29 protein-coding genes (2 of these 29 only partly in view) are annotated in these 57,671 nt (G+C 47.8%); 26 read left to right on the plus strand and 3 right to left on the minus strand.

The window, feature by feature from the left end:
• The 14 genes from A8C56_RS03965 to A8C56_RS04030 all read left to right on the plus strand — a co-directional run.
• On the plus strand, positions 1-30 hold the 3' portion of the coding sequence (locus tag A8C56_RS03965; protein ID WP_067752355.1) for an L-rhamnose/proton symporter RhaT. It extends 1,005 nt beyond the left edge of the window; only the last 30 of its 1,035 coding nucleotides appear in the window; its start codon lies beyond the left edge, outside the window; it ends in the stop codon at positions 28-30.
• Positions 27-1,073, plus strand: coding sequence for a Gfo/Idh/MocA family protein (locus A8C56_RS03970; RefSeq protein WP_067752358.1), 1,047 nt, complete (start codon positions 27-29; stop codon positions 1,071-1,073). Before A8C56_RS03965 ends, A8C56_RS03970 begins: the two co-directional genes overlap by 4 nt.
• Positions 1,074-1,246: 173 nt before the next feature.
• The gene (locus tag A8C56_RS03975; RefSeq protein WP_067752361.1) at positions 1,247-3,961 is read left to right on the plus strand and encodes an alpha-d-galacturonidase; all 2,715 of its coding nucleotides are present in this window, start codon (positions 1,247-1,249) and stop codon (positions 3,959-3,961) included.
• A gap of 466 nt (positions 3,962-4,427) precedes the next feature.
• Positions 4,428-7,271 (plus strand): glycoside hydrolase family 95 protein, encoded by a 2,844-nt coding sequence (locus tag A8C56_RS03980; protein WP_067752364.1) that lies wholly within the window; start codon positions 4,428-4,430, stop codon positions 7,269-7,271.
• A complete protein-coding gene (locus tag A8C56_RS03985; protein ID WP_067752367.1) occupies positions 7,255-10,797 on the plus strand; it encodes a malectin domain-containing carbohydrate-binding protein in 3,543 nt (1,180 codons plus the stop codon). The genes A8C56_RS03980 and A8C56_RS03985 overlap by 17 nt, the downstream gene beginning before the upstream one ends.
• 499 nt (positions 10,798-11,296) lie before the next feature.
• Positions 11,297-13,984 carry an alpha-L-rhamnosidase gene (locus A8C56_RS03990; RefSeq protein ID WP_067752369.1) on the plus strand — a complete coding sequence of 896 codons (2,688 nt, stop codon included), beginning with the start codon at positions 11,297-11,299 and terminating at the stop codon, positions 13,982-13,984.
• Complete coding sequence (locus A8C56_RS03995; protein ID WP_245645743.1) at positions 13,981-15,078, plus strand: glycoside hydrolase family protein; 1,098 nt, start codon at positions 13,981-13,983, stop codon at positions 15,076-15,078. Before A8C56_RS03990 ends, A8C56_RS03995 begins: the two co-directional genes overlap by 4 nt.
• Positions 15,079-15,115: 37 nt before the next feature.
• Positions 15,116-17,506: a glycoside hydrolase family 2 TIM barrel-domain containing protein gene (locus tag A8C56_RS04000; protein WP_067752375.1), complete on the plus strand. Its 2,391-nt coding sequence runs from the start codon at positions 15,116-15,118 to the stop codon at positions 17,504-17,506.
• Positions 17,507-18,029: 523 nt separating this feature from the next.
• Positions 18,030-18,740 (plus strand): DUF3826 domain-containing protein, encoded by a 711-nt coding sequence (locus A8C56_RS04005; RefSeq protein ID WP_084489997.1) that lies wholly within the window; start codon positions 18,030-18,032, stop codon positions 18,738-18,740.
• A 28-nt stretch (positions 18,741-18,768) separates the two neighbouring features.
• Entirely contained in the window at positions 18,769-21,951 is a 3,183-nt protein-coding gene (locus tag A8C56_RS04010) for a SusC/RagA family TonB-linked outer membrane protein (protein ID WP_067752381.1), read from the plus strand.
• A gap of 16 nt (positions 21,952-21,967) precedes the next feature.
• Positions 21,968-23,830 (plus strand): RagB/SusD family nutrient uptake outer membrane protein, encoded by a 1,863-nt coding sequence (locus A8C56_RS04015; protein ID WP_067761570.1) that lies wholly within the window; start codon positions 21,968-21,970, stop codon positions 23,828-23,830.
• Positions 23,831-23,895: 65 nt separating this feature from the next.
• Positions 23,896-25,530 (plus strand): pectate lyase family protein, encoded by a 1,635-nt coding sequence (locus A8C56_RS04020; RefSeq protein WP_067752384.1) that lies wholly within the window; start codon positions 23,896-23,898, stop codon positions 25,528-25,530.
• 629 nt (positions 25,531-26,159) lie between these two features.
• The gene (locus A8C56_RS04025; RefSeq protein WP_067752387.1) at positions 26,160-27,821 is read left to right on the plus strand and encodes a polysaccharide lyase; all 1,662 of its coding nucleotides are present in this window, start codon (positions 26,160-26,162) and stop codon (positions 27,819-27,821) included.
• 444 nt (positions 27,822-28,265) lie between these two features.
• Positions 28,266-31,370 (plus strand): DUF6298 domain-containing protein, encoded by a 3,105-nt coding sequence (locus A8C56_RS04030; protein ID WP_067761572.1) that lies wholly within the window; start codon positions 28,266-28,268, stop codon positions 31,368-31,370.
• Between the two features lie 157 nt (positions 31,371-31,527).
• Here A8C56_RS04030 and A8C56_RS04035 read toward each other — a convergent pair whose 3' ends face one another.
• Positions 31,528-31,749, minus strand: a complete 222-nt coding sequence (locus tag A8C56_RS04035; protein WP_067752390.1) for a hypothetical protein — start codon at positions 31,747-31,749, stop codon at positions 31,528-31,530.
• A gap of 36 nt (positions 31,750-31,785) precedes the next feature.
• Complete coding sequence (locus A8C56_RS04040) at positions 31,786-31,965, minus strand: hypothetical protein (protein ID WP_084489999.1); 180 nt, start codon at positions 31,963-31,965, stop codon at positions 31,786-31,788.
• 1 nt (position 31,966) lies between these two features.
• Here A8C56_RS04040 and A8C56_RS04045 point away from each other — a divergent pair, with 1 nt between their 5' ends.
• From A8C56_RS04045 to A8C56_RS04075, 7 genes are all read left to right on the plus strand, one after another.
• The gene (locus A8C56_RS04045) at positions 31,967-34,486 is read left to right on the plus strand and encodes an L-rhamnose mutarotase (RefSeq protein WP_084490001.1); all 2,520 of its coding nucleotides are present in this window, start codon (positions 31,967-31,969) and stop codon (positions 34,484-34,486) included.
• A gap of 47 nt (positions 34,487-34,533) precedes the next feature.
• Entirely contained in the window at positions 34,534-35,610 is a 1,077-nt protein-coding gene (locus A8C56_RS04050; protein ID WP_067752399.1) for a Gfo/Idh/MocA family protein, read from the plus strand.
• Between the two features lie 227 nt (positions 35,611-35,837).
• Entirely contained in the window at positions 35,838-37,412 is a 1,575-nt protein-coding gene (locus A8C56_RS04055) for a sodium:solute symporter family transporter (protein ID WP_067752402.1), read from the plus strand.
• Positions 37,413-37,693: 281 nt separating this feature from the next.
• On the plus strand, positions 37,694-39,853 hold the full coding sequence (locus tag A8C56_RS04060; protein WP_067761574.1) for an alpha-L-rhamnosidase-related protein: 2,160 nt from the start codon (positions 37,694-37,696) through the stop codon (positions 39,851-39,853).
• 55 nt (positions 39,854-39,908) lie between these two features.
• The gene (locus A8C56_RS04065; protein WP_245645744.1) at positions 39,909-42,047 is read left to right on the plus strand and encodes an aceric acid hydrolase; all 2,139 of its coding nucleotides are present in this window, start codon (positions 39,909-39,911) and stop codon (positions 42,045-42,047) included.
• 32 nt (positions 42,048-42,079) lie between these two features.
• Complete coding sequence (locus A8C56_RS04070; RefSeq protein ID WP_084490003.1) at positions 42,080-45,397, plus strand: glycoside hydrolase family 2 TIM barrel-domain containing protein; 3,318 nt, start codon at positions 42,080-42,082, stop codon at positions 45,395-45,397.
• Complete coding sequence (locus tag A8C56_RS04075) at positions 45,397-48,768, plus strand: glycosyl hydrolase (RefSeq protein ID WP_245645745.1); 3,372 nt, start codon at positions 45,397-45,399, stop codon at positions 48,766-48,768. Before A8C56_RS04070 ends, A8C56_RS04075 begins: the two co-directional genes overlap by 1 nt.
• Before the next feature lie 232 nt (positions 48,769-49,000).
• Here the strand turns inward: A8C56_RS04075 and A8C56_RS04080 are convergent, their stop codons facing one another.
• Complete coding sequence (locus A8C56_RS04080) at positions 49,001-51,310, minus strand: DUF5703 domain-containing protein (protein WP_067761579.1); 2,310 nt, start codon at positions 51,308-51,310, stop codon at positions 49,001-49,003.
• A gap of 206 nt (positions 51,311-51,516) precedes the next feature.
• Between A8C56_RS04080 and A8C56_RS04085 the strand changes: the two genes are divergently transcribed.
• The 5 genes from A8C56_RS04085 to A8C56_RS04105 form a co-directional block, all read left to right on the plus strand.
• Positions 51,517-52,428: an AraC family transcriptional regulator gene (locus A8C56_RS04085; protein WP_067752408.1), complete on the plus strand. Its 912-nt coding sequence runs from the start codon at positions 51,517-51,519 to the stop codon at positions 52,426-52,428.
• Positions 52,429-52,437: 9 nt separating this feature from the next.
• The gene (locus A8C56_RS04090; RefSeq protein WP_067752410.1) at positions 52,438-53,253 is read left to right on the plus strand and encodes an endonuclease/exonuclease/phosphatase family protein; all 816 of its coding nucleotides are present in this window, start codon (positions 52,438-52,440) and stop codon (positions 53,251-53,253) included.
• 13 nt (positions 53,254-53,266) lie between these two features.
• On the plus strand, positions 53,267-55,306 hold the full coding sequence (locus A8C56_RS04095; protein ID WP_067752412.1) for a sulfatase-like hydrolase/transferase: 2,040 nt from the start codon (positions 53,267-53,269) through the stop codon (positions 55,304-55,306).
• A gap of 84 nt (positions 55,307-55,390) precedes the next feature.
• Positions 55,391-56,791: a sulfatase gene (locus A8C56_RS04100; protein WP_067752414.1), complete on the plus strand. Its 1,401-nt coding sequence runs from the start codon at positions 55,391-55,393 to the stop codon at positions 56,789-56,791.
• Positions 56,792-56,887: 96 nt separating this feature from the next.
• On the plus strand, positions 56,888-57,671 hold the 5' portion of the coding sequence (locus tag A8C56_RS04105; RefSeq protein ID WP_067752417.1) for an aldose 1-epimerase family protein. Its footprint extends 98 nt past the window's final position; 784 of the gene's 882 nt are visible here — the first part of the coding sequence; the start codon lies at positions 56,888-56,890; its stop codon lies off the right edge, out of view.

Raw genomic sequence — 57,671 nt, forward strand, 5'->3', positions numbered from 1 at the left:
GGTAATTATCTGGGAGGTACCGGATCATGAGCACCAGGGATACAGGTATTTGCATTATTGGAGCCGGTGGCATTGTAAAAGCCGCTCACCTGCCTGCCTACAGGCTTGCGGGGTTTGCTGTAAAGGGTATTTTAGATCTTGACCGGCAAAAGGCAGAAGACCTGGCCATGCAATTCAATATACCCCATGTATATGAATCAGTGCAATCGATGGTCGCTGACCAGAACGATTCCGTGATCTATGATTGCGCATTGCCCGCTTCGGAAACAGCGGCGGTCTTACAACAATTGCCCGATAAGGCAACTGTGCTGATCCAGAAGCCGCTTGGGGAGCGCATTGAGGAAGCAAGAGGACTGCTGGAGCTTGCGCATGCAAAACGATTAAATGCAGGCGTTAATTTTCAATTGCGGTTTGCGCCCGGTGTGCTGGAAGCAAAGCGGATGATAAAAGAAGGGATGATCGGCGCGCTTACTGATCTTGAGGTCTATGTAAATGTGCACACTCCCTGGAACCTCTGGTCCTTTCTTTTTGGAAAACCAAGGATGGAGATCAATTATCACAGCGTGCATTATATTGACCTGGTCCGTTCTTTTCTGGGCAATCCGGATACGGTGTATGCAAAAACGTTCCGGCATCCGGACGCGCCTGAGCTGGCTTCGGTAAAAAGTACCATTATAATGGATTATGGCGATCTGCTGCGGGCCACTATTCATACCAATCACCATCATGACTTTGGGTATAAGCACCAGGAAGCATCTATAAAAATAGAAGGAACAAAAGGCGCTATAAAAATGAGCCTGGGCGCGCTGATCAACTATCCTGAGGGCGTGCCGGATACCTTTGAGTATGTATTGGTTGAAAATGGCAAATGTGCTGACTGGAGATCCAAACACATTGGGGGTACCTGGTTCCCGCATGCGTTTATCGGTACCATGCAGCAAATGATAAATGTAAAAGAAGGTCTGGTCAACAAACCGGAGAATAGTATTGATGATGCTTTTGAAACAATGAAGTGCGTGGAGGCTGCCTATATCAGCAGCCAGCAGGGAGGGGTTGCTCCTGTATTACTATAATGTTATTGATGTTTGACCTGACACGGTTAGTATATGCTTCTTATTTATGCCCATAGTAATACTACGGTTGAAGTGTGCGACGCAACCGGTATCCATAAGTAGCACTACAGCCGGGCACATAAAAATAACAGGTACTAATTGTGCCCCTTATTAATATAAATTGTACGATCAGGATGCGTTTATTTGTTGTTGTTCTATTGGTGTTGTTTACTGTTACAGTAAGAGCCGGTGCAAAGGAAAAGATTGTGCTGGGCATAGCAAGGGACGCATCGCCCAGGGTGCAGTTTGGAGCACATTACCTGCAACAAGCGCTGATGAAGCTGGGCTATCCTGTGGATGTTATCCCGTATAAAGAGCAACCGCAAAAAGAGCAGCTGATCTTAATTGCCACCTCGCCGGACAGTGCGCATCTGAAAAAGGAAAGCTTTGTCATTAATGCTAAAAAGAAATATATAACCATTACCGGGGGTGATGCCACCGGAACTCTGTATGGTTGTTTTGAGCTGGCAGACCGCATTAAGGAAGCCGGCATTGTTCCGCAGGCGCTTGTTTTTTCCGATGCGCCGGAAATGGTTTTGCGTGGTCAGTGCATCGGCCTGCAAAAGCCCTACTACCTGCCGGGGCGGAATGTATATGAATACCCGTATACACCGCAAACCTTTCCCTGGTTCTATAATAAAAAATTGTGGATACAGGTGCTGGATTCCATGGCGCACAACCGGATGAACTCTTTGTATTTGTGGAACGGCCACCCGTTTGCCTCGCTGGTAAAACTAAAGGAGTATCCGTATGCTGTTGAAGTGGATGATGCCACCTTTAAATTAAACGAGGAAATGTACCGGTTCCTTACCACTGAAGCAGACAAGCGGGGTATATGGGTGATACAGATGTTTTACAATATTATTGTATCCAAACCTTTTGCAGAAAAAAATCATTTAAAGACTCAGGAACGGGAGCGGCCGATCATTCCGGTGATTGCAGATTATACGCGAAAATCGATAGCTGCCTTTGTAGAAAAATACCCGAACGTGGGCCTGATGGTTTGCCTGGGCGAGGCTATGGAGGGGGTAGGCAATGATGATATTGAGTGGTTTACCAAAACCATCATACCCGGTGTGCAGGATGGGATGAAGGCCGCAGGTATCCGGAAAGAACCGCCCATCGTATTGCGGGCGCATGATACGGATGCTCCTTCTGTAATGAAAGCGGCGCTGCCCCTGTATAAGAATTTATATACGGAAGCAAAATTCAATGGGGAAGCATTAACGGACCCAAGGCCCAGGGGAGAATGGGCAAAACTGCACCAGACCCTGAGCCACTTGGGCAGCGTACATATTGCCAATGTGCATATCCTGGCCAACCTGGAACCGTTCAGATATAGCGCTCCTGATTTTATACAACAAAGCGTTATTGGAATGAACGAGGTGCTGGGCGCGTATGGGCTGCACCTGTACCCCGAAGCTTCTTACTGGGACTGGCCGTATACGGCGGACAGCGTTCAGGGAGGAAAACGGTTGCTGCAGATAGAACGGGACTGGATCTGGTACAAAGCCTGGAGCCGTTATGCATGGAGGTCGGAACGGGACCGGGAGGAGGAAACCGTTTACTGGAGCCGCCTGATGGGCAACCAGTTCGGGCTTGATAAGGAAAAAGGCAAATTGATTTTGCAGTCTTATGAAGCAATGGGGCAGATCGCGCCCAAGCTGCTAAGGCGCTTTGGCATTACAGATGGCAACCGGCAAACATTAACGCTTGGTATGCTGATGACCCAGCTGATCAACCCTTACCGGTATGGATTATTTACACTGTTGTATGAAGGGGAAAGCCCTGAAGGAGAGATGCTGATTGAATATGCTGATAAGGAATGGCACCATCAGCCGCATAAAGGAGAAACACCGGTGCAGATAGCAAAGGAGGTACGGAAGCATGGAGATGACGCGGTGGCAGCGCTGAAAGGGCTTGATGCATCTCTTACAAAAAACAGGGCAGAGTTTGACCGGGTTAAAAATGATGCGGCTTGCTACCGGGCGCTGGCTTATCATTATGCGGCTAAGGCAGAAGCTGCCTTGCAGGTGTTGCGTTATAAATATTCCGATAATATAGAAGACCTGGAGCAGGCATTGCCGTTGTTAAAGCAAAGCCTGGACTGGTATCAGCAATTGGTAACACTAACAAAAAGCACTTACCTGTATGCCAACAGTATGCAGACACAGCAACGTAAAATTCCTTTGCGCGGTGTTAACGGAACATTCAAAACCTGGGCAGAAGTATTACAGCCCATGCAGCAGGAGTACGATCACTTTGTAAAAAAGCTGGATTCTTTAAAGAACACGGCAACTGCCGGAACAGTAAAAACAGCTCCTTTAAAGAATACGGAGGTAAAGCTGCAGGGCAGTTATGAATGGTTTACGATTGACAGTCTGAACAGGGTGTATAAGGATACTTCATTAGCTATACGTGCCTGTGCACCTGAGCTGGCGGGCATCCGGGGGATAAAACTTTTGTGGAAAGATCAGCTCACCAGCCCTACCAGCATTACCTTTACCAATAAGAAACCTGTAAAAGTGCTGGTAGGCTTTTTTCAGCCACAGAAAGCTGCATTTACAAGGGATACCATTTACCTGAAAGCTCCTGAACTGGAAACAAACGCACTGGCAAATGATTACGGGCAGGCAGATACTAAAATAGCCAATGCGCTGGTGCTGCCCGGCATGCCGCAGGTGAATGTGCACACTTATGACTTCAAGGCAGGAGTTAATACCCTGAAACTGGAAAAAGGCGCGGTTCTGATCCTGGGATTTGTGGAGGGGGGTGCACCGGTTCCCGTTTATGATGCAGGCCTGTATGAGAGTGGTAATAAAAAACAGGTAGACTGGTTGTTTGAATAGATGTTGCTGTTGGGAAACGGCAACTGCACGGCTCTTTAAAATGATAGGTGAATTCGACGAACAAATATCATGGTGAGGGTATTGCTGATAAGTTCTTTAAAATGACAAAAAAACCGGCGTTACCTTGAGCCAAACATAAAAGGGGAAAATTAAGTTTATTGAAATGACAAGTAAATAAAGAGTCGTCATGCTGAGCGGAGTGTAACGCAGCCGAAGCATCTCTGGATAATCGGTGGGTCTTAATAATCAAGAGACCCTTCCGCTTCTTCCGCTTTCAGCGGAATACGGTCAGGGTGACGAAATACTATAACACTTGTCATTAACAGCGAAGCGTAGCGTATTCAAAATAGTTCTTCAAACAAATGAACTCTTCAGCTCTTTCACTTACAATTAATGAAGCGCATACGCTGCCGGTGCTTTTTAAAATAAAAGGGACAGATTTCTGAAATACTGAACAATAGACACAATGAAAAATAGTAACCCGGTCCTGATCGCTGTATTTTTGATCGCTTTAGCGGCGCCGTCAGGTGCGCAGGACTTAAGGCTTTGGTACAAACAACCCGCAAAGGAATGGGTAGAAGCGCTGCCTATCGGTAATGGCAGGCTTGGCGCCATGGTGTTTGGCGGGGCACAGACAGACCGCATACAGTTCAATGAGCAAACCCTGTGGACGGGCTACCCGAGGGATTATAATAAAAAGGGCGCTTACAGATACCTGGATTCCATCAGGGGACTGTTGTTTGCAGGAAAACAAAAAGAGGCGGAAGAACTTGCGGGGCGGGAGTTTATGGGGCTAAAATCACGGGAGGGCAACCGGGAGGAGTGGATCGAACAACAAAAAGCAATTTTAAAACTGAAAGAGAACCCGGCGCAACCGGGCTATAACGACCGGTCCTGGAAAAAAATGCAGGTGCCCGGTTATGATGGCTGGGAAAAAGAAGGACTGGAAGAGCTGGACGGCGCTGTGTGGTTCCGGAAGACCTTTAACCTGCCCGCAGGATGGACGGGGAGAGACCTGGTTTTGAACATCAATAAGATTGCGGATATGGATTACACTTACCTCAACGGAACATGGATCGGTTCCGGCAACAGCGGGGATGCCCCCCGCAACTATACCCTTCCGGCAAAGCTGTTAAAACCCGGGCAAAACACCCTTGCAATACTGGTTTTGAACTTTACCGGTAAAGGCGGCATACTGGGGTACAAAGATCCGGCAAAGCAGATCGGTATTTATCCTGTTGGAGGCAGTGAGCAGGAACAGCAATCTTTAAACGGACAGTGGAACTATTTTGTACAAACCGATGAAGTGCCGGCCACCGGTGAATACCAGGCAAGCTATCAGCCTTTTGGTGATGTATTTTTTCATTGGAATGTAAATGAAACAAAAGTAACGGACTACCGCAGGAGCCTGGATCTTGAAAATGCGGTACTAACTACTTCCTATAGCTATAATGGTGTTGCGTATAAACGTACCTATATTGCCAGCCAGCCGGACCAGGTGCTTGCGGTTCATTTTACAGCTGATCAACCGGGAATGATCAGCTTTGAAACAACGCTGAGCAGTCCGCACCGGAATTTTGTAGTGATGCCGGTCAGCGGGAATACGGTGGCGCTGAAAGTAAAGGTAAAAGATGGCGCTTTAAAAGGAGAGAGCCTGGTACAGGTGCGTGTAAGCAGGGGCACTGTTCAAATAAAGGATAACCGGCTGGTGGTCCGTAATGCAGACGCGGCTACAGTGCTCATTGCCGCAGCTACCAACTTTAAAAATTATAAGGATGTATCCGGTAATCCGTCAGCGCTTTGTAAAACAGTGTTGCAGAAAGCAGGGCCGCGCTCCTTTGCATCCATCCTGGAAAGGCACCGGAAAGAGTACCAGCGTTATTTTAATACACTGTCTGTAAATTTTTACAATAAAAAAGGCGTACCGGCTGCTGATGAAGCATTGCCGACGGATCAGCGGCTGGAACGGTTCAGAACGGCTGATGATCCCGCATTTGTAGCCTTGTACCTGCAATACGGGCGATACCTGCTCATCAGCAGCTCAAGGCCCGATGCGTACCCTGCCAATCTGCAGGGCATCTGGAATGACCTGCTGTCACCTCCCTGGGGCAGCAAATACACCACCAACATTAATGCAGAAATGAATTACTGGCCCGCTGAATTATTGGGGTTATCACCCTTGCATAATGCATTTTTTAAGATGGTGTGGGAGGTATCCGAAACGGGTAAAGAAACGGCCCGGGAGTATTATCATGCACCGGGCTGGGTGCTGCACCATAATACCGACCTGTGGCGGGGCACGGCACCGATTAACGCCTCCAATCACGGGATCTGGGTAACCGGCGGCGCCTGGTTCTGTGCGCATTTATGGGAGCGCTACCTGTTTACAAAAGACAGGAATTTTTTAAGGGATACGGCTTATCCCATTATGAAGGAGGCCGCATTATTCTTTAATCATTTCCTGGTAAAAGACCCGGCTACAGGTTATCTGATCAGTGCACCTTCCAACTCCCCGGAGCAGGGCGGACTGGTAGCAGGGCCAACAATGGATCACCAGATCATCCGGAACCTTTTCAGATCGGTTATTGATGCGGCTGGTATTTTAAAGGTGGATGCCGCGTTCCGTAAAACCCTGCAGGAACAGTACCAGCAGATCGGCCCAAACAAAATAGGCCGTTACGGGCAGTTGCAGGAGTGGATGCAGGATGTGGATGATACCACCAATAAGCACCGCCATGTATCCCATCTGTGGGCTGTTTACCCGGGCAATGAAATTAACTGGGAAACCACACCGGAGCTGATGAAAGCGGCAAGGCAATCGCTGATCTACCGGGGTGATGCAGCCACCGGCTGGAGCCTGGGCTGGAAAATAAACCTGTGGGCCCGTTTTAAAGAAGGGAACCATGCATTTCAGCTCATCCGGATGCTGCTGACGCCCGCGGGAAGAAGTGCCGGCAGTTATCCCAATTTATTTGATGCGCATCCGCCGTTCCAGATCGATGGGAACTTTGGCGGCGCTGCGGGCATTGGTGAGCTGCTGGTACAGTCCCATACCGCGTTCATTGATATTTTACCGGCGTTGCCGGATGCATTGCCCGGTGGTGCTATTCATGGCATCCGTGCCCGCGGCGGATTGATCTTAAATATAGAATGGGCCAATAAACAACTGAAAAAACTGGAGATACAGGCAATTGCAGATGGAACCGCTCAGCTCCGATACAATAATACGGTATTGCCATTTGCGTTTAAGAAAGGGAAAAGCTATACAATAAGCGGGGACTTTAAACAGATCAATGAGAACAGGAATTGACAGGAGATGGATCTATTTAATGCTGGTGACCTGTTTCAGTTTTTTAACAGGCACTCAACTGGCGGCGCAGTGGTATTTTGAAAGAGATACCCTTTCTTTAAATGAGGGATGGCTTACGGTAGCCACAGATTCCCTGTTGCAGGAATACAAAGGATTTGAACAGGCGGGTTACAATACAGCGGGCTGGAAAAAGGTAACGGCTCCGCATAACTGGGATGATTACTATGGGTACAGGCGGTTACTGCATGGCAATTTTCATGGTAATGCCTGGTATAAAAAAAAGTTCAGCATCAGCAAACAACAGGGAAAAAGATACCTGCTTTTTTTTGAGGGTGTGGGCTCCTATGCTACGGTATGGGTAAATGGAATAAAAGTGGGTGCCCATGCAGGAGGGCGTACCACGTTTACACTGGATATAACGGATGCTGTAAAGAAAGAAGGCGTAAACGACCTGGCGGTGCTGGCGGAGCATCCCGCCGGAATTAAAGATCTGGCCTGGGTTTGCGGCGGATGCAGTGATGAGCGGGGCTTTTCTGAAGGATCGCAGCCGCTGGGAATTTTCCGTCCTGTTCGGTTGATCGTTACCGGCAATATCCGCATCGCTCCCTTTGGGGTACATGCCTGGTCCGCTATAAAAAAGAACCGGTCGGAATTATTCGTTAATGCAACCATTAAAAATGACCGTGAAAGCGCTGCAGTTGTTCAGTTAATTGCACGGTTAAAAAATAAAAAGCAGCAGGTGGTTGCAGAAAGCCGGCAGACAGTCCGGTTACAGCAGCTGGATTCTGTTACCGTAGCCCTGCCCAAACTGACGATCGACCACCCTGAATTATGGTCGCCGGAGCATCCGTATTTATACACCATTGAAACGATCATAAAAACAGGTGCGGTGGAAGTAGATAAGGTAAGAACTGATTTTGGATTCAGAACCCTTCACTGGAATACGGCCACCCACCGGTTTTTTTTAAATGATACACCTGTTTTTATCAACGGGATCGCAGAGTATGAGCATCAGCTGGGGCAAAGCCATGCTTTTTCCAATGAAGAGATCATTGCCCGGGTAAAATGGCTGCAGGCCGCGGGTTTCAACGCGTTCCGCGATGCGCATCAGCCCCACAATTTGTTATATGGTACCTTGTTTGACCAAAAGGGAATTCTGTGGTGGCCGCAGTTGTCGGCGCATATCTGGTATGATACCCCGGAGTTCCGGAAACAGTTCAAAGCCTCTTTAAGAGAATGGGTGCTGGAGCGCAGGAATGATCCCGCCGTTATTTTATGGGGTTTGCAGAACGAGAGCAAGTTGCCGGAGGATTTTGCAAAAGAATGTACGGCACTGATCCGGAGCCTGGATCCTACGGCCTCCGTTCAGCGGTTAGTAACCACCTGCAATGGTGGTAAAGGAACGGATTGGGATGTGCCCCAGAACTGGACGGGCACATATGGAGGAAATCCGGATACCTATGACCGGGATCTGAAAAAGCAGGTATTGATAGGTGAGTATGGCGCATGGCGTACCCTTGGCCTGCATGAAGCAGACAGCGTCCGCTCCTTCTTATACACAGAAGATAATATGGTGGCTTTAATGGAAAAAAAACTGCGTCTGGGTGAGGCTGCAAAGGATAGCAGCGCCGGTCATTTTTTATGGTTGCTGAATTCTCATGACAACCCCGGCAGGGTGCAGGGAGGCGAGGGCTTCAGGGCGATCGATCGTATCGGGCCTGTAAATTATAAAGGAATGCTGACCTCCTGGGAAGAGCCAACGGACGTATATTATATGTATCGCTCCAATTACGCCTCAAAACAAACAGACCCGATGGTGTATATTGCTTCGCATACATGGCCCAACCGGTGGATGACGCCGGGCATTAAGGATGCTGTAGTGGTCTACTCCAATTGCGATGAGGTGGAGCTGTTCAATGATATGGAAGCTGCTTCCCTGGGCCGGAAAAAGAACAACGGCCGGGGCTATCATTTTCAATGGGATCATGTAAACATCCGGTACAATATTTTATATGCAGTGGGTTATGTGAATGGGAAAGTTGTTGCGCGGGATACCATCCTGTTATATCATTTACCGCAGGCGCCGCATTTTGAAAAATTGTATGCTGACGCCCGGAATAGTACTGCTCCGCGTAAAGGCTATACATATGTTTACCGGGTGAACTGCGGAGGCCCGGATTACAGGGATCAGAACGGGAACACCTGGCAGGCGGACAGACCGCTGCCACATTTTGAGCCGTCTCAAACCTCAAAGCTCAGATCTGGGATACCTTATTGGGGCTCTTCTTCCTGGGCGGACCGGTTTACGGGAATGCCCTCTTTTTTTGCAAGCCAGCAGCGAACCTTTTCACCCGTTAAAGGAACAAGGGACTGGCCGCTGTTCCAGGATTTCCGCTATGGCAAGAATGAGCTGAAATATACGTTCCCGTTGCCGGACGGCAACTATATCGCAGAGCTGTATTTTGCAGAACCCTGGCTGGGCGTTGGGGGCGGGTCGGATGCGTCGGGCATGCGCTTGCTGAATGTGGCATTTAATGATACGATGGTTTTAAACGACCTGGATATCTGGAAGGAAGCAGGAACCAATACCGCACTGAAAAAAACAATACCGGTAACCGTTAAAGGCGGCCGGCTGGTGATCTCCTTTCCCGGGTCAAAAGCAGGACAGGCGCTGATTGCGGCTATTGCCATTGCCACAAAGGATACGCGCGTTAAAGCAGCAAATGCATTTGAGAATGTTACAGTGCTGAATGCACAGGGCGTGGAACTGCAATCCTGGCTGGATATCGGTAACCGGCCTTTTGAAGGGGAAACTATCCGGATCAGCCGGCTGCCTCCGGAGCTTTTTACCGCCGACTGGCTCCGGGTCAGCCGTAAAAAAACAAAAGACATCTCATTCAGGGTACAGCAGGCTTCGGATATTTATCTTGCAATACCACCCGATGCGCCCGCTCTTTACTATACAAAGGAATATGAACCAACAAACCTGTTTATAATAACGGATGAGGCGGGAGGCAGAAAATATGTTGTTTTCAAAAAAAGAGTGCCGGCAGGAGCTGTTTATTCTTTAAAACAGGCCGGTTCCTGTTTGGTAATGATCACTCCGTCATCAAACATGCAGCCTGCTTTTGACCTGAAGCCGGTTACAGGTTATAAAGCAGATGGGGCTATTGCAGGTACAGGGATCACAATGGAAACAATATCCGGCGCTCCCCGCCTGGTGGTACAAACAAATGCAGCCACTTCAATAGAGTGGCCGGTATCAGCGGGCGTTGCGGATATCTATAATATCACTTTGAAATATTTTTATCCGTTACAGGAAGACAGAACCTTAGTGCTCACAGTAACGGATGCAGGAGGCAACAGGATGGTGGAACAAAACATTCCGCTTAAATTTACCCCAACGGGTAAATGGTCATTGTCAACAGTAAATACCCGTACAATGATCAATGCGGGCCATTATACGGTGCGTTTAACAGTAAAGAATCTAAAAGGACTGGTGGTGTCCGGTATTGAAGTACAATAAAAGGAAGAAAGAAAAGATTGGCCTGGCGAAACCGGTAGCTTCGCAATAGGTAGGACTGATTAAAAAGTAATATCGGCCCGGGCCACAAATAAAAGTGAAAAATTAAGTTCTTTAAATCCGAACATTCGGATGACAAAAGTGAATGTCATGGTGAGCCTGTCATAGTGAGGCAATCATAAAAGCGTTGCATTTATGTTCATTGAAATGACAAGTTCTTTTCAATCGTCATCCCGACCAATCCCGCTGAAAGCGGGAGCGCGGAGGGATCTCATCTATTATAGAGATTTACCTTCGGTGAAATTGTTCTCCACTCCGCTTCGCTGCGGTCCGAAATGATGTGCTTGTATGTTGTTTATTATCAAAATATTATATCACCTGCCATTAGCAGCCCTCCCGTGCTGGCCCCGAAGCTTGGGGCGGACGGGCCTGGCAAAGGCAGCAATAAGGGGTTGCGGCAATTAAGAACAGTTTACAAAGCGGGTAAATAAAAAATATACGAATGAAACGATTGTTGTTTTTAGGATTGTTTTTATCAGTAATTAAAATAGCGCCGGCACAGCTGCAGCCGGTCAACCTGCGCTGTGAATACCTGAAGGATCCGTTGGGTATTGATGCGGAGCAGCCCCGGCTGAGCTGGGAATTATCAGGCACTGCCAATAACAGCCGGCAGACGGCCTATCGTATCCTGGTAGCAGATCAACCGGCGCTGCTGGATAAAGACCAGGGCAATATCTGGGATTCAAAAAAGATCAGCACATCAGCCTCTCTACAGATCGCCTATTCCGGGAAACCCCTGGTGTCCGGCAAAAAATATTTCTGGAAAGTAATGGTCTGGGATGAAAAGGGCAAAGCATCGGCATTCAGTAATAGGGCCATATGGCAAATGGGGCTGTTAACAGCTGCCGACTGGTCCGGCGCCCGGTGGATCGCGCATGATATCCTGCCGGACACCAGCATTATTCTTCCCTTTGCACATGGTAAAGGGAAAAAAGCCTGGGGCAAACGACCGGATGTATTGCCTTTGTTCAGGAAAGAATTTATAATAAAAAAGCAGGTAGAAGAAGCCACCGTTTTTATCAGCGGGCTGGGACATTTTGAAATGAGCATTAACGGGAAAAAGACAGGAGATCACTTCCTGGATCCGGGCTGGACACAATATTCCAGGCAGGCACAGTATGTTACATTTGATATTACCCGTCAGTTGAACGAAGGAAACAATGTGATCGGTGTACTGTTGGGTAACGGCTTTTATTATATTCCCGGTGAGCGTTACAGAAAGCTGACCGGCGCTTATGGATATCCTAAAATGATCGCGAAGATCCGGATCCGGTATAAAGACGGATCGGAGCAGGTAATTATTTCAGATAATAGTTGGAAAACGACCGGATCACCTGTTTATTTTTCCAGCATTTACGGCGGGGAAGATTATGATGCTAACAGGGAACAAAAGGGCTGGGATCAGAAGGGCTATAACGATGCAGGATGGAAAAATGCTTTGGTTACTACAGGCCCCCCCGGGTTGTATGCGCAGCCGGCAGCGCCGGTTAAGGTGATGCAGGCGCTGGAACCGGTTGCAAAAAAAGAACTGGCCCCGGGAATATGGATGTACGACCTCGGGCAAAACTTTTCCGGGATTCCTGCTATAAAAGTATCCGGTAAAAAGGGAGACACCATACGTTTACGCCCGGCTGAATTGGTGAATGAAGACGGTACTGCCAACCAGAAGGCCACCGGCAGCCCGTATTATTATACCTATGTATTAAAAGGCGCTGAGGTGGAAGAGTGGCACCCGCGGTTTACTTATTATGGTTTCCGGTATGTGCAGGTAGAAGGTGCAACACCCGCTGATCACCCAACCTCATTGCCGGTTATAAAAGCATTAAAAGGGCTGCATATACGCAACAGCGCCCCTGAAACCGGTTCATTCAACTGTTCCAATGAATTATTTAATAAAACCAATGACCTCATCCGCTGGGCCATCCGGAGCAATATGGTAAGTGTTTTTACAGATTGTCCGCATCGGGAAAAACTGGGCTGGCTGGAAGAGACGCACCTGATGGGCGCTTCTGTTCAGTATAATTATGATATTGCAGCGCTTGCAAAAAAAATAGTGCGCGATATGATCAATGCGCAGACGGACGAGGGCCTGGTTCCCGATATTGCACCGGAATATGTTCATTTTGACGGCGGTTTCCGCGATTCACCCGAATGGGGCAGCGCAGCAGTGATCTTTCCCTGGTATGCCTTTCAATGGTATGGGGATACCTCTATTCTAAGGGATGCTTACCCGATGATGAAAAAATATATGTATTACCTTAAGGGAAAAGCAAAAGGCCATATTTTGTATTTTGGCCTGGGCGATTGGTTCGATCTTGGCCCTGATCGCCCGGGTGTTTCACAGCTGACACCAGAAGGGGTTACTTCAACGGCTACCTATTATTATGACCTGACGATACTTTCAAAGATCGCTGCATTGTTCAATAATAAAGCAGACCAGATCCTTTTTGAGAACCGGGCAGCAGCCGTAAAAAGCGCCTTTAACAAAAAGTTTTTTAATAAGGCAACAAAGCAGTATGCCACTGGCAGCCAGGCCGCCAATGCAATGGCTTTGTATATGGGCCTTGCAGAACCTCAATATCATGAAGCAGTTGTAAAAAACCTGGTCAAAGATATCCGTGCCCGCAATAATGCGCTTACAGGTGGCGATGTAGGCTACCGGTATGTATTAAGGGCTTTGGAAGATGCAGGGCATAGTGATGTGATCTATGATATGAACAACCGGAGCGATGTGCCCGGCTATGGATACCAGTTAGCGCATGGAGCAACTGCACTGACAGAGTCCTGGGCCGCATTGCCCACAGTGTCCAATAATCATTTTATGTTGGGGCACCTGATGGAATGGTTCTATTCCGGTCTTTGCGGGATCCGGCAGGCAGCAGGTTCTGTAGGGTTTAAAGAGATCGAAATACGGCCGCATCCCGTGGGAGATATAAAAACAGCAAAAGCCGGCTATCATTCCGTGCGTGGACCTATTGAAGTAAGCTGGAAAAAACAGGGGGATCAGTTCACCATAGATGTTTCCATACCAGCCAATACAACAGCCGTTATTTACTATCCTCCGGGATACAATAAACAGGTGCAGAAAATAGGTTCGGGGAGCTATCATTTTACCGTAAAATCAAGATGATGCGAAAATTCGTATTAGGTGCATTGGGATTATTTTTTACAGGATCGGTACCGGCACAGCAGCAAACAGTGCCACAGGCTGCTATGGAAAAAATATATGAAGCCGTTAAAACTCCTTACAAATACGGACTGGTGGTGCTTCCGCCGGGTAAAGAAAAGAAAGTGGATTGTCCCACTGTTTACAGATCCGGGAATACCTGGTACATGACCTACTTGGTCTTTAATGGTCAGGGATATGAAACCTGGCTGGCCGGCAGTAAGGATTTGCTGCACTGGAAAACCCTTGGCGTGCAGTTGTCCTTTACAAAAACAGGCTGGGATGCCAGCCAGAAAGCAGGCTACAATGCCTTGGTAGACACCCGCTGGGGCGGCAGCTATGCGCTTCAGAAATATAAAGGAAAATACTGGATGTCTTATTTTGGCGGATCAACAGCAGGCTATGAGCCAGAGCCCTTGTCTATAGGAATGGCGTATACGGCACAAAAGCCGGTAAAGGCTGTTAAGTGGCAACGCCTGCCCGCGCCGGTATTGAGCGCCGATGACCCGGATGTAAGATGGTGGGAAAACCGGAAAAAGCTCTTTAAAAGTTATGTAATAGAAGATAAAGCGCGGAATACGGGTTACCGGTTCATTATGTATTATAATGCTGTAGGGGATTCATTGACGGATAATAAAAAAACGCGCTGGTATGAACGTATCGGCATGGCAGTATCCGATGATCTGGTGCACTGGAAACGGTACCTGCGCAACCCGGTAGTGCATCATCCGGAAGGCATTACCGGTGACCCGATGATCCAGAAGATCGGCAATATTTGGGTGCTGTTTTACTTCGGTGCTTTCTGGAAGGATCGCCCTGGCGCCTTTAACCGCTTTGCCTGTTCTTATGACCTGATCCACTGGACAGACTGGAACGGGGAAGACTTAATCCATTCTTCAATGGATTTTGACCGGAAATATGCGCACAAATCCTTTGTTTTAAAATATAAAGGAGTGGTATACCATTTTTATTGTGCGGTTGATGAAAAAGAGAACAGGGGCATAGCAGTGGCCACTTCAGTTGACAAAGGAAAAAGCCGGTTGCATTTTGAAAAGTAGGGGAGGCTTAAACGATGATCTACGATTGATAATAGTTATGAAGCATGTATTGTTGTTGATAGGTATGGTAATGAATGTGCTGATGGTTTCGGCCCAACGCACAACAATTGATTTTAATAAGGGATGGAAATTTATGCTGGCGGATGCTACCAGCTATAAGAACACAGATTTTAATGATGCTGCCTGGCGCCGGCTGGATCTGCCGCACGACTGGAGCATTGAAGGGCGTTTTAATGCTGCCAACCCGGCCGGTAATGCAGGTGGTGCTTTGCCCGGTGGTGTGGGCTGGTACCGGAAAACCTTTTCATTGCCGGAAACCGGTGAGCAGCGCAGGGTGTATCTGCAATTTGATGGTATTTACCGGAACAGTGAAGTATGGATCAACGGGCAATACCTGGGCAAATGGCCTTATGGCTATACGGCATTCCAGTATGAATTAACCTCCTATCTGAAAAAAGGAAATCAGAAAAATGTGATAGCCGTTCGGGTAGATAATGCACAGCAGCCAAATTCACGCTGGTACAGCGGCTCCGGCATTTACAGGGATGTACGGCTGGTGATCACCCGCCAGGTAGCGCTGGAACACTGGGGCGTTTTTGTAACCACACCGGAAGTTACCCGGGGCAGAGCGCTGGTAAATGTTGCAGCCACGTTGCACGAAGCGGTACCGGTGCCTGTCCTGATCGTCAATAAAATTTATGACAGCAAAGGGGTGCTGGTTGCGCACTCCAATGCAAGGCTGGCAACACAGGAACGCGTTTCCCTGCAAAAGCTGCCTGTCAATAACCCGGAATTGTGGTCTGTTGATCATCCGGCGCTGTACAGGCTGGTCACCCAGGTGTATGCAGGGGCGCTGCTTACAGACACTGATACCACTTCTTTTGGTATCCGTTATTTCAATTTTAATGCAAAGAGCGGATTCTCCTTAAACGGTGATCACCTGAAAATACAGGGTGTGTGCCTGCACCACGACCTGGGTGCATTGGGCGCTGCATTTAACCGGTCTGCCGCACGGCGGCAATTGCAGCGCTTAAAGGATATGGGTTGTAATGCGATTAGAACCGCTCACAACCCGCCTGCCGCTGCCTTCCTGGATCTTTGTGATGAAATGGGCTTCCTGGTGATGGATGAGTCTTTCGACATGTGGGCGAAGAAAAAGAATAAGTATGATTACTCCGGTGATTTTTTAAAATGGCACCAGAGAGACCTGGAGCATATGGTAAAGCGGGATCGCAATCATCCTGCTGTTTTTATATGGAGCATCGGGAATGAAATAAGAGAACAGTTTGACAGCACGGGCATAACACTTGCAAAAGAACTGGTGCATATCGTAAAATCGCTCGATACCACAAGACCCGTTACCTGTGCGCTGAGCGAGAATGATCCCGCAAAGAATTTTATCTATCAATCCAAAGCGCTGGATGTTGTGGGACTGAATTATCATATTGAAGCGTATGAAGATTTTCCAAAAAACTTCCCGGATGAAAAATTTATAGCCACTGAAAATGTTTCCGGCCTGGCTACGCGGGGGCATTATGACCTGCCCGCAGATTCGCTGCGTTACTGGCCGCCTTCCTCTAAATTCAAATATGTGCCGGAGGGGAACGCGGATTATACGGTATCTGCTTATGATAATGTTGCTGCTTACTGGGGTTCCACGCATGAGCAGACATGGCGCATCATAAAAAAGCACGATTACCTGTCCGGCTTATTTGTTTGGTCGGGATTTGATTTTCTGGGAGAACCGGTTCCCTATCCGTACCCTGCGCGCAGCTCTTATTATGGCATCATAGATCTTGCCGGCTTTCCCAAGGATGTTTATTATATGTACCAGAGCGAATGGACAAAAAAAACGGTGCTGCATATAGCGCCGCACTGGAACTGGAGGAAGGGGCAGAACGTAGATGTAAAAATCTATTACAATAACGCCGATGAAGTGGAATTATTTTTAAATGGCAGGTCGCTGGGAAAAAAAACAAAACCGGATACCGCTTTCCATGTTTTATGGAAGGTACCCTATGAGCCCGGCATGTTAAAAGCCGTTTCTTATAAAAAAGGCAGCAGGGTACTGGAAAGAACCATAAGAACAGCCGGTACTCCTGCGCGGATTGAAGCAACTGTTGAAAACCCAAACATCCGCCTGGCAGCAAATGAGCTGGCATATATAACTATCCGGATACTGGATAGAGAAGGAAATTTAGTGCCCGATGCCGGTAATGAAGTTGCCGTTACTACCGGTGCCAATGCAGAAGTGATCGCTATGGACAATGGCTACCAGGCAGACCAGGAACCCTTCCGGGCCCCGCAGCGTAAGGCTTACAACGGGATGGCGCTGGCGATTGTAAAAGGGTTAAAAAAAGGTACGGCAACCATTACAGTTACAGCAAAAGGAATGCAAAGGGCAACAGTGTCCGTTAGTATACAGTAATACGAAAGTGAAACTTATTATAGACCTAAACAAGCATTGGGACCAGCTAGCCGGAGTATTAAAAGCCCTCCAAAGCAGATAAGGTCTGTTTATTCTCAACACGCTCGTATTTTTAGGGGCACCAAAAGAAAAGGCCTAAGCGGTGAATGCTCCCGCAGAAATTGCTAATAGCGCTGATAATTGCCCATCTGCGCTTCCGCTATTGGCGGAAGGCTGCGTTCCGAAGGTTCGGAACAGCGGAACATCACATGCAAGCAAGATTCCTTACAGACCAATAAAAAAGGTTGCGTTTTTGTGAGGAAACTTTTTAGCTTGATTAAAATGTTACTTCCGTATGAATTCAATAAGCCCCTGTAACCTGTTTATAGCAGCTTCCTGTTCAATTCTTTCAGTATTTTTTTACGCAAACCATTGCGGAAAATAGGAAAATATTCCATTTCTATAGTGAAACCGTACATTGCGAAATGGCAGCGGGTGTTCTACTTTTATTCAGTAATAAATCATCCAGATAACGATTGTAGATATGTTCTGTATTTTTAATGGTAGACGGTTCTTTATATTGTTTAAGAATAGTACAGGCTTTTTTTCAGGGTTGTTTTTTGCAGTCAGCTTAAACGCGCAGTCCTCCGCCGGTAATATGAATGGGGAAGAAGCCGCTTACCGGAAAACGATTAATGAAAGAGCGTATAAGATTGTGGCACCTCTTGGTTTAAAAGATTCAGCCACATTTTATAAGGTACAGGCTGTTGTTGCAAAGCAGTATTTTGATCTGCGGGATCTTGATGCCGGTAATGCTACGGCCATTAAAGCCGTTAAAAGCACTAAGGAAGACCCGGCAGCAATGGCACAGCAGTTAAAAGCCGGGGAAGAAAAAAGAAATGCCATGGTGGAAAAATTGCATGCGGATTATTTAAAAAGATTGTCGGAGTGGTTAAATGCCGGCCAGATAGATGTAATCAAGAACGGCATGACCTATAACGTGCTGCCGCTTACCTATAAAGGATACCTGGAAATGATCCCCCGTTTAACTACAGAAGAACGGAAATTTATTATGGATGCGCTGGTAGAAGCCCGGGAGCATGCAATGGATGCAGGAACATCAGAAAAAAAGCATGCCTGGTTCGGGAAGTACAAAGGGCGTATCAATAATTATCTTTCAAAAAGAGGATATGATATGAATAAAGAAAGCAAGGACTGGCAGGAGCGGATAAAGAGGCAGCAGTCCGGTAAGTAATCAGCAAATCATAAATAATACGAGCCATATGTTTTATAAGACAATTCTAAAAATGATGTGCCTGCTAATGTGCGCCTGCTGGGGCTTACATGCGGCAGCACAAACCAAAACAATTTCGGGCCAGGCAGTGGATGATTCCACCGGTGAGGCCGTTGCAGGGGTTACCATTAAAGTAAAGAACGGCCCTCAGTCAGCAGTTACCAACGGGCAGGGGATCTTTACCATGAACATCCCTGTTTCCGGTGCTACGCTCCAGTACTCTCATGTTGGATATGAATACGGGGAAATAAAAGCTAGCCCGTCAGAAAATATCAGAATAACGCTGCACAAACTCGATAACAAACTGAATGAAGTAGTAGTAATTGGGTATGGTGCTCAAAAGAAATCGCACTTAACAGGGGCAGTGGGTACTGTTAATATGCAAAGCATAGAAGACATTCCTGCAGGGAATCTTACTGAAGCTTTGCGCGGTCAGATTCCGGGAGTTAGCGTTTCCGGGGGATACAGCCGGCCTGGTCAGCCGGCAACTATTAGTATCCGGAACCCCCTCTATTTCTCAAAGGACGGAGGTTCACAGGATCCGCTATATGTTATTGATGATGTGATCCGAACAAAAAATGATTTTGATCTGCTGGATGTGTCTGAAATTGAAAATATCAGTGTTTTAAAAGATGCAGCTGCTGCAATCTATGGTATATTAGGTTCCAACGGTGTAATCATTGTTAAAACAAAAAGAGGACGCCCGGGCAGAACCAGTATTAATTACAGCAGCAGTTATGGAATTTCCAATGCAACCTCGATGCCAAAGATGCTGAACGCCTATCAGCAGGCGCAGTACATGAATGCCTACCTGGGCGGACAGTATGATTTTGATACAGCTACCCTGAATGCAAATACAAATTATTATACAGCTGATGAACTCGACTATTTTAAAGATCATAGCTATAACTGGCTGGACATGGCGTTTCAGTCGGCTTTTGAAATGCGTCAGACCCTGAACCTGAGTGGCGGATCTGACCGTGCAACATATTTTGCAGGAATCAGTTATATGGATGAGAACAGTAATTTCCCGGGTTTAAGATATAAGCGCTATTCAGCCAGGGCCAGTACGGATATAAAGCTGGCTACCGGTCTTAAGCTGGCCTTGTCATTAAGTGCTAACATGTCTGACAAGAAGAATACCTACAACAAGCAGGGAGGCGAAAGCCTGGACAATGACTGGAAAACACTGGTAACGGCCTCACCGATGTTTCCTCCTGAAATTAACGGTCTGCCCATATTAATACCCAATGCGGGCACCAGCGCTAATATCAATAATTATAATTATTTTGGTGTGCATAATTCAAATAACTACACCAGCACTATTGGTAACAGCGTTAACTTCCAGGCAAATCTTTCTTATGAATTCCCCTTTATAAAAGGATTAAAAGCTTCTGTTGCATATAATAAGAATATTGCCAATACCTGGGGTAAACAATACGGCACGTACTACGATGTATATCAGTTCAATACCCTGGGAACGCACGGGCATATTCTGGATACGACCTATAATAGAAAAGTGTCCTTGAAAAACGGTGATTTTGTAAGGCTGAATCCAACAATTGTGAACAATTACCAGCTAAACGGAATGTTGAATTATAACAGGAGCTTTGGCAAGCATGATATAGGATTTCTTGCGGGGTTTGAGCAAACGGAAACATTCAGTGACGGGGTTTCCGGTATGCAGGAAGGCGTGCTGGTTGGCGGACTGGATAACATGAACTTTGCTACGGGTACACAAAGCGCCAGTGAAACGATATCAGAAACTGCCCGGCTTTCCTATTTTGGCCGTTTGGATTATGCCTATGCCAATAAATATCTTTTACAGGCCCAGTTGAGAGCAGATGCAAGCCCGAATTTTGCACCGGAGTATCGCTGGGGATATTTCCCATCAGCTTCAGCAGGGTGGGTGATCTCTGCAGAACCTTTCTTCAGTGGTTTAAAGCAGACTGTCAATTTTTTAAAGATCAGGGGCTCGATCGGGTTTATGGGTATTGACAATACAAAACCTTATAACTGGTTAAGGAGCTATTCTATTCAAACCGGTAAGGCGGCTGTTTTTGGAGGAAATAACGACAGGGGGCTGGCCGTGGTTACCAATCAGGAAATTGCCAACTATGCTGTCCGTTGGGATGATCAGAATAAATATGATATAGGTCTGGACGCAAGTTTTTTGCGTAACCGTTTAAGCGCTACATTGGATTGGTACCTGAATTATAGCTATAATATGTTAGCCGGGCTCACAGCATCTCCTTCATTTTTGATCGGATCGGCATTGCCATCTGAAAATTACGGGAAAGCAAAAGTATACGGAGTGGAAGCCGCCCTGTCCTGGAAAGATAACATCGGCAAGAACTGGCGGTATGAAATAGGGCTCAATACAGGATGGAATGATAACAGGGTGCTGGTGAGGGATGTGGCTTCCGGGATTGTGGGCACAGAGGATGATCCCACAGGAAAGCCCACAGATATCGGTTATTGGGGATATAAATATCTGGGCATGTTCCGTTCCCAGGCAGATATTGACGCCTATGTTGCCAAATATAATATTACTAAAATGCTGGGCTATACACCTGACAGGCTGAGACCGGGAATGTTGTATTTTGAAGATGTGAGGGGACCGCTCGATGTTACAACCGGTAAATATGCACCGCCGGATGGTGTAATAGACGCTAACGATGAGATCCAGTTGAAGAAAAGGGCAGATAACCGTTACGGGTTTACACTAAATGCAGGCATCAGCTATAAATCTGTCAGCTTAAAGGTACAGGCAAGCGCTAACTGGGGTGGTATTAATGCGGTAGAATCTGCCGCTACAAAAGTGGGAAAGGCAACTTATATTAACCGGCCGGCTTTCTGGTCCGATGTATGGACCCCGGATAATCCTGATGCGAAATATCCGAACCCTTATTTCTCTTCTACTTACGATATCCCTACCGACTTCTGGTGGCGCAGCTCTACCCAGATCAGGATTTCAATGATCAATTTAAGCTATACGTTGCCTTCTAATCTGATCCGGAAAATTGGTTTGACCAATGCAAGAATATTTTATGTAGCAACCAATCCCATTAATCTGTATAATCCGTATGATTATAAAGATAATTATTCGGGTTCATTTGATGCGTTCCCTGTATTGAGGACCTCAAGTTTGGGTATTAGTATTGGTTTATAATTTTAAAATAACAAATATGAAATATAAAATTCTATATTCAATCTTGGTTATTGCAACACTTGCCGGAACTTCCTGTAACAAGGTGTTGGACAAATCGGATTTGTCCAAACTGACCCCCGATTATTTATTTGCAGACTCTAACCTGGTGCAGCTGAACCTGGATAATATTTATGATAATAACCTGCCTTTGTGGGGAGGACAAAACACCGGCAGCGGCCTGAGTGGCGTGCAGGGACAGCTTTCTGAAGAAACATCCGCTTCCAATAGCATCATGTATGGAACAATGAGCTACGGAATGGATGAGCCCGGAGATTTTGGAACGGCATTAAATTCGAACAGTACGCAACCCAATACCAACTGGGGCAAAATAAGGCAGCTGAACACATTTATAACTTCTTTGGAAGCCAGTTCCCTGCCGGAATACACAAAAAATAAATTCAAAGCCCAGGCACTCTTTTTTCGTGCATTCCGTTATTGGGATCTTGTACGGATCTACGGAGGGGTGCCGCTTGTTCTAACACCTTTGGATGGGGTAGGAGATGCTGCGAGAGAAGCAGCCCTGCTTCCCCGGAACTCAACTGCTGAATGTTTTGCCCAGATCGTAAAAGACCTGGATACCGCGATCATGTTCCTGCCGGGCAAATGGGCATCAAATACAGACTGGGGCAGGATCACCAGCGGTGCTGCTGCTGCTTTTAAAGGAAGGGTATTGTTATATTATGCCAGCCCAATGTTTAATCCTGATGATCTTCAGGATCGGTGGCAAAAAGCTTATGAAGCAAATTTACAGGCAAAGACAATGCTGGATGCAAACGGTTTTGGGCTAAACAGTAATTATAAAACAATGTGGTTTACGGAAGTGGGTAATCCTGAAGCGGTAATGGTAACAGGATATAATACCTCAACGGCTGATCAGGGCAAAAAGAATAACGGCTGGGATAAATCCTGCCGGCCCCAGTATTTATTGGGCAGTGGCTCCAATGCACCCACCTGGGAACTGGTAAGTGCTTACCCAATGAAAGATGGAAAAATGCCGGGCGTCTCAGCAAAATATCCTTATTATGACACTTTGTTCTATAAAAACAGGGATCCCCGTTTTGATGCAACTATTGCTTATAATGGCTGTACCTGGCCGCTGGATGGCAATGCCAATTATAAACTGTGGACCTATTATAAAACAAGTACTTCATCTACAGAAAAAAATGCGTCGAATACAGGTTTTTATTGCAGAAAGGCGGTTTCAGAAGGCACTTTTCCCGGAGGAGATCCTACATACAGTGGAACAGACTGGATGGAAATACGCTATGCGGAAGTATTGCTGAACCTGGCAGAAAGCGCTGTAGGAGCAGGAAAAATAGGTGAAGGCGATGAAGGGTATACGGGACTTATAGCAGTAAGAAAACGGGCAGGGATTGAAGCAGGGGATGATAACCTGTATGGTTTGCAGGCTGGTATGACGCGCGCGCAGTTGTTTAATGCCATTTTGTTTGAGCGTAGAATAGAGTTTGCTTTTGAAGGAAAGCGCTTCTGGGATATGTACCGATGGAAAAGGAATACAGATCTGAATGGCTGGTATAGAAACAGGTTGAGAATTGTTCTGAAAACAGGTACGGGTATACCTACTGAGGCAGACCTCACAAATGCATCGGGATCTTCCTACCGGGATGTTCAGGATCTGGACAATATGATGGCGAATTATTTTACGGTGATCAGGAATGATAATCATGATGCCAGCAACTCGGTCACAAAGCTGGACGGTCAGCCAATCAATTTTCAGACCCAGTATTATTTCTTCCCGATCCCTCAGAAGGCAATCCTGAATGATCCGAAATTGGTTCAGAACAACAACTGGGGCGGTTCTTTTGACCCATTAAAATAACCGGCATCTTACCGTAACTAAACCAACACAATACTGACCATAAGATAGAATAAATAAAAATGAGTATGATAAAGAATTTAAAGACTGGAATATTGTTGTTTTGTTTTGGTTGGTGCGGTACGGCAGCCGCTCAGTACCCGAAAATTCCGCAGGAAGACCAGGCCAGGGCAAAAGCGTTGCTGGAGGCTGCGCAAAGGCATTCAGATTCCATGTGGGCTATTGCTTATCCGATCATTCAGAAAGAAGCCCGGGAAGGAAGGCCCTATATTCCCTGGGCTTCGCGTTATGATGAACTGCCGCATGCCGACATTCCGGCGTTTCCCGGAGCCGAAGGGGGCGGTAAATTTGTAAGAGGCGGCCGTGGCGGCAGGGTGATCGTGGTAACCAATTTGAACGATGACGGCCCGGGCAGTTTCCGTTGGGCCTGTGAGCAGGGAGGCGCCAGGGTGGTAGTGTTCAATGTAGCCGGAATTATTCACCTGAAATCACCCGTTATTGTAAGAGCTCCTTACATCACCATTGCCGGGCAAACGGCACCGGGCGATGGTATTTGCATTGCCGGGGAAACGGTGTGGATCAATACCCATGATGTCATCATTCGCTATATGCGCTTCCGCCGCGGTGAAACCTGGGTGGGAAGAAGGGATGATGCCATTGGTGGCAACCCGGTGGGCAACATTATGATCGATCATGTTTCCGCTACCTGGGGATTGGATGAGAACATGAGCATGTACCGTCATATGTATAATGATAGTACCGGTAAAATAGAAGATAAGTTCGGAACAGTGAACATTACTATCCAGAACTCGATCTTCGGTGAATCGCTGGATACCTGGAACCACGCCTTTGGCAGTACCCTTGGTGGAGAGAACTGCAGCTTTATGCGGAACCTCTGGGCCGATAACACAGGCCGGAACCCTTCTGTGGGCTGGAACGGCATTTTTAACTTCGTGAACAATGTGGTGTTCAACTGGGTGCACCGTTCTATTGACGGCGGCGACTACCGGGCGCAGTTCAACATTATCAATAATTATTTTAAACCAGGGCCTGCTACACCTAAGGATAATAATGTAGGGCACCGGATCTTAAAACCCGAAAGCGGCCGCAGCAAATTAAAATATAAAGTATATGGCCGTGCTTATGTAAACGGTAATATAATGGAAGGCTATCCTGAAATTACCAGGAACAACTGGAACGGCGGGGTGCAGGTAGAAGAAGAGAAGGATGCAGGCAGGTACACGGATTACATCAGGCAATCAAAGCCCTTAATAATGCCGGAACTGACCATCCTGGACGCACAGCAGGCAAAAGCCTTTGTACTGGCTAATGCCGGCGCCACATTGCCCCGGCGGGATGCTGTAGATGCACGGATCGTGAAACAGGTGGAAACCGGTAAAATTAATAACGTGCCCACCTGCCCGTTGCCCAAAACCCAGTTTGAGCACAGGCGTTTACCGATCGATTCCTATAAAATAGGGATCATTACCGATCCCTGCCAGGCCGGTGGATACCCTGAGTATAAAGGCACACCCTACAGGGACTCGGATAGTGATGGTATGCCGGATGATTATGAAAGGAAATCAGGATTGAATCCCAATGATGCATCCGATGCGCAAACAATTACAAAGAACGGCTACAGCAATATTGAGAACTATCTGAACAGCGTAGTGAATGTTAGGAATGTAGTACCTGTAAAGTAACAGGAATGAAGGGAACGTAATGACGCACAATAATTGCAAATTGGATCATTGAATGATAAATAATAAATAGGCAATAGAACGTTGTTATGCTGAGTCTTCAATTTGTTCACACCAAATCATCCGAAAATTCGGATGTAGCAATGACGACCTTTTCTACCGTCATGCTGAGTTTTTTATTTGTGTTACAAAAACAATGTGGCAATGACAAATCTTCCTATCGTCATCCTGAGCGCAATCCCGAAAGCCCTCGGGATGGAGCCGAAGGATCTCTCAATCATCGGACACTTCTATATTACAGCGATGCTTCGACTACGCTGCGCTTCGCTCAGCATGACGATAAGTGTGATTGATCTTCAATGTATAAGGCAACTTGTCATTGGCAGCGTATCCGCCAACCGGCGGAGGAGCCGAAGGATCTCTCAATTATCGAATACTTCAATAATATTACAGGAATACTTTCCTGTCTGCCGCAGGCATGACGAAAGTATAATTGATCTTTAATGCATACTACAATCTGTCATTGGCAGGGGAGTGGAACGGGGCCTTGGTTCGTGCCCTCATGAACCAGTTATAAGGAATAGTACAACCAATGTTTGCAGTAACAATCATCCGGGTAAAACGAATAATTCATGAAAAAAAACAGGTTATATCTTTTAGGTTTTATCAGTCTGTTAGGTGTGCAAAAACAGGCATCGGCACAATACCCGGTTATCCCAAAGTCTGTGGAAGATTCCGCAGATGCGGTAATGGCCGGCTATCAGCAGTTATCAGATAAAGCCTGGGCAAATGCCTTGCCCATAGTGGAAGCTGAAGCAAAAAAAGGAAAACCTTATGTGCCCTGGGCCTCAAAATCATCTGATCTTATAAAAGCAGCCCTGCCTGCCTTTCCCGGGGCTGAAGGCGGCGGCGCCTGTACTCCCGGTGGCCGGGGCGGAAAAGTAGTTGTGGTTACCAACCTGAATGATGATGGTCCGGGCAGTTTCCGCTGGGCCTGTGAGCAGGGCGGCGCACGGATCATTGTTTTTAATGTAGCGGGAATCATCCGGTTGAAACGACCTGTCAGTATTCGCGCACCTTACATCACCATCATGGGGCAGAGTGCTCCGGGTGACGGCGTTTGCATAGCCGGGGAATCAGTATTGATCGATACGCATGATGTCATTATCCGTTTTATGCGTTTCAGAAGAGGCGCAACGGAAGTGACCCGCAGAGATGATGGCCTGGGAGGTAATCCTGTGGGCAATATCATCATCGATCATGTTTCTGCCAGCTGGGGGCTGGATGAGAACATGAGCATTTACCGTCATGTATACGACCGGCAGGCAAATGGCAAAGGAGAAAAGCTGCCAACTGTAAATGTAACCATCCAGAACTCCATTTTCTCGGAAGCACTGGATACCTGGAACCATGCTTTTGGCAGTACGATCGGAGGGCGCAACAGCACTTTTATGCGGAACCTTTGGGCCAATAATATTGCAAGGAACCCATCCATAGGAATGGATGGCGATTTTGGTTTTGTAAATAATGTGATCTTCAACTGGTGGAACCGCAGCGCAGATGGCGGGGACGATAAATCCTTTTTTAATTTTATTAATAATTATTATAAGCCCGGCCCCATAACACCAAAAGATAAGCCGATCGCCTGGCGTATTTTAAAGCCGGAATCGGGCAGGTCTCATAAAGATACGCTCGTATTCGGAAAGGCTTATGTAAACGGGAACATTGTAGAGGGGAATGAAAAAGTAACAAAAGATAACTGGGCCGGGGGTGTGCAGTTGGAGGATGTAAAGGATGCTGCAAAGTACCTGCAGCAGATCCGGGTGAACCGGCCGTTTCCCATGGCAGCCTTCCCGGTATTAGCGGCAAAGCAGGCATACGGCTATGTATTAAAGAATGCAGGTGCCACGCTTCCGGTAAGGGATGCAGTGGACAGGCGGGTAATAGAGGATGTAAGAACGGGGAAAATTACTTACAGCAGGGATGCCCGGCCTGCCCCTGTTTCAAAATACCTGAAGCGCCGGTTGCCGGCAGACTCTTATAAGGAGGGGATCATTTCCGATATTCAGCAGGTAGGAGGCTACCCGGAGTATAAAGGAACACCTCATAAGGATACGGATAACGACGGTATACCGGACGCTGTTGAAAAGAAGATGGGATTAGATCCGGGTAATGCATCCGATGCACCGGCAATTGCAAAAAATGGTTACAGCAATATTGAGAACTATCTGAATAGTTTGGTGCCATTGGAAACAGTTAGTCCCAAAAATGGCAGGCCATTGTCTTCGTTGTAATAGAGTTGGATACCTGTTTCAGGTTGGAATACGGAGCAACTGATAACTGATCCCGACCCCGATATCGGGACCATCGAGACTGATAGCAGCTTCTAACCTCTCAGTTCTCATCTCTGGTACCTTGGCTCGCTATCAGTGGCGTGATGAATGTCGTTCTGGGTTTTCAATTTGCGCTGCAAAAAGATAATTATTCTTTCCGCCATTCGGCAATCTAAAGGTCTGTTTGTTATCCTTAGCTGGCGGGGGCGTCGTCCGCTCTTCGGATTTCAGAAAAGTAGCAAAGGGGCAGACAGGCAGAAGCGGCCTCCGGCTGTGGAAAAGAAGATAGTGCGTTGGCAGATTGACAAAGGACGATTAAGAACAGGCTCCGGCAAGCCTGACGTTAGGATAAAAAAGTATACTGATATAACATTCGTTTTACAGAGAGTTGATAAATTAGCAATAATGAATTTTTTTTTATCGGTCTTATTCAGCCTGTTGTTTTCAGCAACTAATGCACAAAAGCCAAAGCCGGTAAAGCCGGTACCACCGGTATCGGTTGAAAAGGGAAAACTGATCTATAATGCAGACTCGGTTACGGGGGATCGTATTCCCGACTATTCTTATTGCGGGTACAGGGCTTCTGAAGAGGCCATTCCGCTGGTACCTGTAAAGGCAATGGTTCCTCTGATGCGTGGAGATGCCACTGCTGTGATCCAGACGGCAATTGATTATGTATCCCGGTTAACGCCCGGTAAAGATGGCTTCCGCGGGGCTGTGCTGTTGCAGAAAGGGAATTATGCCATAGAGGGGCAGCTGCTCATTAAAGAATCAGGAGTGGTATTAAGGGGAAGCGGTGCAGATGGTGCAACCGTGTTACAGGGAAAAGGAGTTAGCCGCGATGCCTTAATAAGAGTCGTTGGAAAAAATGATCAGCAGCCGGCACAGGAAACACGTATTGCGCAGGATTATGTGCCGGTAAATGCAGTAACGTTTACAGTAGAACAGGCAAAGGGTTTTAAAACAGGAGACCGCATCCATATCCGGCGGCCTTCTGTCAATGAATGGATCGATGTGCTGGGCACCCGCAGCTTTGGGGGTGGCCTATCGGCGCTCGGATGGAAACCCGGGGAAGCCGATCTTGTTTTTGAAAGGATCATCACAGCAATTAACGGAAATACCATTTCCATTGATGCCCCGCTGACCAATTCGCTGGACAAAAAATATGGCGGCGGAACCGTAACTGCGTTTTCATGGCCGGGCAGGATTCAGAATATCGGTATTGAAAATCTTTCCCTGGTTTCTGATTTTGATAAAAGCAACCCAAAGGATGAAGCACATCGCTGGATGGCCATTACCATGGAAAATGTTGAGGATGCCTGGGTACGCCAGGTTTCCTTTAAACATTTTGCCGGGTCTGCGGTGCATATTTTGGAATCGGCGAGACGGGTTACGGTGGAAGACTGTATTTCAACAGAGCCGGTTTCGGAAATCGGCGGTCAGCGGCGGTATACTTTTTTTACACGGGGGCAGCAAACGCTGTTCCAGCGCTGTTATGCAGCAAATGGCTATCACGATTTTTCAGTGGGGCATACAGCTGCCGGTCCTAATGCTTTTGTACAATGTTATTCTGAGCGCCCGTATAATTTTTCCGGCACCATTGATAAATGGGCTTCGGGTGTTTTATTGGATGTGGTAGTGGTGGATGGGAATGCCATCCGTTTCGGGAACCGCGGGCAGGACGGCCAGGGCGCGGGCTGGTCGGCTGCCAATAGTTTGCTCTGGAACTGCAGCGCGGCGCGCATCGATTGCTATAAACCGCCCACTGCGCAAAACTGGGCATTAGGCTCCTGGAGCCAGTTTGCCGGGGATGGTTACTGGGGCGAATCGAATAACACGTTAACGCCAAGAAGTTTTTATTATACACAATTGCAGGAGCGCCTCGGAAAGCCATCGCCCAGGCAATCCTTTATACTGGACGTGGGCACAGAAGCATCCAGCAGCCCTTCTGTTGAGGTAGCGCAGCAATTGACCAGGGAAGCAGCGCAGCCTAAAGTGCAAATGATCAGCTGGATCCGGCAGGCAGCAACGCATCATCCTATCGCTACGGATGCCAGAGGCGCAAAAATAATAGACAAGGCTGCAAAGGGGCAATGGGCACTCTATCCGCCTGCTGCCCCCATTAAGAACGGGTGGCTGGTCGGCAGGACCGGAGACCTGCTTGCCGGGAAGATACAGGAAGTGCCCTGGTGGACAGGAGGGGTAGAGGGGAAAGATCTGGAACAGGCAAAGAAGAAGCTGGCCATTACTCGCTTTGTGCCGGGGCGCGTAGGCCCCGGGCTTACGGATGATCTGAAAGAAGTGGTGGATTCCATGAAGGCCAATAATATTGTAGGGCTGAACCAGCATTATGGATTATGGTATGAGCGCCGGAGGGACGATCATGAGCGCATCCGGAGGATGGATGGGGAAGTGTGGCCGCCTTTTTATGAGCTGCCGTTTAAACGCAGCGGCATCGATACGGCCTGGGACGGGTTGAGCAAGTATGATCTTACAAAATACAATAACTGGTATTGGGATCGTATGAAGCAGTTTGCCTGGATGGCTTCGTCAGCGGGAAAGGTCCTGCTGCATCAGAATTATTTCCAGCACAATATTATAGAGGCCGGTGCGCATTATGCAGACTTTCCCTGGCGTACTGCTAATAACATCAATAACACCGGGTTAAATGAGCCGGTGAATTTTGCAGGCGATAAACGCATTTTTTATGCAGAGCAGTTCTATGATGTAAACAACCCCGTGCGCCGGAAGCTGCACCAGCAATACATCCGGCAATGCCTGGAAAATTTTAAAGACTGCGACAATGTGATCCAGTTTACCGGTGAAGAATTTACAGGGCCCCTGCATTTTGTACAATTCTGGCTGCAAACCATTAATGAGTGGGAGCAAAAGAACAGGAAGGAGATGGTTGGGTTAAGCACCACCAAAGATGTGCAGGACGCTGTTTTACAGGATCCGAAATATGCACCGGTGGTGGATGTGATCGATATCAAATACTGGTATTATCAGGCAGACGGATCTGTATATGCACCCGAAGGCGGGAAGAACCTGGCGCCGCGCCAATGGGCACGGCTGTTAAAGCCAAAGGCCAGTTCCTTTGAGCAGGTGTACCGCGCAGTAAAAGAATACCGGCTGAAATACCCTGGCAAAGTGGTACTGTACTCCGCCGATGGTGCCGATAAATTTGGCTGGGCGGTATTTATGGCCGGAGGCTCATTGCCCGTATTGCCGGCAACTGTTGATAAGGAGCTTTTAATAGCGGCAAAGGAAATGCTGCCGGTGAAAACGGATGATCCTTTTGTATTACAGGGTGCAAAAGGATGCATTGTTTATAAAGGAAAAAGCAATAAAATACAGGTCAGCCTCAACGGGCTTGCCGGGAAATTAAAACTGCGTTTTATAAGCGCTGCAACCGGCCGGGTTATAAAAACGGATGCTTATACTGCAAGCGGGGCAACAGCAAACATTGAGCTGCCGGATAATGCGTCCCTGCTGTGGATCAGCAAGTAATATGCTTTGGAAAAGTGAAATTTATCGATCCTGGTTCATAAAAATAAAACCTGCTGTTGAAGAAGATATCCTGGCAAGCAGCAGCTTCGCATCGGATGATCTGGTAAGAGCAGACTTCAGGTTGCAGTAAATAATAAGCAATAATGGCCTTGGTGCACTAAAAAATACCGCCCCCGATCATCAGCCGGAAAATACCCACCAGAATAACAATGATACTAAGGGTCTTTCCTGTGGAAGAATTACCAATGGCAGATAAGATCAATGCCAGAATGCCAAACGGGATCACCAGCCAGTACAGCCAGCCCAGCAAGGGAATAAAAGCAACAACTGCCAGCACACTGGCTATCAGGGCAAATAAGATACCGAATAGTTTCATCATGTTTGTTTTTTGTTTACAGATATAAAATTGGCACTTTTAAAAATCTTTTACCAGTGCTGATCGGTAAAGCAAACGAACCTGCCGGTAAACAGCCGGGCAGTGCCCTTTAGTAAAATCCTCCATTATAATAGTGATTACAGGCATCTGCTTTAAAATGGTTACCAGTACATTTATGCTCACGTAGTTCAATCTGAAGAACGGTAAAAATGATGCCATTGTGAAACGGTTGTGCATTGCTCTGGTTACGGGTATTTTTGCTTCGCTGGCAGGCCGGGGACAGGTCTATGTTTCCCCGGATGGAAGTGATGGAAATAATGGTACTGTAAATGCGCCGAAAGCAACACTGAATGCAGCGATACGCCAGGTGCGGGAACAAAGACGGTTACATAAGGCCAGCAACAATCATATCCTGCTTAAAGGAGGAGCTTATTATTTAAAAGAACCGGTTTCTGTAAGACCGGAAGACAACGGTACACCTTCTGATCCCCTGGTAATAGCAGCTGTTCCCGGAGAAATACCGGTGCTAAGCGGTGGCTTTCTGATAAAAGGATGGAGAAAGAATACGGCTTTGGTAAAAGGGCTGCCACAAGCGGTGCAAAACAAAGTATGGGTGGCAGCGATGCCTGTTATGGGCGCCGCTGTTCCGTTTCGCCAGTTGTGGGTCAACGGCAAAAAAGCGGTGAGGGCAAAGAGCGCTCCGGGCAATAGCATGCAGCGCATTCTGAACTGGGATAAGAAAACAGGAACGGCGATCATCCCGTTGCACCCGTTTGAAAACCTGGAAGTGACCGAAGGCCTGGAGCTATTTATACACCAGTGGTGGGAAGTGGCCAGCCTGCGCATTCGTAAACTGGAAAAAGCAGGCGACAGTTGCCGGGTCTGGTTTTATGAACCGGAAAGCCGCATTCAGAACGAACATCCCTGGCCAGCGCCCTGGCTGTCGCAGGAAACGGGCAACTCCGCTTTTTACCTGTGCAATTCGCTTTCTTTTCTGGATGAACCGGGAGAGTGGTATAACGATGCAGCCGCAGGCAAGATCTATTATTACCCGCGGGCGCAGGAAGATATGGCTACCGCAGAAACAGTACTGCCTTTTTTAGAAAATCTTTTTGTAGTAAACGGAACACCGGAACACCCGGTTGAAAATATAGTGATCAAAGGGATCCGTTTTCAGCACAGCGCCTGGAACCGTCCTTCGCAGCAGGGGCATGTGCCACACCAGGCAGGGCTGTATATGACCGATGCCTATAAACTAAGCCCGGCCGGTACCCCTGAAAAGCCATCGCTCGACAACCAGGCATGGGTGGGCCGGCCGGAAGCTGCCGTTGCCGTGTCGTATGCAAACAATATCCGTTTTGAAAATGACCGTTTTGAGCACCTGGCAGCCACCGGGCTGGATCTTAAGGTTGGCGTAAAGGCTTCGGCTGTAACCGGTAATCTTTTTAAAGATATTGGAGGCACAGGCATTCAGGGCGGTTATTTTGGTGAGAACGGCGAAGAAATACACAAACCCTATAACCCAAAAGACCAGCGTGTGGTTTGTGAAAATATTACCATTGCCAATAACCTCATTACAGATGCCGGCAATGAAGACTGGGGTTGTGTAGGCATTGGTATGGGATTTTCAAAGAATATCACCATCGAACGAAATGAAATTGAAAATGTGCCTTATTCGGGGATCAGCATGGGATGGGGCTGGACACCCGCAAAAAATATTATGGAGCACAACCGCATCCGGTTGAACAGGATCCATCATTATGGCAGAACCAATTATGATTGTGCCGGCATCTACACCCTGAGCGCACAACCGGGAACAGTAATAGAAGAAAATTATATTGACAGTATTTATAAAGCGCCTTACGCGCATTTGCCCACGCATTGGTTTTACCTGTATACGGATGAAGGCTCATCGGGTATTACGGTACGGAATAACTGGACGCCCGCTCAGAAATACCTGCAGAATAACAACGGGCCGGATAACCATTGGGAACAGAATGGCCCGCAGGTTGCAGCAGCTGTAAAGGCCAATGCCGGTTTAGAAAACAGGTACAGGGAACTGCTGAAGGAAAGAACAAGCGGACAGGTGCACCAGGAGATCAACAAACAACGAAAGGAACTGGTTGAGCTGATCAGCAATAACAAAAAGAAGATTAATATAGAAAAGCTGGAAACATGCCTGCATGATAAAAAAGTACAGCAGGAAACGATCGGGCAATGGCATGATCATACCGTGGTTTACGGCTTTATAACGGATATAAACGGGCTGCGCGGGCAATTACAAAAAGTATTCCCGGATGTAACCGTTAAAGTATACCAGGATATGGTATACGATTTTGACCGGGCAGAACGGTGCCCTGGCGCAGGTGTTGCAAAGAACTGGACGGATATCATTATGACAGCCAATCTGGTAAATGATCCGGGCAAACAACAGGAGTACCTCAGTTACCATGCCACCCAATTTGAAAAATGGCCGGAGGTTTCCAATGGGTTTTGTAAAGCCGGTTTTCAGCAGTTGCGGGTATTTAAGAACGGAAGACAGCTGATACTGGTGATCAGTATTCCCAAAGGAAAAAAACTGGAGGAGCTGAATCCGAAAACAACCGAAAATAATCCGCGGGTGAACGAATGGAATCAGCTCATGAGTGGCTACCAGGAAGGAATTGAGGGAACAAAGAAGGGCGAGACATGGGTGGAGATGAAAGCAGTAAGCAAGGGTGGAAAGATCCCGGCTCCGTAGGAGCCGCCTATTGGTGGCATTCGTAGGTTAATAATAAAAACACGAACATGTTAAATATCGGAATAGTAGGATTAGGAGAAGGCCGCAGCACGATGTCGGCCGCATTGCAAAGCAAAAAATTACAATTAAAAATGATTTGTGATGCCAGCGAAGAGTTATGTAAGCAGCGTTGCAGGGAATTCCGGTTTGCGCATTACACCACACATTATGAAGAATTATTAAATGACCCGGATATCGACATCGTGGCCATTTATACGCCGGATCATTTACATGCCCGGCATATACAGATGGCATTGCAGCATGGTAAGCACGTGGTGTGCACCAAGCCTTTCATTGATGATCTCGCAGAGGCAAAGGCATTGCTGCAATTGCAGCAGCAGACCGGGAAAAAGGTTTTTGTAGGGCAGAGCTCCCGTTTTTTTGAACCCTACAAAAGGCAGCGGGTCGATTTTGAAAAAGGTATGATCGGTGAGCTCATCACGGTGGAGAGCCATTATAACGCGGATCACCGCTGGTTTTTAAAAAAGAAATGGGCGCTGGAACGATCATTTAAATGGCTGTACGGCGGGCTGAGCCACCCGGTTGATTTTATCCGCTGGTACCTGCCGGATATTGAAGAGGTAATGGGCTATGGCATGATCAGTGCCAATGGTAAGAAAGCCGGTTTGAAAAATGAAGACACCATGCATTTTATTTTCCGGAACAAAGACGGGCGCGTGGCCCGTGTAAGCGGTGCCTATACAGGCCCGGTGCAACCCACTTACCGCGAAAGTGAGATGAGCTGCATCCTGCGTGGTACCGAAGGTGCAAGCCAGGCGGATTACCATGAGCTGCGCTATGCCATTACCAGTAAGAAAGGCGAACAGCAGCTTATTACCTGGGGCGATCAGCAGTTGAACCATTATTTCCGTTTTGAAGGCCAGACCCATCATGCCGGGGAGTACCAGAACTACCTGGAATATTTTGCAGACAGTATCAATAACAATACCGTTGCGTACCCCGATATGCGGGAAGGGATCGGAACAGTGGCATTGCTGCAGGCGATGGATCAGAGTTTGAAAACACGGCAGCCGGTGGAAGTAAGGGTATTGTTAAAAGAATATGGATTGGGGAAATTATTGTGAATGGGCAGAAGTGAATAGTGAAAAGCTCCGTAAGAGCATACTATTGGTAGTAGGGATGGAAAGGTTGTTGTGAAAAGGAAACAGGGAATGGCGAATAGGTCTCCGGCTCCGTAGGAGCAACCTGCTGGCAGACCGGGTGCTATTTGCACCACAGCACAAGCGAGCGTGGCAGGGAAGCTGACAGAAGCACTACAGCTGGGTAACGAAAAATAAATGATAACAAATCAATGAACCATCTTATTTCCAGATTACAACCGGTCGATTATGCTATTGTGGTAGTATACCTGGTAGTGCTGCTGGTCATTGGCTACCGGGCCAGCTTTGGCAAAAAAAAGAAGAAAGACGAAACCCTGTTCCTGGCCGGCAAATCGCTCAACTGGTACAATATCGGGTTCAATATGTGGGGCACCAATGTAGGCCCTTCAATGCTGCTGGCTTTTGCCAGCATCGGTTATGCCACGGGCATTGTAGCCGGGAATTTTGAATGGTATGCATTCCTGTTCCTGATGCTGCTGGCCATGGTATTTGCACCGCGGTACCTGGCCGGCAATGTAACCACCATGCCGGAATTTATGGGGCAGCGGTACGGAGAGGGCACGCGGAATATATTGGCCTGGTATGCCCTCATAAAAATATTGATCTCCTGGTTGTCGCTCGGTCTGTTTGCGGGCGGTTTCCTGGTGCGGCAGATACTGGGCATCCCCATGTGGCAGTCGGTGATCGTGCTGGTGCTGTTTGCCGCGCTGTTTGCGGTGGCGGGCGGACTCAAAGCCATCGCCCGCGTCAATGTGTTCCAGATGATCCTGCTGATCGTTGTGTCCTGCATTCTTTGCGTGCTGGGCGTTCAAAAGGTGGGTGGGCTTTCCGCATTGTTTGCAAAAACACCAGCTTCCTACTGGAGCCTGGTAAAACCCGCGCTGGATCCGGGTTATCCCTGGCCGGCCATTTTACTGGGCTACCCGGTGTCGGCAATCGCTTTTTTTTGTACGGACCAGGCCATGGTGCAATCGGTGCTGGGCGCGCGCAACCTGGAGCAGGGGCAGCTGGGCGTAAGCTTCATCGGCTGGCTGAAGATCCTTTCCATTCCCTTATTCATCATTCCCGGTATTGCCTGTTCGGTGTTGTATCCGCGGCTGGCAAGCCCGGATGAAGCTTATATGACAATGGTCACCCACCTGTTCCCTGCAGGATTAAATGGCCTGGTGATCGTGGTGCTGATCGCGGTACTGGTAGGTACCATTGGCTCATCCTTAAATGCGTTGAGTACGGTATTTACAACGGACATTTATGTAAAAAAAATAAACCCCGCTGCCTCCGGCCGGCAGATCATCAAAATAGGGCGTCTTACGGTGCTGGCGGGTTGCGGGTTCGCCATCTTAATGGCCATTGCGATCGACAGCATCAAAGGCCTTAACCTGTTTGATGTATTCCAGGCGGTGCTGGGCTTTATTGCGCCTCCGTTATCAGCCGTGTTCCTGCTGGCCGTGTTCTGGAAAAAGACAACACGCCGGGCCGTGAACTTTACGCTTTCCTGGGGCTCGGCCATCAGCCTGGGCGTCGGGGTTATTTACCTGTGGGTATTGCCGGCAAAAGAATACCATTTCTGGCCGCACTATTTGCTGTTGTCTTTTTTTATTTTCCTGCTGCTCCTGCTCATTGCCGTTCTTGTTTCAATAGCAGATCCGCACCCGGTACGTACAGTGATGGCAATACAGGAGCTGCCAAAACCCACCCGGAGGGTAAAGATTGTCTGGGGCGCCTTGTGCATTGTAATGATTGTTTTGTATATACTATTTGGTTAGCAATGATGATTAAAAAAAATAATGAACCCGGCTGTGGCGCTGCTATGTTGCTTTACTTGCGTCGCACACTTGTGCTGCAGTACGGACCCCGGCCTTTCAAACTTCCGGTTTGCAATACCACGAACCAGGATAGGTTGTTGCGGAGGGCACCTGCGCATGCCTTCAGAAACGGATCAGCTTTTAAATTCCTTGTCCTGGCATGTAGCCCTCTATGTTACTTCGTCCTAAAAAAAATGCTGCCCTTGCCGGCAGGCAGGTCTTCACGCACCACCCAAAATACAATGTTTTTTAAACCCTTTATGCTCCTTTGTGTCTTTGCGGCTCTGCGGTTTACTGCTGCCGCCCAAACCTGGATCTGGTATCCCGGTGATTATGAAATATGGCTCTCTAACCAGATGCAGAACCGACGTACGGAACGGGGTACTTTCTACCCGGTATTCTGGAAGGCTGACAGTCATTACCCGCTGGTGGACTTTCACAGGGAGTTCAACCTGGCGCAACCGGAAACGGTAGCCATCTGTGCAGAGGGCCGGTACAATGTTAAGCTGGATGGAAAAGCATTTCCCGGAACCCCCCAGGCAATAGAAGTGCCTGCAGGGAAACATAAGATCAACATTAAAGTATTCAACCAGGCCACGCCACCGGCGGTGTTCGTAAAGGGAATAACAATCCGGTCCGATAGCAGCTGGCAGGTAACCTTTGAAGATAAGGAGTGGATCGATGAAACGGGTAAGGCTTCGGATCTGTCGGCCACAATCTTTAAACATGCCGGCAACTGGAACTTTAATGACCCGGCTGCAATGCCTTCGGCATACAGGCTCCCTGTAGCACCTGTTGCTGCAACATCAGCAGAAAAGACAGCCGGAGGGTTGCTGGTGGATTTTGGAAAGGAGACCTTTGGTTTTGTAAAGCTGCATGGTGTAAAAGGAAAGGGGACTGTTTCCCTCTACTATGGTGAAAGCCGGGAAGAAGCGCTCGATACCGCAGCTTCAGAAACTTTCGACCGCATAACCATAGATCAGCTGAATGCTTCAGACACCATCAACCCGCATTCAAAAGCGCTGCGGTATGTGAACATTGTTGCGGATGGCAATGTGCAACTGGATCATGCCTCCCTGTTGTATGAGTATGCGCCACTGGAAGACAAGGGCAGCTTCCGGTGCAGCGATGGGGCCATCAATAAGATCTATGATGTGGCCAGGTATACCTTGCACCTGAGCACGCGGGAATTTTTTATCGATGGCATCAAGCGCGACCGCTGGATCTGGAGCGGGGATGCTTATCAAAGCTACCTGATGAACTATTACCTGATGAACGATAATGAAACGGTAAAACGCACCATATACGCTTTGCGCGGAAAAGACCCGGTAACCAGTCACATCAATACCATTATGGATTATACCTTTTACTGGTTTATGGGGGTATATGATTATTACCTTTACAGTGGCGACAAAGATTTTCTGGTACAGAACTATGACCGGATGAAAACGCTGATGGATTTTGTCTGGAACCGCAGGAATAAGAATGGCCTGCTGGAAGGGCTGCCGGGCGACTGGGTCTTTATCGACTGGGCATCAGGGCTCAGTAAAAAAGGAGAGATCAGCTTTGAGCAATTGCTCTTTGCACGCGGGCTGGAAACCATGGCGCTTTGTGCGGACCTGGCGGATCGTAAACAGGATGCAGCACAATACAAAGCAGCAGCAGCTGCACTGAAGCAAAAATTGTTTTCCATTTACTGGAGCAATGAGGCAAAGGCACTGGTGCACAGCAGGGTGAACGGGCAGCCAACAGAAAATGTGACCCGTTATGCCAATATGTTTGCCATTTTCTTTGGTTATTTTAGTGAAGAGCAAAAGAAGGAAGTAAAAGCTTCCGTGTTACTGAATAAAAATGTTCCGGAGATCACTACGCCTTATATGCGGTTTTATGAGCTGGAAGCATTATGTGCCCTGGGTGAGCAAAATTACGTATTGCAGGAAATGAAAAATTACTGGGGCGGCATGCTGAAGCTCGGCGCCACCTCGTTCTGGGAAGAATACGACCCTTCCAAAAAAGGAGCGGCACATTACGCAATGTATGGAAGGAAATATGGCAAAAGCCTTTGTCATGCCTGGGGTGCCAGCCCGCTGTATTTATTGGGAAAATATTACCTGGGGGTAAAGCCAACAGCTCCCGGCTATGCACAGTATGAAGTAAAGCCGGTATTGGGCGGGTTAAAATGGATGGAAGGCAAAGTGCCTACCCCGGCAGGAAATATTGAATTGTATTGCAGTGAAAAAGAAATAAAGATCACTTCACCGGCAGGCACCGGAAAGCTGATCATCGCAAGTAAAATAAAGCCGGTATGCAAAGAAGGCGAAGTGGTAAGCAAAGGAAATAATGTGTATGAGTTAACGATGGAGAAAAATAAGGAATACAGGATTTTATATAAAGCAATTTAAATGAAGATGTGCAAAACGATATCAGTGAAAAGTGCAATTGAATGAAATCTATAAAATGAAAAAAACAAATGTTATGCTGAGCCTGTCGAAGCATGATTGGATACAAAGGCTTACCCTTCGTCAGGCCCGTCCGACCGCCCCGGGCGGCCTCACGGGTGGTATACGGAATGTAGCCGGCATCAGGAAAATAGTGCTGCTCATTACTGCAGCGATGATTACTTCCACGCACAACCCGCTCTTTGCCCAGCAGGGATTGGTGAGTACAACTGAAAGCCCCCACGCAGCATTATCAACGGTAGGCCTGGGCGATGTGCAATTTACCAACGGTTTCTGGGCAGAGCGTTTTGCGGTTTGCCGGAACGAAATGGTGCCCACGCTCTGGAAAACCTATACCAGCGATACGATCTGTTATGCGTTTCAGAACTTCAGGATCGCAGCCGGATTGGATACCGGAAGTTTTCGCGGCCCCTCTTTTCATGATGGGGATTTTTATAAGACGCTGGAAGCACTGGCGGCGATGTATGCTGTTACAAAAGATCCGCAGTTAAACCGCTGGCTGGATGAAGCAATAACTGTTATTGCTAAAGCGCAAAGAGCAGACGGATATATTTATACAAAGAATAGCATTGAACAACAACGCACTGGTGTGCAGAAGATGTTTGACAACAGGCTCAGCTTTGAGGCTTATAATTTCGGGCACCTGATGACCGCGGCCTGCGTGCATTTCAGGGCTACCGGAAAAACCAGCCTGCTGAAGATTGCTGTAAAAGCCGCAGATTTCCTGATCGGCTTTTATAATACAGCAACGCCTGAGCAGGCGCGGAATGCCATCTGTCCCTCGCACTATATGGGATTGGCAGAGCTGTACCGCACCACCCACCGAAAAAAATACCTGGACCTGCTGGAGCGGCTGATTAATATAAGGGGAGCCGTAGAAGGTACGGATGATAACAGCGACCGGGCACCTTTCCGTGAAATGAAAAAAATTGTGGGCCATGCAGTACGTGCCAATTACCTGATGGCAGGTGTGGCAGACCTGTACGCAGAAGATGGGGATAAAACATTATGGAGCACACTGGATACTTTATGGAAGAATATTGTAACTACCAAAATGTATATTACCGGTGGCTGCGGTGCCTTGTATGACGGTGTTTCTGTAGACGGTACCTCTTATAACCCGGATACGGTGCAGAAAGTGCACCAGTCTTATGGAAGAGACTACCAGCTGCCCAATCTGACAGCGCATAATGAAACCTGTGCCAATATCGGTAATGTGCTCTGGAACTGGCGGATGTTCCTGCTGACCGGAAAGGAGCAATACATGAATGTGGTAGAGCTGGCATTGTACAACAGTGTATTGAGCGGGGTAAGCCTGGATGGTAAGAACTATTTTTATACCAACCCGTTGGCGGCTGCCAGAAATTATCCCTACCGGCTACGGTGGAGCGGTGGCCGTGTGCCCTATATCAGTCTTTCCAATTGTTGTCCGCCCAACCTGGTGCGCACCATTGCAGAAGCTGGTATTTATATGTACAGCCTGGGAAAGGATGGCTTGTATGTAAACCTGTACAGCGGGAGCCATTTAAAAACAAAAATGCCGGATGGCAGTGAACTGGAATTAATACAACAAACGGACTATCCCTGGCAGGGCAGAGTGCTCCTTACCCTTCAAAAAGCACCTGAGGGATTATTACCCCTGCACCTGCGGATCCCCGGCTGGTGTAAGACAGCTACCATCCGGTATAAGAACAGGGTGCAGCAGGTAACGGGCGGGCAATACATTACTTTAAAGGAAAAATGGAATATAGATGATCGTATAGAACTTTCATTAGACATGCCGGCACAACTCATCGAAAGCAATCCGCTGGTGGAAGAGACCCGGAACCAGGGGGCTGTAAAACGGGGGCCGGTGGTCTATTGCCTGGAATCACCGGATTATAAAAACGGGCAGATTACGGATGTAGTGATTCCTTCCGATCTGAAGTTGCAACCGGTTACGGATACGTTGAACGGAGCGCATTTTATGGCATTGGAAGGCAGGGCGGAAAAATGCACATGGGAAAACTGGAACGGTATATTATACAGGGAACTGAGCTCCGGGCTGCAGCCGGTTACAATAAAGCTGATTCCTTATTATGCCTGGGCAAACAGGGGGGCATCGGATATGCGCGTATGGTTGCCATTAATAAGATAATGCGTTATGATTTTATAAAGACTGAATAGTATATGAGTGGATTACAGGGCAACGGGCTGCAACAAAATTTATTGAAGATATCTGTAACAGGGCTGCTCCTTTTTTCCGGTATGGGCAGCTTTGCACAGCTGGTGGATAAAACGCCGGCACCGGTGCCGGTGGCGCCTTCGGTTTACAGTGAGGAACCTTATGAAGATCCGCTGGTAAGCGGTATTAACCGTGATCTTTCCAGGGCCACGGCGTATTCCTTTGCTTCCGTAAAAGAAGCATTGAACGGGGATCGTGAAAAAAGCGGGCGGTATCTTTCCCTGAACGGCCTGTGGGATTTTTCTTTTGCATTGAAGCCGGACGATGCACCTAAAGATTTTTATAAACAAAAAGTGCAGGGGTGGAACAAAATAACAGTACCTTCCAACTGGGAAATGCAGGGATATGATAAGCCCATTTACAAAAGCGCGGTATATCCTTTTCGGCCGGTGAATCCTCCGTTGGTTCCAAAGGACTATAACGGAACGGGTTGTTACCAGCGTTCTTTTACCATTCCCAAAGACTGGAAGGATAAGAACATTACCCTGCATTTCGGGGGCGTAAGCTCGGCGTATAAGGTATGGATCAACGGGAAATTCCTGGGTTATGCCGAAGATAGCTTTCTCCCTTCTGAATTTAATATTACGCCCTATCTGAAGGATGGTGAAAATATCGTTTCCGTATGGGTCATCCGCTGGAGCGATGGCAGTTTCCTGGAAGACCAGGATCAGTGGCGGTTAAGCGGTATACATCGCGAAGTATACCTGATGGCGGAGCCGAAGCTGCGGATTGCCGATTTCTTTTACCAGGCAAAGCTGGATAAGCAATACAGGGATGCTGTCCTAAGCATTCGCCCGCGGCTGGAAAACCTTACAGGGAAAGCAATGCCCGGCTATCTTGTAAAAGCACAATTGTTTGATGCTTCCGGGCAACCGGTATTCAGAGACCCCCTGCAGATAAAAGCAGATTCCATCATCAATGAAATACATCCAAGACTGGACCAGGTGAAATTTGGCCTGCTGGAGGCTACTGTTGCCGGTCCGCAGAAGTGGAGCACCGAAGCCCCCAACCTGTACACGCTGGTGCTGAGCCTTGAAGACAGTGCCGGGCATACAGAAGAAGCCAAAAGCTGTAAGCTGGGATTCCGCAGTATTGAATTCCGTAAAGCGGATAGCAAGCTGCTGATCAATGGCAGGGAAACCTATCTGTACGGGGTGAACCGGCCCGATCATCATCCCGCCAAAGGCAAGGCCCTATCAAGGGAAGATATCTGGCAGGATCTTCAGACCATAAAGCGGTTTGATTTTAACTGTATTCGTCTGAGCCATTACCCGTCTGATCCTTATTTGCTGGATCTCTGCGATCAGTTTGGCATCATGGTCATTGACGAAGCCAACCTGGAAACGCACGGACTGGGCGGCAAGCTGGATCATGATCCGCGATGGACAGCCGCCTACCTGGAGCGCATCAGCCGGATGGCCCTGCGTGATAAGAACCATCCCTCGGTTATTTTCTGGAGCCTGGGCAATGAAGCGGGCAACGGCCCCAATCATGCGGCTATGGCCGGATGGGTCAAAGACTTTGATATTACAAGACCCTTACACTATGAACCCGCAATGGGCAGCCCCAAAGAAGAAGGATATATTGATCCTTCTGATCCGCGTTATCCCAAACCCAATGATCACTCGCACCGCTTGCAGAATCCCAGGGATCAGTATTATGTAGATGTGGTCAGCCGCATGTACCCTGCGCTGTATACCGCTCCGCTGCTGGTTAATCAGAAGAACGGGGATCATCGTCCCATCTTCTTTTGCGAGTATGCCCATGCAATGGGCAACAGTTCAGGCAACCTTAAGGAGTTCTGGGACCAATGGCGCAGCCTGCCCCGGGTGATCGGTGGCTGTATCTGGGAATTCAAAGACCAGGCCCTGGTAAAAAAGGACTCATTGACCGGCAAACCTTATTATGCATATGGCGGCGATTTTGGCGAAAAATATTTCGACAACTTTACCATTAAAGGGCTGGTGGCGGCAGACGGACGGCCCAAAGCAGCCATGTATGAATGCAAGCATATCTTTCAGCCTTTGCAATGTGAGTGGCAGGATGCCCGGCAACGGCTGGTAAAGATCAGTAACCGCAGCCCGGTTGTGAATGCAAAAGAGTACACGTTTGAACTGGCTATAAGGGAAAACGGGGTTGTCATCAGCAGAAGATCATTACCGGATCTGGATCTGGCGCCGGGCGATACTGTGCTATTGAACCTGCAACCCTGGCTGCCAAGGTTGAAAGCGCATACGGAATACCATGCGGATCTTTCATTTCACTTAAAAAAAGAAACGGCCTGGGCACCGGCAGGATTTGTCATTGCCAGTGATCAGCTTGCATTAACAGCATTGGTTCCCGTTCCGGGTGAAAAAGCTGCGGTAGCCTTTAAGGATGCAGGAACGGTATATAAAGTGGCGCAACCTCATTTTTCGATAGGTATTAATAAGTCCACCGGAGGGCTGTCTTCGTATATCAAAGAAGATAAGGAGCTGATCCTGCAACCGCTCCTTCCGCATTTTACAAGACCGCAAACAGATAACGACCGCAGGGGATGGAAAACGCACAGGGTCTTAAAACCCTGGTATGAATACCGGCCAGAGCTGAAAGAAATAACACTGGCAACTATTGGTGGGGTGAACGGTGTGCTGAGCCGCTACCGCCTCATTCATGATAGTGTGGAAGTGCGTGTGTTCTATTCAGCTGATAAAACAGGCAGGATAAAAATAGACTATACTTTTGTACCAAAACCGGGCCTGCCGAATGTGCCAAAAATTGGAATGCAGATGGGCATCAGTAATGCTTTCCGGCAGATCAGTTATTTCGGAAAGGGCCCGCTCGAAAATTATAGTGATCGCAGCTATGGGGCTGATGCCGGTGTTTATGACCAGGCGATTGATGATTTTATGGAACCCTATGTGGTGCCGCAGGAGAACGGGAACCGTACGGATGTGCGCTGGATGCTGCTAAGCAATAAAAAAACAGGTGAAGGCTTGCTGGTGCAGGCCGATAGCCTGCTCAGCATGAGCGCCTGGCCTTACACGGAAAAGAATATCAGCGAAGCAAAGCATACCAACCGCCTGAAAGATGCGGGCTATATTACATTGAATATTGACCTGGTACAGATGGGGGTGGGGGGAAATGACAGCTGGAGCGAGGTAGCTGCCCCCCTGGAACAGTACCAGGTTCCGGCAAAACCGTATCATTATTGTTTTTATCTTGTACCTGCGGGGAGGGAAAAAGCAGGGGCAAAAAATAAACCGTTTAAAAGTAACAGGTGATGTGTTTCAGATCAGTGATCCTTCTGACAGGTTTGTGTGGCGTATTATTACAGGCTTCAGCCCAGCGCAACAGGGCGCTTTCACCGGAATCGGTACTGGCCAATCCCCCGGAGCAGGCCCGCCCCTGGGTGTTCTGGTACTGGATGCATGCAGCGGTTTCAAAGGAAGGGATTACTGCGGATCTGGAAGCAATGCACGCGGCAGGTATTGGTGGTGCCTACCTGATGCCCATCGGCGATACGTCTGTAAAAGTTCCTTATGACCATCCTGTGCGGCAGCTGACACCGGAATGGTGGGGTATGGTCAGCCATGCAATGAAAGAAGCAAAGCGGCTGGATCTGAAGCTGGCCATGCATTTCAGCGATGGCTTTGCATTGGGTGGCGGCCCCTGGATCAGGCCGGAACAATCCATGCAAAAACTAACCTGGAGCAAAACCTGTTTAAAAGCAGGATCAAAAGCACCGGTAACTATAAGCCGGCCGGAATCAAATGAAGGCTACTACAGGGATGTGGCCGTGTTTGCCTATCCTGCAAAAAGCAGGATTGCTTTTGAAAATAAAATGATCAGACCCACCGTAACAACCAGCACCGGCGTTGCGGCAGATTTCCTTGCCTTGCCGGGCCCCGGTAATAAGCAAAGCTTTAAGACGGATACTGCCGCGTGGATCCGGTATCAATATCCCGAACCGTTTACGGTAAGATCAGTTCGTATTCATATGGGCAATAATTACCAGGCCCTGCGGCTGATAATGGAAGACAGTGATGACGGGGTGCATTTTAAAAGGATTACCCGGCTGCAACCGCCCCGTCAGGGCTGGCAGGATACGGATGAGGATTATACGTTTTCTGTACCAGCTAATACTGCAAAATTTTTCCGTTTTGTTTATGATAAAGCCGGATCTGAACCGGGAGCAGAAGACCTGGATGCGGCAAAATGGAAACCCTCATTAAAAGTGATGGGTATTTACTTAAGCGATGAGCCGGTGATCAACCAGTATGAAGCAAAAAACGGGAGTGTATGGCGGGTGGCTGCAAATACAGACACAACGCAGGTTCCGGACCGGGATGCAGTGCCGTTTAGAGAAGTGGTTGATCTGACAGGCAAAATGGATCGTAATGGAACGTTGCACTGGGCACCGCCTGCAGGCAATTGGGTAGTGGTACGCATCGGGCATACGAGCACCGGTCATGTAAATGCCACCGGTGGGGCCGGGAAAGGACTGGAATGTGATAAGTTTGACCCGGAGTCAATAAAGCTGCAGTTTGATAACTGGTTTGCAAAGGCCTTTGAAAAAACGGACCCGGGTATTGCAAAAAAGGTGCTGAAGATTTTTCATGTGGATAGCTGGGAATGTGGCAGTCAGAACTGGAGCACCGGTTTCCTTTCTGAATTCCGGCAACGGCGCGGGTATGACTTAAGACCGTATTTGCTGGTAATGACCGGTGTGCCGCTGGAAAGTGCGGCAGCTTCAGAAAAGATCCTGCACGATGTACGCACTACCATTGCCGAGCTGATCCATGACGTTTTTTATACAACGCTGAAGAAGCTGGCGCATCAGAAAGGCGTGGTCTTCAGCGCAGAAAGCGTGGCGCCGACTATGGTGAGCGATGGTTTGCTGCATTATCAGTCGGTGGATATTCCCATGGGGGAGTTCTGGCTGAACAGCCCCACGCACGACAAACCCAATGACATGCTGGATGCCATCAGCGGCGCACATATCTATGGTAAGAATATCGTGCAGGCAGAAGCCTTTACCACCCTGCGCATGGATTGGAGCGAACAGCCGGGGAATCTTAAGGTGCTGGGTGATCGCAATTTTGCAATGGGCATTAATAAAATGGTGTTACATGTATTTGCCCACAACCCGTTTGTCAACAAAAGACCGGGTGTAACGCTGGATGGCATCGGCCTGTATTTTCAACGGGATCAGACCTGGGTCAGACCCGGTAAAGCCTGGATCGGTTACCTGGCAAGGACTTCAGCCCTGCTGCAACTGGGAAAACCGGTTACAGATATTGCGGTATTCACGGGGGAAGAAATGCCCCGGCGTTCTGTGCTGCCGGAACGGCTGGTAAATGTGCTGCCGGGTGTTTTGGGCGCGGATGCAGTGGCCTGTGAAAAAAAACGGATGGAGAATGCAGGGCAACCTATGACCACTCAGCCATCGGGAGTGTTGCATGCAGCAAATATTGCCGATCCCGGTAATTATATAAATGCTCTGCATGGCTATAAATACGATTGTTTTAACCCGGATGTCTTATTAAAGATGCGTGTGGAGAATGGCAGGGTGGTAACTCCAGGCGGCGCTTCCTATGCCGTGCTGGTGATCCCTGGCAGGCAGCCTATGAACCCTAACAGCCATCTGCTGTCTGTTGCTGTGGCCGGAAAAATACGGCAATTGGTGAATGAGGGCGCTACGGTGATTATGGACAAAGGATTCGATGCTCCCGTTGGGTTTAAAGAAAATGCGGCGGAATTAAAAGCCATATTGAAGCCGTTGTATGACGCAAAAAATACAAAAAGGAAACTGATCGCTGCGCCTTATCAGCAACCGGATCTGAGAGCGCTGGGGCTGGAAAAAGATGTAGACGTATTAAAAGGCGGGGATACAATTGCATGGACGCATCGCAGCCTGGCAGACGGGGAGCTTTATTTTATTTCCAATCCCTTTGAAAGAATGCGTACGCTTGAATTGGCGTTCCGGGTAAAAAACCTGGAACCGCAATTATTGGATGCGGTATCCGGTACTGTAACAAAGCCTGCTGATTGGCGAAGGGAGGGCGCGCGTACTATTGTTACCATAACTTTAGCGCCCAACGCTGCTGTGTTTGTGCATTTTAAGGAGCCGGCAGTGCAGAGATTGGCATCTTTCAAACAAAGCTCAACAGCTGAAAAACAACTGGCGGTTATTCCCGGCAAATGGAAGGTTCAGTTTGATCCTGCCTTTGGCGGACCTGAAGATACGGTAACAATGGATACACTGCAGCTTTGGAACGCCTTTGAGCAACCGGGAATAAAATATTATTCCGGTACAGCTGTGTATAAGAACCGGTTTGAATTGAAAGCCTTCAATACCGGCCCTGTCTGGCTGCAGCTGGACAGCCTGTATAACCTGGCTGCAGTAAAGATAAACGGCATTGACTGTGGTACGGTCTGGACGTATCCCTTACGTACAGACATCTCAAAAGCGGTTAAAAAAGGAGTCAATACCATAGAAATAGCAGTTACCAATACCTGGGCCAACCGGTTGGCAGGAGATCAGCAGTTGCCCGTAGAAAAAAGGATTACCTGGACCACGGCACCTGTACGCATGCAGGGCCGGCCGCTGCTGAAAGCGGGGCTGCAGGGAGTGGTCCGGATCCTTCAGTAGCATTGACTTTTTACCTGTTCCGGGTCTGCCGTCTGCCATTGTTTGTACCATAATTGGCTGAGCACTGACTTAAAAGAAATGTCACCCTGATGTCATCCCGGACCTGTTCCGGGATCTGTTTTATTTCAGGGTCCAGGTGAGCTATAAATAGATGCCGAAACAATTCCGAACTATCGGAACGGCATGACAAAAAGAGAGATTGATTTTCAATGCCATCGGCACGATATATTTTCTAGCGCAGCAGATTCACCACATCTTTTTCCCTGCTTTGAGGGAGCACCTTCAGTGCTGTTAATTTTCCATTTTTTAAAATACCTGTTACTGTTGTCTGTTGGGGCGCATGGAGCCTGAACGATACATCCCATTCTTTTGGCCAGGCAGGGAAAAGATAGATTTTATCAGCAACAACCTGCAGCAGCATTTCCTGTAATCCGATCATGCCCGAGCCGCCCCAGTTATGATCCGGCACCCAATCATACCCAGGACCCCAGAAAGCCGGGAAGCGGCGGCCACTGTCTTTCAATTTTAAAATGGTCAGCCGTCTGGCTTCATCCGTCAGCCCCAGGCGTGCCGCAAAGATATTGTCCTGTTTCCAGCCTGTAGCACTTCTGAACTTCAGGGCAAAAGTATCCAGCTGGTACGTGTTGATGGCTGTATCGAGTCCGGCCCTGCCGATCCCAAAAAGCCCCCAGGGAAAAACGGGATAGAGCATGGAGGATTCGGTATTGTTCACCCGTGCCCATACCTGTGCCGGGGCAATGGTGGTCTTGCCCCTGTACTGCATATAAGGGATTGGAGGAATTCGTTTCAGGAACCCTTCAAAATAATTTTTTTCACTATCAGTTAAAGGAACAGATGCTGACAATAATTTTTGAGTTACGGATCTTAAAGCAGCGATGGTAGAGCTGGCATTATAGGCCAGCTTAAATGTTTCAGCACCTGAGCCGGGATACAGTACCAGGTGGCCCTCCTGGTCCAGTGTTTTATTGCCTCTTTTTTTAGCCAGGTATTGATAATGCTCGTCGAAGAATACAAGACAGCTCTTGATCAGTGGAAGATAGGGTTCAATGTTCAGCCCCTCATAATCGTTGGCTTCCAGCAGCATCATACAAAATTCCAGTACCGTGTCCCATTCATATTCCAGCCAGGCATTGTATTCCATACCCGGGTCAAAGCCTTCCGGCCGTTTCCATCCGTATTCAGTAGGATTGGGCAAGCCAAAATTTTCAATCTGTTCATTGAAATTGGCGCCGGCATGGCCCCAGTAAACCCTGCTCCGCAGTTCAGCAGTAGTTAAAAGGCGGTTATAAAAATCGAATTGGGTTTTCATCATATCCGCATCGCCGCTTTTAAGCATCGGCCAGTATACCAGTCGCTGGTTCTGTGCGGTAAAAGTGCCACCGCCCCAGTTACGATGGTCGGGTGTGCCCTTGATGGTACTGTCTGTAAAGACAGGGTCCACCGTAAATAATCCGCCGTTAAATTTGGTAGGATAGGAGCCATAGGCATTGGCCGCCAGCAGGTACCGGAAAAGCTGGTAGTTGCGCCCGATCTGCCAGGCCGTATCTGTTGCATCTTTTTTACCGGGATGAATACAGATATAGCTGCGGTTCCAGAATTGCCGCCACCACTGCATGGTGGCGGTCCGGTCGTTCCCTGATGCCCGGTTTTTCTGAACCAGTTGCTGCAGCTCCTGAAGCCAGTTATTCAGGCTGTTGGTTTGACGGCTATGCAGGATAATTTGCAGCTCCTGGTGTTTAGCTGCTTTGCGGCTTTGCAGGCTCCGGCTTTTAAAAAGGGTATTGGCATAGAGGCCTTCGCTGGTTGCTCCGGCAACAAAATCCCTTCCCCGGATCAATCCCCCGGAGGTCAGTTGTTTGAGCGGATTGAAAAGTTGTTGTTTGACAGCGTCTAATTTTTGTTGGGCAACAGCGGCATCAAATACCGTAGAATCGGTATTGCGGTGATAAAACAGGATGCTGTTGTTCTCAAACCGGGTTACATCTTTTTGGGTGACCACGTTTACATGCCCGGCCCATTTCCAGGAATTAGCATTGTTCTCTTTCCCCAGCTGGGGCCGGTCCGCAAACCGCCAGCTCTCATAGATCGCTGCTGCCTTAACAGGTGTGGTGCTGCTGATCTCAATATGGATCACCGGCTGAAAAACAGATACCCATACCCGTAGTTCCACAGCGCCCTTCTTATTTTGGGCTTTAATATTAGCGGATCCTTTTTGCAGATCCAGTTCCTGCCGGAACGTTCCGTTCTCAAAAGGGTTGGGGAAGAGCCGTATCCGTAGCCTTCCTCCTTTAAGAAGAGTATTGTTTTCATCAAACGCTCCGCTTCCGGAAAAATACAGCAGCACCTCATTATTTTCCACCCACAGATTGGCGCCGATAGAACCACCGCCAACCGGCATGGACTCCGAAGCATTTTTACTTTGGGTATTCCATACAATATTGTAATCATTGATAGCAGACTGGGCAGTACAGCCAAACGAAGCGCCTAAAAGTGTACCAATACAGACAAGAAACCGGAACATATCTTCATAATTGTAATAATAACAATTATAAAGATAAAATAAATATTGTTGCCGCTTTGAAAGTTTCACGGAGTATTCAGCAGTTGTAAAATCGTAATAATCAGGTACGTTCATCCAAGCTATCCGCCGGCAATAACAAATGCCTTTTTAAAGTTGACAGTAAGCCAAAAGTTTATTATTATTGATTGTATTATTGGAGCAGCAGTATGGAACAAACGGAAAATAAACAGGGGTCTTTTAAAAACATCTGGTATGGAATAGGCCGCAGGCGTATTGAGCTGCCAGGGCAGGTGCTGCGGGAGAAGGTGCTGGGTGACCCTTTATTAAATGGCTTATATATTTCAAGTTTGGGTTATTATCCCAATGCAAAAGCGCATTTTACCAAGCGGAAGAAGGGATTGCACGGTAATATGTTGTTTTATTGTGTGGCAGGACAGGGGTTTTATGAGTTGCGGGGGGAAACCTATGCTATAAAAGCCAGCGAGTTTTTTATGCTGCCCTGTAATGAGGCCCATGCTTACGGATCTGTTGACAAAGATCCCTGGAGCATTTACTGGGTGCATTTTGACGGGAAACAGCTTGCGGCACTGAACAAAATAAGCGCGGTGACCGAGTGCTTTAAACCGGTGCATATTAAGGACAACGGAGAAATAACCGGTACTTTTAATAAAATGTACAAATTTCTGGAACTGGGGTACAGCCTAGACAATCTTTATTTTTCGGGCCTGTGCCTGCAGCAGTTTATTTCTTATTTTATCTACAACGGCCGGCATTTTCCGGTTATCGAAAATAAAGAGCTGGATTGTGTAGACCGGGTGATCCTGTTTATGCAGGAGAAATTACAGGAAAGCCTTACGCTTACGGATCTGAGCCGGTATTCCAATTATTCGGTATCCCGGTTTTCAAACCTGTTTAAGCAAAAGACCGGCTATGCGCCCATGGATTATTTTATGCAGATGAAAATCCAGCAGGCCTGCCAACTGCTGGATTTTACAGATAAGGCCATTAAAGAGGTAGCGCTTACGATGGGTTTTGACGATCCGTATTATTTTTCCAAGCGTTTCAAACAGGTGATCGGGATGCCTCCTCAGCAATACCGCGCCATTAAAAAAGATTAACGATCAGATATGCGGCTCAATTATTTTTTTATCCTGATTTTTGGCGGGCTGCTGATTGCCTGCTCACCCAAAAACAACCCGGCTGCAACCGCCGGCAGCACTAACGGTTCTGTAAAGTTCATGACCTATAATGTGCACCATTGCAATCCTCCTTCAAAGCCCGGGGCGATTGATGTGGATGCAATAGCCGGTGTGATCAAAAAGGAGAACCCGGATGTGGTGGCGCTGCAGGAGATCGATGTAAACACCCGTCGCTCCGGCAGCATCAACGAAGCCGCATTATTGTCAGAAAAGACCGGGTACCGCTTCTTTCACTTCTCAAAGTCTATAGATCATGATGGCGGGGATTACGGAATTATGCTCCTGTCAAAATACCCCCTGTCAGATATGGAAACCCATAAATTACCTACAGACCCGGCTACGGGCGGAGAGCCAAGAGTGCTGTCAGTAGCCACGGCTCAATTGCCCGATGGTAAAAAGATAAGAGTTGCATCGGTGCACCTGGATTTTCACGGCAAAACAAATGGTCCCTTACAGATGACTGAGGTAAACAGGGTTCTTGCAACAGAAACATTGCCTGTAATTATCGGGGGAGATTTTAACGCTGCTGAAAACAGCGAAACGATTCAGTTGCTGGATAAAGCATTTACACGTACCTGTAAGCACTGTGCCTTTACCATAGAGGAAGGGAATGAAAAGCTGGCCATTGACTTTATTGCCTACAAACCGGATCAGGTCTTTTCAGTGCTTTCGCACCGTGTTACAGAAGAGGATTATGCCTCTGATCACCGGCCGGTTCAGGCAACATTAAAAATAAATTTTTAAAACAGGGTTTCATATGCATAAATCATTCCTTCTCCTTCTGCTGTTTATTGCCACCCTATCCAGGGCACAATCTGAAAAAAAGGCGGTTCAGCCACCAAATATTCTTTTTATCCTGGTAGATGACCTGGGTTACGGGGATATAGGCGTATTCAATCAAAACGCCCGTAAAGCACAAAAAGACCCATCTGTTCCCTATTTAATAACCCCTTCCTTAGATAAAATGGCGGCTAACGGGGCTGTATTTACACAGCAATACGCCAATGCTCCGGTATGCGTGGCTTCCCGCTCCTCATTATTAACCGGCGTAACACAGGGAAATGCAATAGTGCGGGACAACCAGTTTGACAAAGCCCTGGAAGATAATTATACCGTAGCCAATACGCTGAAGCAGGCAGGATATACCACTGTGGCCATTGGTAAATGGGGATTGCAGGGGCTTACAAAAGACTGGCCGGCTCACCCGATGAAACGCGGATTTGACTATTATTTTGGATACATGCGCCATAGCGACGGGCATGAACACTACCCCAAGGAAGGCCCCTACAGGAAGCCCAAGGAGGTTTATGACGGATATGAAAATGTAGCCAGCAGGCTGGATAAATGTTATACGGGCGATTTATGGACGGCAAGGGCAAAAAAATGGCTCATTGACTATAAGCGTCAAAAAAAATCAGCGCCTTTTTTTATGTACCTGGCCTATGATACGCCGCATGCTACCATTGAGCTGCCTACACAGGAATATCCCAAAGGTTCCGGCCTGAGAGGTGGCCTGCAATGGCTGGGAACACCCGGCAAAATGATCAATACTGCTTCGGGGGAAATCGACTCCTGGATGCATCCGTTGTTTAAGAACGCCACCTGTAAAGATAAGGCAACCGGTGCTGTAACACCCTGGAAGGATGTGGATAAACGGTATGCCACTGTTATCCAGCGCCTGGATCAGGAAATAGGCGATGTGCTGCAATTGCTGAAAGACCTGGGGATCGATAAAAATACATTAGTGGTTTTTTCCTCTGATAACGGTCCCTCACAGGAATCCTATTTAAAGGAACCGTATACGCCTCAATTCTTTGATGGATATGGCCCGTTTGATGGTATTAAAAGGGATCTTTGGGAAGGCGGCAGCCGCATGCCGGTAATTGTACAATGGCCTGCCAAAATAAAACCGGGTTCTGTAATTGCACAGGCATCCTTGTTATCCGATTGGGCACCTACCTTTCTGAACGCAGCAGGTATGAGCGCCCCGGCAAGAATGGATGGGGTATCATTGCTTCCTGTTCTTTCAGGAAAAGGAGGCCAGCGCCAGGGCGCCATTTATTCTGAATACTTTTTTAAGGGCAAAACACCGGCATACCCGGAATTTGAAAAAGCGCATGCCGGCAGGGCCATGAACCAGATGCAAATGATCCGCCTGGGGAATTTAGTAGGAGTAAGGTACGATATAAAAAAGCAGGAGGATGATTTTGAAATATATGATGTGGTCAGAGATCCAAAGGAAAAAAAGGATCTGGCAGCGCAAATGCCCGGCCTGCAGCAGCAAATGAAGGCCAGGGTATTGCAATTACGGTCAGTTAATGAAAGTGCTCCGCGCCCGTATGACCAGGAACTGATACCGGCAATAACCGATCAGCCCCACAGCAAGGAAATCAAATGGAGCTTATATAAAGATGCTGCAGCATGGGTGCCGGAAACAAGCAGCTTACAGGTAGTAAAAAAAGGAACAGCGCCGGCAATTAATGCAGGGCTGTTTAAAAATGCCGATGCAAATACGGTCACTTACCGGGGATATATCCGTGTGCCGGCAGATGGTGCCTATACCTTTTACCTGTCTGTTACCGGCAATGCATTTTTCAGATTACATGACATACCGGTAATTGATGCAGACTACAAATATGAGGACCATGCAGAACAATCACGCAAGCTGTTGCTAAAAGCCGGCTGGCATCCTTTTACGCTTACTTATAAGAAAAATGGGGAATCTCCATCAGTAAATCTGCAATGGAGCAGTGCTGCTTTTTCCAAAAGAGCGGTAAGCGCAGCAGATATTTATTGACCGGTTTTTACCTGACAGATCATGAAGTCTATTATTTTTGTGGACTGAATGCCTTTTTTTTGAAGCAAACAAAAGAATAGTACCATGAAAAGAAAATACTTCTGGTGCCTGCTGGTGCTTGCTTTTATTAGCCGGCCGGCGTTTTGCCAGCAAAAGCCCAATATTATTTTTATAATGGCAGACGACCTTGGCTCCGCTGAGCTGGGGTGCTATGGGAACAGCTTTAATGAAACTCCTAATTTAGACCAACTGGCAGGCGAGGGCGCAAAGTTTACACAGGCATACGCTGCTGCACCTATCTGCTCCCCTTCAAGAGCCGGGATCATGACGGGCCAGTATCCTGCAAGAACACGGATTACCGATTTCCTGGATAACAATGCAGACCGGTACCTGGATCCGGAAAAATATTATACGGTGAACCGCGCCCTATCCGATGCTGGTTATCATACAGCCATCATTGGTAAATGGCACCTGGATACCCGGTTCAGCAACCCCAGAGGAAATGCCCGGCAGCATGGCTTTGAGGAGGTGATCGGAACAGAAACCAAATATATTGCTGATGGGGATTATTTTTTTCCCTATGACAAGATCAGCACGTTTACTACAGGAGCAAAAGACGAATACCTTACAGACCGGCAATGCGCCGAAGCTTCAGCATTCATAAAGCGGAATAAAGACCGCCCCTTCTTTTTATACCTTACCTTTTACAGCGTGCATACAAAGCTGGATGCCCCGGAATACCTTGTAAAAAAGTACAAGGAAAAATTTGATCAGAAATACGGAGCAGGAAAAGCCGAAGCCATTTATGGCCCGCAGAACATACGCCATGAAGCCGACCACCCGGATAATCCATACCTGGCGGCAATGATTGAGCGGATCGATGCAGGAGTAGGCGGGATTATGGAAACCTTAAAACAGGCCGGGCTGGATAAAAATACGGCAGTGCTGTTTTTCTCCGATAACGGAGGTGTATGGAAGCTGGCCAATAACGGTAACCTGCGCGCAGGAAAATCATGGTTGTATGAAGGCGGGATCCGCGAAAATTTAATAGTAAGATGGCCGGCGGTTGTAAAACCGGGTACCGTTATTGATACCCGGGTAATGGCAACCGATTTCTACCCCACATTTTTAGCAATAGCAAATGCCCGCAATAAAAAAAAGGTGCCGCTGGATGGCAAAAGCATATTGCCGCTTTTGCGCGGAGAACCAATGGCGCCTAGAGAGCCCTTTTACTGGCATTACCCGTCTGAAACCGGCAAATGGGTCAACCGCATGTGCAGCGCTGTAAGGGATGGAGATTATAAGCTGCTTTATTTTTATAAAGATAAACGGATCGAATTATACAACCTCCAAAAAGATCCTTCTGAGAAGATCAATATAGCTGCCGGGGAACCGGAAAAGCGGGATGCGCTGAAGAAAAAGCTGGATGCCTGGCTGCAGGCAGTCAATGCAGAGCAGCCCGGTGTAAATGTAAAATCCCGCTAATAATATTTCTTTTCTGTTTGCAGATCAATATTTTATACCGGAAATTATACTAAAACAATGTCTTTTTCGTTTTAGTAATACGCAAAATCGTAAGCTATGGCTAAAGTTCATGAAATAAGGAATGACTACATAAAGATCTCCGTTGCGGAGCATGGGGCGGAATTGCAAAGCCTGACAGACACTGCAACCGGCCAGGAATATATATGGAGCGGCGATCCTGCCGTGTGGGGAAAGCATTCGCCGGTATTGTTTCCCATTGTTGGCTCATTAAAGGAAAATACCTATTATTATGAAGGGAAGCCCTATCAGCTCGGCCGGCACGGGTTTGCAAGGGATATGGACTTTTCCTTATCAGAACAAAGACCGGAAGCACTGGTGTTTACATTAAAGAGCGCTGAAGCAACACTGAAAAACTATCCTTTTCCCTTTGAGCTGGATATAAGATACCAGTTGCAGGAAAAAACAGTGCTGGTAACTTATAATGTAAAGAATACAGGCCGCGGGGATATGTGGTTTTCTATAGGTGCGCATCCGGCTTTTAAGCTGCCGCTGTTTGAAGGAGACGCTTATGTGGAATATCACCTTGAATTTGAAAAAACAGAAAACGCAGGCAAGTGGCCGATTCTTGAAGGCGGTCTGATAGCCGAAGCACCGGTGCCTTTTCTGGAAAATACCAACAAACTTCCGCTGAATAAAAATCTTTTTGTAAAGGATGCGCTGGTGTTTAAAGACCTTCAGTCGGAAAAGATCGCATTGGTTTCCGATAAAACGGGTAAAGGCTTTGTTTTTTCCTGGAAACAGTTCCCTTTCTTTGGCATCTGGGCCGCTCCCGGCGCTGACTTTATTTGCCTGGAACCCTGGTGCGGCATTGCCGACAGTA

Source organism: Niabella ginsenosidivorans, from assembly GCF_001654455.1.
In the GTDB taxonomy this organism is placed as follows: Bacteria; Bacteroidota; Bacteroidia; order Chitinophagales; family Chitinophagaceae; genus Niabella; species Niabella ginsenosidivorans.

What these genes read in the sequence shown, in the direction of transcription:
- A8C56_RS04040 (WP_084489999.1), bottom strand. Translation starts at nt 31,965, where the DNA reads ATGGCATCATTTTTACCGTTCTTCAGATTGAACTACGTGAGCATAAAT.
- A8C56_RS04025 (WP_067752387.1), top strand. Translation starts at nt 26,160, where the DNA reads ATGAAAAAAAACAGGTTATATCTTTTAGGTTTTATCAGTCTGTTAGGT.
- A8C56_RS04035 (WP_067752390.1), bottom strand. Translation starts at nt 31,749, where the DNA reads ATGATGAAACTATTCGGTATCTTATTTGCCCTGATAGCCAGTGTGCTG.
- A8C56_RS04090 (WP_067752410.1), top strand. Translation starts at nt 52,438, where the DNA reads ATGCGGCTCAATTATTTTTTTATCCTGATTTTTGGCGGGCTGCTGATT.
- A8C56_RS04000 (WP_067752375.1), top strand. Translation starts at nt 15,116, where the DNA reads ATGAAGCATGTATTGTTGTTGATAGGTATGGTAATGAATGTGCTGATG.
- A8C56_RS04005 (WP_084489997.1), top strand. Translation starts at nt 18,030, where the DNA reads ATGTTCTGTATTTTTAATGGTAGACGGTTCTTTATATTGTTTAAGAAT.
- A8C56_RS03975 (WP_067752361.1), top strand. Translation starts at nt 1,247, where the DNA reads ATGCGTTTATTTGTTGTTGTTCTATTGGTGTTGTTTACTGTTACAGTA.
- A8C56_RS04050 (WP_067752399.1), top strand. Translation starts at nt 34,534, where the DNA reads ATGTTAAATATCGGAATAGTAGGATTAGGAGAAGGCCGCAGCACGATG.
- A8C56_RS03980 (WP_067752364.1), top strand. Translation starts at nt 4,428, where the DNA reads ATGAAAAATAGTAACCCGGTCCTGATCGCTGTATTTTTGATCGCTTTA.
- A8C56_RS04080 (WP_067761579.1), bottom strand. Translation starts at nt 51,310, where the DNA reads ATGTTCCGGTTTCTTGTCTGTATTGGTACACTTTTAGGCGCTTCGTTT.
- A8C56_RS03995 (WP_245645743.1), top strand. Translation starts at nt 13,981, where the DNA reads ATGATGCGAAAATTCGTATTAGGTGCATTGGGATTATTTTTTACAGGA.
- A8C56_RS04030 (WP_067761572.1), top strand. Translation starts at nt 28,266, where the DNA reads ATGAATTTTTTTTTATCGGTCTTATTCAGCCTGTTGTTTTCAGCAACT.
- A8C56_RS04095 (WP_067752412.1), top strand. Translation starts at nt 53,267, where the DNA reads ATGCATAAATCATTCCTTCTCCTTCTGCTGTTTATTGCCACCCTATCC.
- A8C56_RS04015 (WP_067761570.1), top strand. Translation starts at nt 21,968, where the DNA reads ATGAAATATAAAATTCTATATTCAATCTTGGTTATTGCAACACTTGCC.
- A8C56_RS04085 (WP_067752408.1), top strand. Translation starts at nt 51,517, where the DNA reads ATGGAACAAACGGAAAATAAACAGGGGTCTTTTAAAAACATCTGGTAT.
- A8C56_RS04070 (WP_084490003.1), top strand. Translation starts at nt 42,080, where the DNA reads ATGAGTGGATTACAGGGCAACGGGCTGCAACAAAATTTATTGAAGATA.
- A8C56_RS04075 (WP_245645745.1), top strand. Translation starts at nt 45,397, where the DNA reads ATGTGTTTCAGATCAGTGATCCTTCTGACAGGTTTGTGTGGCGTATTA.
- A8C56_RS04065 (WP_245645744.1), top strand. Translation starts at nt 39,909, where the DNA reads ATGAAAAAAACAAATGTTATGCTGAGCCTGTCGAAGCATGATTGGATA.
- A8C56_RS03985 (WP_067752367.1), top strand. Translation starts at nt 7,255, where the DNA reads ATGAGAACAGGAATTGACAGGAGATGGATCTATTTAATGCTGGTGACC.
- A8C56_RS03970 (WP_067752358.1), top strand. Translation starts at nt 27, where the DNA reads ATGAGCACCAGGGATACAGGTATTTGCATTATTGGAGCCGGTGGCATT.
- A8C56_RS04060 (WP_067761574.1), top strand. Translation starts at nt 37,694, where the DNA reads ATGTTTTTTAAACCCTTTATGCTCCTTTGTGTCTTTGCGGCTCTGCGG.
- A8C56_RS04010 (WP_067752381.1), top strand. Translation starts at nt 18,769, where the DNA reads ATGTTTTATAAGACAATTCTAAAAATGATGTGCCTGCTAATGTGCGCC.
- A8C56_RS03990 (WP_067752369.1), top strand. Translation starts at nt 11,297, where the DNA reads ATGAAACGATTGTTGTTTTTAGGATTGTTTTTATCAGTAATTAAAATA.
- A8C56_RS04100 (WP_067752414.1), top strand. Translation starts at nt 55,391, where the DNA reads ATGAAAAGAAAATACTTCTGGTGCCTGCTGGTGCTTGCTTTTATTAGC.
- A8C56_RS04020 (WP_067752384.1), top strand. Translation starts at nt 23,896, where the DNA reads ATGATAAAGAATTTAAAGACTGGAATATTGTTGTTTTGTTTTGGTTGG.
- A8C56_RS04055 (WP_067752402.1), top strand. Translation starts at nt 35,838, where the DNA reads ATGAACCATCTTATTTCCAGATTACAACCGGTCGATTATGCTATTGTG.